This is a genomic window from Yersinia sp. 2545 StPb PI, from assembly GCF_052217125.1.
Classification (GTDB): Bacteria; Pseudomonadota; Gammaproteobacteria; order Enterobacterales; family Enterobacteriaceae; genus Yersinia; species Yersinia enterocolitica_E.
In genome coordinates this window covers 2,710,565-2,768,235 of record NZ_JAZGPY010000001.1, presented here as the reverse complement: position 1 = coordinate 2,768,235, position 57,671 = coordinate 2,710,565, and the positions used below count along the sequence as shown (strand labels likewise).

Sequence of the window (57,671 nt, the reverse complement as noted above, 5' to 3'; positions counted from 1 at the left end):
CACGTTTTAAGACTTCAAACCGCATGCGTATTTCATGGATGCGATCATAAATTAGCTCCAGTTTTGTTGATTTATCGACTACAAATTCCGGCGTGGTAATCTTGCCACAGTCATGTAACCAGCAGGCTGTATGTAACTCTTCCCACTCATTCTCTGATAACGTAAAGTTGGCGAAAGGCCCCTCTTTAATATTGACTGCGGCACGGGCGAGCATTTTAGTTATTTCAGGCACACGCTGGCAATGCCCACCGGTATAGGCACTTTTGGCATCGATAGCTCCGGCAATAAGCTCAATAAATGCGTTGAGCAGGTTTTTTTGTTCTTGCAATAATCGCTGTGTTTCTACTGAAACTGATAAACTGCCCACCAGGGCATTAACTAATTGAATTTTTGAGCGTTCACGCTCAGCATTTAGCTCATAAGGGTTAAATAACAGTAGGAATCCGAGCAATTGGTTATCATGGGTCTTCATCGGTACGGCAACAAAGCGGAGGGGCAAATAAGGTTGTAGGAAGTCATGTAATTGGCTAAAGATATTATCTTTATTGAGCGTTCCTACAATGGTTTTCCCTTCGAGTACCGGCAGGAAAGTCGTGAGATTGTCTTCTTTAATTTGTAATGAGGACATTTCTGCTACCGGGATATTTTCACCATTCCAGCGAAATGCCGTTGGTGTGAAGGTTCCCTCATCTTTATCTGACAGAAAAATAATCCCTCCGGTCATGGCAGCAATTTCTGTGGTTTCACTTAATAGCCCTTGCATCTGCCGGAAGAAATTACTTTCTGCTGTCAGCATATTTCCCATCGAAATAAACTGCTTCAGTGTTGATTTCATTTTTGACATTGATTTGTGGAGCTCGTCAACTTCCTCAATCACAGAGCGTTCTAATTCGCGCTCTTCGAAATGGAGATTGCTGATGGAATCCGCGTCCTGGCGTAGACGAATAAGGGGTTTGGATATTTTTCTGGAGAAATACCAAACTAACGGCAAGCTGAGCATTAACAGAATAAATGCAATAAAGGTTGAGTGATTACGAATAGAATTTGCATCGGCTGTCAGATAGCTGGCGGGTGTCGCAATAATCAACTGATAGGCATTTCCGTTGCTATTAATCTCAACAACTGAGCCGAACCAGCGCTGATTTTGTGCTTCAAACATGATACTACGATTAGCATTGTTTACCGGTGAGTTGCTAGCTGTCTGACTATTCTTTTGACTATTGAGCAAAACTTGCAATACAGGGATTTGCCGGTCTGCATTGGTGTTATCTGCCGCCTTATCTTTAGGTTTTGGCAGGCTAGCGATAACTTCACCATGGGAATTAATAATAATGGCCTGGCTACCTGGCGGTAGATTTTGTTTTATTAAAAATTGCGAAAGTGAAGCTAGGGAAACGTCCAATCCAATGATTGTCTGTTTATTCTCAGCTTGACGGCTATAAGTAAAACCGACTTCTCCGGTGCCTTTAAAAATATAAATAGGAGAGGTGATCAGCATAGGACTTGCGGCGGCCAGAATAAACCAATCCCGCCGCCGTGGATCGTAGTTATCATTTTCACGCGGCATAACAGCAATCACTCGCTGCTGCTTATTAAGATAAATAAAACGTTTCTCCGGTAAACTATCAAGAAAACGATTACTTTGAACCATCCATTCTGCATCTTCAGGGGCATGGAATAATGTACGGTTAGCTTCCGTTAAACGCCGCAGCATAAAAAAATCACCATTAGCATAGGCGCTATACACGGCACTGGCATAACTATTCTGCTTCAGAATTTCAATAAATTTATCGACAAAGGCCATTCGTTGTTCAAGGGTCGATAGTTCTGTGATTTGCATACTGGCAAGAATATTAACCGACATTATCATTGGTCGTGTTACGGCATCCAATTCAGCGGCAATCGCCTCTCCGGTTTTTTGATACTGCCGATTGGTGCTGATTTCAGTCAATTTAGTCAGTTGGCTATGACCAAAAATAATAATGACGGTACCTATTGAGACGATCAACAAGGTGAAGAGAGCGGCAATCTGGATATGCAAAGGATAGCGGTTTTTTAGCCCGAATAGATTACTTAGCATCATAGCCATCCCGGAAGTTTATTATTTAATTACTTATAATCATAGAATGTACTGACATAATCAGCATATTCCCCTATCTTTCAGTAGGTTGTATGTAATTGCATGATTGTAAAGGCTTTGTTTTATATTGCATCGGAATTGTTGGATGAAAAAACCAATCACAGTCAGAAAAAAAATGTTTTAACGTGCAGAATATCTAAAAGCAGTATTTAGCAGCCCGATTTTTAGGCGGTTAAAAGGACTTGATGAGTCGAATGGGATGCAGCGAATTTACTGACCAGCATTAAACAGGCCATATCGGAAATTATTAAAAGTATCACCTCAATAGGCTCATATTGCCCCTAAATCAGACGCATGCAGACCTAAATAGCGATGATAGTTGTCAGGGGGTGGATCATTATCTGTCGGATGTAAGCGATGGTGCCCACGGATGGCGGTAGGGGCAAAGCCAAAACGTTTGCGAAAACGTTCAGCAAAACGTGATGCACTCTCGTAACCCACTTGGCTGGCTATTAATGATATTGGCCAATCAGTACCTTGCAATAAACGCAATGCACTGGTCATGCGGACATCAATCATTAAGTCACGTAATAGTATTTTTTCGGCAGCTAATTTTCGGCGTAATACAACTTCGCTCATCGCCATATGGTCTGCAACTTCTGATGCCGACCATATTTTGTATGGATCTGTCGCCAAACAACGGCGCACTCTCTCACTTAACGAATCACTTTCATTTAATATAAATTTAACGCCACGCTGAGCCAACCAAAGTAACAATTCAAGCATGCGGTGTCTGACGATAGTTGGCGGAATATCACCAATGTCAGATATTGCTTTAAACGTATTGCCGAATGTATTGATGAATTCAGGTGCTAAATTACGTACCGGCATAACGCCTGGAACATACCCAAGACCAGCGGATGCTGGATGATTGGCAAAGGTAGCAATCAAACGGGGATCACAGCGAAGTTGGTGGCTAAAAAATAGTCCGTCGTCAGATAAGCCATTAATTACATCAACTGTTTGACCACTACTCACTGCGACTATTTCACCGGCTTGTATAATACATTCCTGATTATCCCAGCGAATGATTTTGTACCCACGGTTAACCATAATGAGCAATGGATGCTCAATATAGACGGAGGTGAGTAGTAGCTCTGTGTGTTGAATAACATGTGCCGAGCTACCCACACCGGGGCAAAAATTAATTGTACGTTCCATCGATATTCATTTCACAATTTTAGCCTGAGAATATCTTTACGCTTTGAGTGGCAGAGTAGCAACTCATTTTAATAGAAAATTTACAGCAACTGGCTATTTTAGCGAAAAATATTAAGGGTGAGAATAATAGCCAGCTCGATATGAGTGATTGTTACTGTCAATATAATCCCATGTTAAAAACAATGACAATAAAAATTAATTGGCATGTTAATAATTGCAGTGACATGTAATTTCTTTACAACAAAAGGTGTAATCGTTTTCGGCAACTGACCGCTACTGTGTTTCACCCAGCAGCAATGCATGATCAGGGAATTGACCATAAGTATTATTAACAGCTTGCTGTCGGGTTGATTGCCCGACTAATTCACTGAGTGCATCGAGACGTAACTGTAATAGACGTTTAATTTCTATTTCATTTTCCAAAATAGCTCTCAATTTCTCACGTAACAGCTCTTGCAACACCTGAGATGAGCATGAGGATATAGTGACATTTGCCGTGCTTTCTACCGCTTTAAGGTAAGTCATTTCGAGATCAACCAGCGCATCCCAATTCCCCTCAGTGGCTAATGCAAGCATTTGCTCACTGAGTGTCAGGATTTGTTGATATTCGGACAAAAGGTGCTGGTGACGTTCCATTAAATGGGGTCCTAATCAGGTTGATAATTGGGGCCGATCTGCCGCCAGGCGTCTGCAATATTTTCGAGCAAAGCAGACACTTCATTAATTGCCTGTTCGTCATTATGCAAATTGGCATGCAGCAAGCGCCGCGACATATAGTCATATAAAGCTGACAAATTCTGTGCCAGCTCACCGCCTTTTTCCATATCCAGTCCTGCACTCAGCCCATTATCAATAATATTAATGGCTTTTGACAGTGCAGCACCTTTGGCCGGAATATCTCCCTGACTCATCAAGATGCGAGCACGAACCAGGGCGCTTTGCGCCCCGTCGAAGAGCATCACGATCAATTGATGAGGGCTGGCACTCATTACACCACTTTCGACTCCTACGTTTGCGTAAGCTTGAACCCCTGATCGGCTGTACATGCTCTATCCTTTATGAAGAGAATTGTTGAGTTAAGAAATTACCGGTATTGGTTAATGAACTCACCAATTTGTCCAACTGGGTAAATTGTGCCTTATAGCGTTCAATGGTGGCATTAATGCTATCAGTGGTTGAAGTAACCTGTTTCTCTAATGATTTTAATGTCTTGTTAATACCATCAGTGGCTGTCTTTAATGAGCCTTTGGTGGAATCCAGTGCGGTATTTAGCAGGTTATCCATCTGAGTGGCGAAACCGGTGGTTTTGCCATCGCCGACAAAAAATGCTGTTACGTTATTCGGCTGGTCAGTCAGTGCTTTATCAAGTTTCTTCGAATCAATGACTAATTTTCCATCAAGATCTTGAGTAATACCCATCGCTGCCAGGGTTTTCACATCACCGGCCTGGGCAGAGGCTAATTGGCTCTTCAATTGCGTTTGGATGCTGCGCAATGTGCCATCGCCAACTAATGCGCCATTACTGGTTGATTGATCCTTACCCGCTTCAACCGCAGTATATTTGGTTAAAGAAGCAAACGTGGTTTGTAATGAATTATACGCATCGACAAATGTTTGAATCGCAGCTTTGGTCGCGGTGGAGTCACGTGTAATTGTCAGTTGCTCAGGTTCATCTTTTTTTGTTAAGGCTTTCAGGCTGAGTGTAACGCCTTGTGGTGCATCAGTAATGGTATTGCTTTGACGGGTAATGGATACGCCATTTACTGTCAGTGTTGCATCTTCAGCTTTTACTTTTTGCGTTAAAGCGCCACTACCACCGGTGGTGCTTGGGGTGTAGTTCAAAAAGTTGTTTAAAGTATCATCACCAGAAACACTGACTGTCATTTCTGACTTCGTCCCTGTTTCCTTGGAAGTTAATGCGAGGTAGTAAGTATCATCATCCGCTTTCATGATACTGGCGCTGACACTACCTTCTTGTTTATTAATCGCATCGCGAATACCGGTCAACGAGGTCTGCTCACTGGTCAGTTTTACTTCCAGTGGTTTTGCTTGACCGGGTTGAGTGATAGTAATTGTCCGGCTGTCGTTACTATTACCCAGTTTATCTGTGGCGTTCGGCACATCAGAAGAGAGTAATGATTGCGCTTTAGCCAAATTAGTCACTTCAATCGTGTAATTACCTGCTGTCGCACCACTGCTGGTAGTGGCGGCAAAAGCGGTATTGGTGCTGTTAACAGAGGTCGTGGCTAGGGTATCGGCTTTTTTTAGTGCTGCAGATGCCGTTTCGACTTTAGCCAGGGCGCTTTGTAACACACCATAGGCAGTAAGCTTGCCTTTATAACTGGTCTGCTGGTTGGTTAGCGGAGTTAAGCGGGTTTGTTCCCCGGCACTTAACTTATCCAGTAAAGTGCCTAGCTCCAAATTTGAACCGATACCCAGAGAACTGATACTTGCCATGTCTAATCCTTAATATTCAAGTGTCGTTACAGGGGTTATCGGCCAGAGAATTGAAAAGTTTACACATAAAATGGAATTTATGATGGCTGGAATAACGGGGGATAACAGGGCGCTATTTGCCCTATTGAATCGAGTGATAATTAAAGAAGAGAGAAAAAATAATTTTACCTAAATTTAAAATTATTTCACAGAATGGCTAAAGGTTCCTTAAAGAGCGCCGATACAAGTTGTGACGGTGATGAAGCCGTGGGCAGTAAGCCCAAACCATAACCCAACAGCATTTAAGGAATAACATTATGGCGGTAATTAACACTAACATTCTGTCTCTGACGACTCAGAACAACATGAACAAATCCCAGTCAGCTTTAGGTTCCGCCATTGAGCGTTTGTCCTCTGGTCAACGTATCAACAGTGCGAAAGACGATGCTGCGGGTCAGGCAATCGCTAACCGTTTCACTTCTAACATCAAAGGCCTGACTCAGGCTTCCCGTAACGCAAACGACGGTATCTCTCTGGCGCAAACCACTGAAGGTGCGTTGGGCGAAATCAACAACAACTTGCAACGTGTGCGTGAGTTGAGTGTTCAGGCTGCTACCGGTTCTAACTCATCTTCTGACCTGAAATCAATCCAGGACGAAATTAAACAACGTCTGGATGAAATCGACCGTGTATCTGACCAAACTCAGTTCAACGGCGTGAAAGTTCTGGCTGGCAACAGTAGCATGAAAGTTCAGGTTGGCGCTAACGATGGCGAAACTATCAGCATCAATCTGGAAAAAATCGACTCAAAAAGTTTGGGTCTGCAAGGCTTCAACGTTGATGGTGCAAAACAAGCCTCTGTTGATGATCTGACTTCTCAGTTCAAAGCTACTGGGACTAACAACTTTGATGTCGGCGGTGTTGCATATAAAACTGATATCAACAGCGGTGCAGTGACTAAAGCTGGTGTAGCACAATATATTGATGCGGGTACCGGTGCATTCTCCGGCACTGCGACTGCTGCTAACACAGCATCAACTGTTTACACAACTACAGCAGTCGCTGGCGCAGAAGCTACTTCTATCGCTGCCGCGTCTGTTGGTAAAGCAACAGGTGATAAATTCACTGCTCAAGGCATGGAATTTACCGTTAAGACTGCGGCTGACGCGAATGGTAACGGTGTTTTCAGTGCTACAGTTGACGGTAAAAGTGTTGATTTCACAACTTCAGCCAGTACTGCACCTGCCGGTACCGCTGCTGAAGTGAAAACTTCTAGCGCTTTATTCGCCTCTGTTGTTGGTGGTGGTTTAACCACAAAAGCTGCTGAAACCAACCGTGCTGCAACCTTAGCTGATCTGGATTTACAAGGTGCTACCAAAACTGGCAGTACTTTGACTGTTAACGGCACTGCATACACCGCTAACGCCAAAGGTGATGAAATCACCGATGCGGGTGGCAAAGTAATGTACATGTCACGTACTGCTAACGGCAACACCACCCTGATCAATGAAGATGCTGCTGCATCTCAGAAATCAACTGATAACCAACTGGCGACTGTTGATAAAGCGCTGGCACAAGTTGATGCGCTGCGTAGTGGCCTGGGTGCGGTACAAAACCGTTTTGACTCAGCTATCACCAACTTGGGTAACACCATCAATAACCTGACTTCAGCTCGTAGCCGTATCCAGGATGCTGATTACTCTACTGAAGTTTCTAACATGAGCCGTGCTCAAATCCTGCAACAAGCAGGGACTTCAGTATTGGCACAAGCAAACCAAGTACCACAAACTGTGCTGTCTCTGCTGCGTTAATTCGCCAGAAAGACCACATTATGTCAACCCCGCTGCGGCGGGGTTTTTATATTACTCACTGGAAAGAGAAAAGAGCACTTTTTCCAGTGGGAATAAGTTTAAACCAGACGCTAATGGCTTATTTTTAGCGGTTTTCATCTCTATTTATCGCTCTGTTTTTTCAATGACTGCAATAGGTTAACAGTAAAATTAACGGGCATAAGCCAAATAGCCGCCCTTTTATAGGCCTATTCCAGCGATTGTCTGGCTGACCTGACAGGATAATGGTACGACTCTCTTACCCTTAGGTGCCTGTCTAGTGAGTGATCTGTATACCGCCGAAGGCGTGATGGACAAAAATTCCCTCTGGCAACGCTATGTTCCTTTGGTTCGCCATGAGGCACTGCGTTTGCAGGTTCGCCTGCCGGCCAGCGTGGAGTTGGATGATTTGTTGCAGGCTGGAGGTATTGGTCTGCTGAATGCTGTCGAACGTTATGACGCTTTGCAAGGGACTGCGTTTACCACTTATGCGGTACAGCGTATACGGGGTGCCATGCTAGATGAACTGCGTAGCCGAGATTGGGCTCCACGCAGTGTGCGGCGTAATGCACGTGAAGTTGCCAGTGCCATGCAAAAGGTTGAACAACGGGTGGGGCGCCCTGCAACTGAGCAGGAAGTAGCGCAAATTCTTGATATTGATTTGGCGGAATACCGCCAGATTTTGTTGGATACCAACAATAGCCAGCTTTTCTCCTATGACGAATGGCGGGAAGAGCATGGTGAAAGTGTCGAACCCCTGCTGGAAGGGCATGAGGATGCCAATCCATTGCAACATTTGTTGGAAGGAAATCTGCGTCAACGCGTGATTGAAGCGATCGAGGCATTGCCGGAACGCGAAAAGATGGTGCTGACGTTGTATTACCAGGAAGAGCTGAACCTGAAAGAAATCGGAGCGGTGCTTGAGGTCGGGGAGTCCCGCGTCAGCCAGCTTCATAGCCAGGCGATAAAACGCTTACGCGCCCGCCTGAATAACGACTCTTAATTCACTTCCGCTCAGTGATATCACAGTTTCTATTTTATTAATGCAGGTCTTCTTATGCCAGGACTTCAGTTAAAAAAACGGCCACTGAGCCGTTATTTAAAAGATTATAAACACGGCCAAACCCATTGTTCACATTGTCATAAAGAACTTGACCGTATGGCGTTGGTTTTCCGTGGACAAATCATTAATAAAGAAGCTATCTCCGGTATGGATCAGCCCATTGACGATCAAGTATGGTCAAAGCTTCAGCATGAGTTGACTGCATTATGTCGTTTTTGCAGCGAAATATATTGTAATAGCACGCCCGGTTATTTCGATATTATGGCGTTCAAGCAATATTTATTTGAACAAACTGAGATGAGCCATAGTACTGTTCGCGAATATGTTGTGCGCCTACGTCGTCTGGATGAAATGTTGGTTGCCACTAATTATCCGGCTGAAAAGTTTGCCAGTGAGACCATGCATCAGCGCATTATTGATGAGTTGCCTAATGCGGCGCATAACAATTATCGTATTGCCTTGCGTAAATATGATCAGTATCTGGAATGGCAAAAAAATTACTGAGACTGGTACGTGCATTCAGGCAGTTGAGAAAACTCTGTATTTTCGCTAACAGCGTCGCGAGTGTAACGCGAAACCCTTCAGTCATTATTTTACGCCCGGCAAGGTTCCCCGTGCCGGGTTAATACCCTTCATTCTGTACCCTGTAGAGGTGTTAGCTACCCTCGTTCCCTCGAATGACTGACTTGATTAAGCTGAGTAGTGCCGCCCTCTATAGCTTGAAATCGCTGAGTATCGTCTATTTATTCCGCATATTACGTTATTCCCCTGCGCTATCGTCAACGACATCTATAATAAAAATAAGTGATTATTGGTGTTACATCTGATAAATCTATATTTCCTCTTGGTACTTGCAGCCGCAGGGGTTAGTTACATTGACTTATCCGTACCTACCTACACGCCAAGTTCGTTGGGCAACAGTTGACTTATTAATTCCTTGGGGGATCCGTGACGTTTCAACACAAACTGGCGCAATTTCCGCGTCTAGATCTGGTCGGCAATCCGACGCCATTGGAAAAACTATCTCGACTCTCCGATTATCTGGGGCGTGAAATTTATATCAAACGTGATGATGTAACACCTCTGGCATTAGGGGGGAACAAATTGCGTAAGTTAGAGTTTTTGGCAGCAGATGCGTTAAGTCAGGGCGCGGATACGCTGGTTACCGCGGGCGCTATTCAGTCTAATCATGTCCGCCAAACAGCAGCAGTTGCGGCGAAATTGGGGCTGCGTTGTGTCGCATTGCTTGAAAACCCGATTGGCACGGCACAGGAAAATTATCTGACTAACGGCAATCGGTTGCTATTGGATCTATTTAACGTAGAAGTAGTGATGTGCGACGGGTTACATGACCCGAACCAACAATTGGCTGAGCTGGCAACCCGTCTGGAGGCTCAGGGCTTTCGGCCGTATGTGGTGCCGGTTGGTGGTTCTAATGCCTTAGGCGCTTTAGGTTATGTGCAATGTGCATTAGAGATTGCGGCTCAGTCGGCTGGGAATGTCACTTTTAGCTCGGTGGTGGTGGCATCGGGTAGTGCGGGCACCCACGCAGGTCTGGCAGTAGGGTTGCAACAATTATTGCCTAATGCCGAGTTGATTGGGGTGACCGTATCGCGTAAAGCCGATGAGCAACGCCCTAAAGTGGCGCATATTCAGCAAGAGTTAGCTGCGTCCCTGGGGATTACTGGGGAGCAGGCAGAAATTATCTTGTGGGATGATTATTTCGCCCCGCAATATGGCATGCCGAACGATGAAGGGTTGGCAGCTATTGGGCTGTTGGCAAGGCTTGAAGGTGTACTGCTCGATCCGGTGTATACCGGCAAGGCGATGGCGGGTTTACTGGATGGTCTTGCGCAGAAAAAGTTTCGCGATGAGGGTCCAATTCTGTTTATCCACACCGGTGGTGCACCCGCATTGTTTGCTTATCATCCACGGGTGTAACCTTTAGTTATTGCTTATTCCGTTTATAGCTATCGTTATTAGTTTATATTCCTTTATTCCATTAACAGCACTGATAAAGTGCTGAATATCAAAAAATAAACATGACAGTCGGGGTATTTATGGGTTTTTCAATTGTTCGTCGCCGGTTAGTTCTGGGCATGGTGGCAGTCGCACTGGCAACAGGCTTGAATGTGAAGTCTTATGCTGCAGGTGATTTGCTGAGTCAGGTCAAAGATCGAGGAACTCTGATTGTTGGGCTAGAGGGCACTTATCCGCCGTTCAGTTTCCAAGGTGAAGATGGGAAACTCACTGGGTTTGAAGTGGATTTTGCTAATGCACTAGCAGAACACATGGGCGTTAAGGCCAAAATCACCCCGACTAAATGGGATGGCATGTTGGCTTCATTGGAGTCCAAGCGTATTGATGTGGCGATTAACCAAGTCACCATTTCTGAAGAGCGTAAGAAAAAATATGATTTCTCAACGCCTTATACCATTTCTGGTATTCAGGTGCTGACTAAGAAAGGTAACGAAGGTAACTTCACTAAACCTGAAGATTTGCAAGGCAAGAAAGTCGGTGTTGGCTTGGGTAGTAACTACGAACAATGGTTACGTGACAACCTGAAAGGTGTTGATATTCGTACCTATGATGATGACCCAACTAAATATCAGGATCTGCGTGTAGGCCGTACGGACGCCATTTTGGTTGACCGTTTAGCTGCATTGGATCTGGTAAAGAAAACCAATGGTACTCTTGCTGTTGCAGGCCCGGCGTTTGCTCGTCAGGAGTCTGGCGTAGCATTGCGTAAGAACAACCCAGAGTTGTTAGCGGCAATCAATCAGGCGATCACTGAGATGCAAAAAGATGGCACGTTGGCCAAAATCTCTGAGAAATATTTTGGTGCGGACGTAACTAAATAATGCAAGAAAGTATTCAATTGGTGCTGGATTCAGCACCATTTTTATTGAAAGGTGCCTGGTTTACCCTCCAGCTCAGTCTGGGGGGGATGTTTTTTGGTCTGGCATTAGGTTTTATGTTGGCCATGATGCGGTTATCTCGTTTCTTGCCGTTATCACTCCTTTCTCGTTTCTATGTCTCCATTTTCCGTGGTACTCCATTAATAGCTCAGCTATTTATGATCTATTATGGTCTGCCACAGTTCGGCATTGAACTGGATCCGATGCCTGCTGCATTGATCGGTCTATCACTTAATACCGCCGCTTATACATCTGAGACATTGCGTGCTGCTATTTCGTCAATTGAGAAAGGGCAGTGGGAAGCTGCGGCCAGTATCGGTATGACACGTTGGCAGACACTTTATCGGGTGATATTGCCGCAAGCTGGGCGCACCGCATTACCTCCGCTAGGGAACAGTTTTATCGGTCTGGTAAAAGATACCTCTTTGGCGGCGACTATCCAGGTTCCTGAACTTTTCCGTCAGGCGCAATTGGTCACTTCCCGTACATTGGAAGTTTTCACTATGTATCTGGCGGCCTCGTTGATTTATTGGGTCATGGCGACATTGTTGTCAGCATTACAAAATCGGCTGGAAGCCCATGTTAATCGTCAGGATCAGGAGTAGCCATGAGTGCCATAGACATTAAACAACTGACCAAACAGTTTAAAGGTCAGCAGGTGCTGCACGGTATCTCACTTGAAGTAAATAGCGGTGAAGTGGTGGCGATCATCGGGCCGAGTGGCTCAGGTAAAACGACTTTATTGCGCAGTATTAATCTACTGGAGCTCCCTGATTCAGGGATTATTCGTGTCGGTGATATTGAGATTGATGGCAGCATACCTATCAGCAAGCAGCAACGTCAGGTGCGTGCACTGCGCCAACAGGTCGGGTTTGTGTTTCAGAGCTTCAATTTGTTTCCACACCGTTCGGTGCTGGAGAATATTATTGAAGGGCCGGTTATTGTTAAAGGCGAAAAGCGAGCCTCTGCGGAGAAACGTGCTCGTGAACTGCTGGCAAAAGTAGGGCTAAGTGGGAAAGAAGATGCTTACCCACGCCGTTTATCCGGTGGTCAGCAGCAGCGGGTTGCCATAGCACGAGCATTAGCGATGCAACCACAGGTTATTCTGTTTGATGAACCGACGTCAGCGTTAGATCCTGAACTGGTGGGGGAGGTTCTCAACACTATCCGCGCACTGGCTGAGGAAAAACGCACCATGGTGATTGTGACGCATGAAATGAGCTTTGCCCGCGATGTGGCTGACAGGGCTATTTTTATGGATCACGGACGGATTGTTGAGCAAGGTCCAGCAAAAGAGTTATTTGCTCATCCGCAGCATGAGCGTACTCGGTTATTCCTTGATAAGTTCCTGAACAATCACTGAGTCATTTACTGCGAAGCTGATAGCCAAATTCAGCGAAATAGGGGGCACTTTTGGGCCCCCAGTTTTATCAAATCATCTTACAAAAAGGCTTCCAGCTTAAGGCGAAGCGCGGTAGCTTTAACTTCCTTCATCTGCCCATGGCCCGGTAATACTTTTTGTTCGACGGTGACCAACCCTGCTTTTTTCAAAATAGCCACATCGCGGGTGACGGCACTGCGATCCCTTTTTAAACGGGTTGAAAGGGAGGTGATAGAGCCAGGGTGCATTTTTACCGCCTGCAGCAGAACAATGCGCGCAGCACTTAATATCCGCACCATCGCTAATGGGTCTTCAAAGGTAATAGTGTGTTCTTCAGGTAAGGCTTTCCCTGCATCTGCCAGAACCGCGAGTTGTTTGCCTCGTTTGAAAAAATCATCTTCCGTTGCTGTTTTGATGACCAGTTTGTCCATTAACTTCTCCTTAATGAAGTCCAATCCTTCTGAAAGCAATCCTCTATCTGTTCAAAGCTGACAAAATCAACTGCTTCAATGCCACCTAAGTAATGGCGATGGTGAAAACCATGCGCATTGTCGTAACCTATTACGCAACCATTATCACCCAGTGATAAATGGTGATTGATATAGGCTAAATTATAACGGGTGATAGTACCGGCCCGATCAGCCCATATTTCACGGCGTAATTGACCATTACCCCGCCGGTTAGCAATTTGATGAGTCTCATCGACAATCTTTTTATCAGACATGAATATTATTATCACTCCTGAGAAGGGTTGTACATAAGATCTTCACTAAGAAGAAAGCTAGGGGCGTATACAGTTCCGTCATTTGTCTGAATTTATAATGAGTTAATTACCAGGGAAGGCTCAACAGAGTGATGTGAAATATGCGAGAGGCTACCAGAGGAAAATAGTTTCATACCCGTTTTACATCGGGGAATGCGGCACATATCGAATAATAACCCGTCAGTTGCGACCGGAGTCTACGTAAAGAATAAGGTCCCGAAGGACCTTATTGGTGCAGGCACTCTAAGTGCGAAAAAGAGTGAGCTTAGTTAGCTAGCCGATGGTCATCAGGCTGGCATTTCCTCCCGCGGCGGCGGTATTCACACTCAGTGAGTGCTCAATCAGCAGACGTTCCAGCAGTATATTTGTTTCACCACGGGCGAAGCCCTGTACCGAGACAATTGGCCCCTCAATTTGCGCTATCTGCTCACACAAGGTGCGCAATTGATCAGCATCACCGTGATAGATAACGGCATCAAACGGTACGTTGGCGGTTTGCCAGTCATGGGTAAGGGTAATTTGGGATTGCACTACCGCCGGTAGCTGGCGTAACAGATCCTTTTGTATCCCCTGTTCTGGCCATAAGATCTCGCAGCCGATTGCCAGAACGGCTGCCAGTTGTATTAGAGCATCAGTGTCATTATCCGCCAGACAAAGAACACGTTCACGTGGTAGTAGGGTATAACTGTTGCGCTCACCGGTTGGCCCAGGCAATAACTGTATGGTGCCACCTTGCGCCAGTTCGCCATAGCGCTGCGCTAAAGGTACTAATTCAGCATATTGTTGTTTGTCAGCCCATTGTATTAGGGCGCGATGGGCTATTTGTAATGCTTCGCGACCAGCCATATTCTGTGGTTGCTCAATATTTTGATGTGCCAGTGTCTTAAGAACTGCATCTTCTGGGCGGCTGCACAACAGGCGATACAGATACAGTGGACCACCCGCTTTAGGGCCGGTTCCTGACAACCCTTCACCACCAAAAGGTTGTACGCCAACCACTGCCCCAACCATATTGCGGTTAACGTAGAGGTTGCCTACCTTAGCTTTTTCAGTGACTTGGGCGATAGTTTCATCAATACGAGTGTGAATGCCCAAGGTTAAACCATAGCCGGATGCGTTGATTTGATCGACTAAGGCGCCAAGGTTCTGACGCTGGAAACGTACCACATGCAGTACCGGCCCGAAGATCTCTTTTTTCAACTCATCAAAGCTATCCAGCTCTATTAATGTTGGCTTAATAAAGGTACCGCGTTGCCACTCGGTTTCGTCCTGACTGTTGGTGCGGGCAGCCTGGTAAACTTTACGCCCTTTGGCGCGCATGGCCTGAATATGGCGCTCAATTCCAGCTTTGGCCTCGGCATCAATCACCGGCCCAATATCTGTAGACAGGCGTTCTGGATTACCCATCCGGCACTCGGCCATCGCGCCACGCAACATTTGCAACGTGTGCTCAGCAACATCATCCTGAATGCAAAGAATACGCAAGGCCGAACAACGTTGGCCCGCGCTGTCAAAGGCTGATGCGACGACATCGGTCACCACCTGTTCCGTCAATGCAGAGGAATCAACAATCATGGCATTGAGGCCACCGGTTTCGGCAATCAGCGGCGTTGGGCGGCCCTGAGGATCAAGGCGGCCTGCGATGCTGCGTTGCAAAATAGCAGCGACTTCGGTTGAGCCGGTAAACATCACGCCGCGCACACGGTTGTCATTGACCAATGTCGCCCCAACGTTGTCGCCTCGTCCTGGTAATAGTTGCAGTACGCCGTGAGGAATACCGGCCTCTAGCAAGATACGTACAGCTTGCGCAGCAATCAGTGGCGTTTGTTCTGCCGGTTTTGCCAAGACACTGTTACCGGCAGCTAATGCTGCGGCAATCTGGCCGGTAAATATTGCCAACGGGAAGTTCCACGGGCTGATACAAACCACAGGGCCAAGAGGGCGGTGGCTATCATTGGAGAAATCGTTTCGTACCATTCCAGCATAATAGTGCAGGAAATCAACAGCTTCACGCACTTCGGCAATGGCATTACTGAAGGTTTTACCCGCCTCTCGTACCAGTATCCCCATCAATGCTTGCATCTGACTTTCCATCAGTTCGGCGGCGCGCACTAAAATAGCCGCACGCTCAGCCGGTGGCGTTGCAAACCAGATAGCCCCCGCGCTGCCAGCCGCATCTAGCGCACGACTGATTTCAGCATCCGTTGTTTCGCGAACGTAACCGACGATATCAGCGGGTTCTGCCGGGTTGATAACGGCTTGCTCTATTAGGTTATCAAGTCCTATACCGTTATCACTTTCTGCGTCAATCATCGGTTCTGCCCGCCATATCTGGCTGGCACTGGTGAGGAGAGCACTGGAGAGCGAGGCCAAACGGTGTTCGTTGGCCAAATCTAATCCGCTGGAATTGGCTCTATCTTTACCGTAGAGGTCGCGTGGTAACGGGATTCGTGGATGAGGCAAACCAAGTTGCCCTTCACTGGCGGCAATGGCTTCTACAGCACTAACAGGATCAGCGACCAGTTCATCCAATGGCAGAGTGGCATCGGCAATGCGATTGACAAACGATGTGTTGGCCCCGTTTTCCAGCAGGCGGCGCACTAGATACGCCAGTAAGGTTTCGTGGGTACCGACCGGAGCGTAAATACGACATGGGCGATTAAGCTTACCCTCGGCAACTTTCCCGACGACTTGTTCATATAGCGGTTCCCCCATGCCATGCAGGCATTGGAACTCATACTGGCCGGGGTAATAATTTTGCCCTGCAAGATGATAGATAGCGGACAAGGTATGCGCGTTATGAGTGGCAAATTGGGGATAAATCAGATTAGGTACGGCCAGTAATTTACGCGCGCAAGCCAGATAAGAGACATCGGTATACACCTTGCGGGTATAAACCGGATAACCTTCTAACCCATCAACTTGAGCGCGTTTAATCTCGCTGTCCCAGTATGCGCCTTTGACTAAGCGAATCATCAGCCGGCGGCGGCTGCGCTGGGCCATATCTATCACGGCATCAATAGTGGCGGGGCAACGTTTTTGGTATGCCTGAATGACGAAACCGATACCATTCCAGCCTGCCAATTTTGGCTCGAAACAGAGTTTTTCCAGCAGATCGAGGGAGATTTCCAGACGATCAGCCTCTTCTGCATCAATGTTAATGCCAATATCATACTGCCGTGCTTGCAAGGTCAACGATAATAGCCGTGGATACAGCTCATCCATTACTCGTTCATATTGAGCACGGCTATAGCGAGGGTGCAGGGCGGACAGCTTAATTGAGATACCTGGCCCTTCATAAATTCCCCTGCCATTTGAGGCTTTGCCGATAGCATGGATTGCTTGTTGATAGGAGAGCAGATAAGCCTGAGCATCTACCTCTGTCAGTGCTGCCTCACCCAACATATCGTAAGAGTAACGGAATCCTTTATCTTCCAGTTTACGGGCGTTCGCCAATGCCTCGGCAATGGTCTCGCCGGTCACAAATTGCTCGCCCATCAGGCGCATCGCCATATCCACACCTTTGCGGATCAATGGCTCACCACCTTTACCGATAATACGATTTAAGGAGCCGGAGAGCTTAGCCTCATTATGAGTAGAGACCAGATGGCCGGTAAAGAGCAGCCCCCAGGTCGCCGCATTGACAAACATCGACGGGCTGCGCCCCAAATGAGAGTGCCAGTTGCCGTTACTGATTTTATCGCGGATCAGTGCATCACGAGTGGGCTTATCAGGAATACGCAGTAGTGCTTCCGCGAGACACATCAATGCCACACCCTCTTGTGAAGAGAGGGAGAACTCTTGCAGTAAGCTTTGCACGATACCCGCGCGACCATTAGCACTCTTCTGGTTACGCAATTTTTCAGCAATGGAATAGGCCAGCTTATGGGTTTCTTGCGCTAAATCGGCCGGTAAACGTGCTTGCTCCAATAACATCGGTATGGCTTCAGTTTCGGGACGACGATAGGCCGCAGTGATGGCCGCACGAGTTACTGATTGTGGTAGCACTTGCTCGGCAAAATCTAAAAATGGTTGATGTGCGCTTTCAGTGACTTGCGGCATAATATCGTCCGTTTCCGCGATAGGGGTCACATGGGGTGTTGGCAATTCGGGTAGCTCACTGCCACTTTCCAGTCGTTCCAAATAGTTAAAAATGGCCTGCTTGATCAGCCAGTGTGGCGTGCGGTCAATACGCTGTGCCGCGCCCTTGATACGGTCGCGTGTTGCTTCATCGAGTTTCACGCCCATTGTGGTGCTACCCATGCTGTCCGGCTCCTTTAATAAGGGGGATTATGATTTGATTCCTGATAATATCAGGCATGTTGCAACTTTGTGCAACCGTGTTAAATCACGGCGTGAATGAAGTGTGAATTCAGTCTTGTTTTTAACAATCGAGCGGGGCGTAGGAGGGATCGAATATTATGTTTAACTAAGGCTAATGCTAACAATGGTAGGCTTTGTGAGGGATTAACCTTAGGTATGACTCATTTTGCAATGGAAGGTGTAACCTCTAACATGGCGTAATGTGATGCAGGGTGAATTTTTTGTAAAAAATTTGTTTAATTTGTTGTGAGTAAGGAAACTCCTCCACTAGGATAGCCACCGCGAGATGGCCGTTCGCCAGCGAATAGTTGTGCTGGTAGTTTATTTGAGTTCGAGATTCATCTCTGGTGCAACTGAGTGTCACGTTCCGGCTCTCCAGAGTGAAAACATGACACCGCACTGAGCGGAAAGAACTCAAAATAGCGGGATATATTAAAACGATAATACGCACTATGGAGACGTTGCATGACCATGAATACGCCAATGTTGGTGACTTTTTTAGTTTACATTTTTGGGATGATATTAATTGGCCTCATGGCCTACCGGGCAACCAATAACTTTGATGATTATATTCTGGGTGGGCGAAGTTTAGGCAGTGTGGTCACTGCATTATCTGCCGGTGCTTCCGATATGAGTGGCTGGTTATTAATGGGATTACCGGGGGCAATATTCCTGTCGGGTATTTCCGAGAGCTGGATAGCCATTGGTTTAACGATTGGTGCTTATCTTAACTGGAAGTTGGTCGCAGGCCGTTTGCGGGTTCATACCGAAGCCAATAACAATGCACTGACATTGCCTGATTATTTCACCAGCCGTTTTGAAGATAAGAGTAAATTGCTGCGGGTGATATCAGCGGTAGTTATCTTGGTTTTCTTCACTATTTATTGCGCTTCAGGAATCGTTGCCGGTGCGCGTTTATTCGAAAGTACGTTTGATATGAGCTATGGCACCGCATTATGGGCTGGTGCTGCGGCCACCATCGCCTATACCTTTATTGGCGGTTTCCTCGCAGTAAGCTGGACGGATACAGTACAAGCAACGCTGATGATTTTTGCTCTGATCCTGACCCCGATTATTGTTATTCTGGCGGTGGGAGGTATCGACACTTCCATGATGGTCATTGCTGCGAAAAATCCCGCGAATATCGACATGTTTAAAGGGCTGAATCTGGTTGCCATCCTCTCTCTACTCGGTTGGGGATTGGGTTATTTTGGTCAGCCACATATTCTGGCGCGTTTTATGGCGGCAGACTCTCACCGTACTATTCGTAGTGCACGCCGCATCAGTATGACTTGGATGATCCTTTGTCTGGCAGGGACCATCGCGGTGGGCTTCTTTGGTATTGCTTACTTTGAAAACCATCCTGAACAAGCTGGGAATGTGAGCCAAAATGGCGAACGTGTTTTCATTGAGTTAGCTAAATTACTCTTCAATCCATGGATTGCCGGTATTTTACTGTCCGCTATTCTGGCAGCCGTCATGAGTACCTTAAGCTGCCAGTTACTGGTGTGTTCTAGTGCGTTGACGGAAGACCTGTACAAAGCATTCCTGCGTAAAAAGGCCAGCCAGAAAGAGTTAGTGTGGGTCGGCCGTGCCATGGTGTTGCTGGTGGCATTGATAGCTATCGCACTGGCAGCGGACCCGGATAATCGGGTTCTTGGTCTGGTTAGCTATGCATGGGCTGGTTTTGGCGCCGCATTTGGTCCTGTGGTTCTTATCTCGGTGATTTGGCCACGAATGACTCGCAATGGCGCACTGGCAGGGATGTTGCTCGGTGCTATTACGGTTATAGTCTGGAAGCAATATGCCTGGTTGGGCTTGTATGAAATTATACCAGGCTTCCTATTTGCCAGTATCGCCATTGTGGTGGTGAGCTTGTTGGGCAATACGCCAAGTAATACCATTACTGAACGTTTCCGTAATGCTGAAGCGGAGTTTAAAACCATTTAATAGCGCACACATGCAGTTATTAATGACATTTACTGTTGCTTAACATCGCCTCCTGTACAACAGGAGGCTTTTTTTTGCTGAAAATTGCGCCAGATATCGATAAATAGGCTGAGAGGGCGGTGCGACCTAAAAAAACGTATCTTAATGAATTTATTTGTTATTTAACCTGGCAGAAACAACTTGCCACAGTTTGTTTAACAATATTCTTATTTAGCCTCTTGAATTTCTTTTTGCCAGAATGATAATCACTATCGTTCTTAGTTTTACTTTTCTTTACGAAATTTGACGTTACTCATAATTACATATTTATACCCATATCCAGCGCAGGGGTGCTTAGCATGTTTGTCCCATTTCTAATTATGTTTCGTGAAGGGCTGGAAGCCGCGCTGATTGTTAGCTTGATAGCCAGTTACCTTAAGCGTACTCAACGCGGTCAATGGATGGGGGCAGTGTGGATTGGAGTGGTAACGGCAGCCGCGCTATGCCTTGCTATCGGCATCTTTATTAATGAAACCACGGGTGAGTTTCCGCAAAAACAGCAAGAGCTGTTTGAAGGTATTATTGCGGTGGTCGCAGTTTGCATTTTAACCTATATGGTTTTCTGGATGCGCAAGGTATCCAAGTCAGTCAAAGTCCATCTGGAAGGGGCAATTGATAATGCACTCAACTCAGGCCGCAGTCAGGGCTGGGCATTGGTGGCGATGGTCTTTTTTGCCGTGGCCCGCGAAGGGCTTGAATCGGTATTCTTCTTACTGGCGGCTTTCCAGCAGGATGTCGGGATTGGCGCGCCAATTGGCGCAATACTTGGCCTGACCTGCGCCATTTTGGTGGGGATGGCTATCTACTGGGGCGGCGTTAAGTTGCATCTGGCTAAATTTTTCAAATGGACCAGCCTGTTTATCTTGTTTGTCGCCGCAGGCCTGGCCGCCGGAGCCATCAGAGCTTTCCATGAAGCCGGTCTGTGGAATCATTTTCAGGATATCGCGTTCGATTTGACGAATGTGCTCTCCACTCATTCACTGCTCGGCACCTTCCTTGAAGGGATGTTTGGCTATCAGGAAGCACCAACAATCAGCGAAGTTGCGGTCTACTTTATCTATCTGATTCCGGCACTGATCCTCTTTTTCCTTCCACCACGCACTACGGCGGCCACAATTGCCCCTGCTGCGCGGAAAACTAACCAATAATTCAGGAATTTTCACATGTCTAACCGGTTCTTCCGTCGCACTGCATTGCACGCCGCGTTACTGGCACTACCTGCTGTGGCTATCAACGTACAAGCAGCTGATATTCCACAAATTAAAATTACCGTTAACGATAAGCAGTGTGAGCCGATGGCGCTGTCTATTCCTGCCGGTAAAACTCAATTTATTGTTCATAATGCCAGTCAGAAAGGGTTGGAGTGGGAGATCCTCAAAGGCGTGATGGTGGTTGAGGAACGCGAAAATATTGCCCCGGGCTTTACCCAGAAGATGACGGCTAATCTGGAGCCGGGTGAATACGATATGACCTGTGGCTTACTCAGCAACCCGAAAGGTAAATTGACAGTCACGGCGGCTGGTGATAACGCGGCGGTAAAACCGGACGCGATGGCATTGGTCGGGCCAATTGCTGAATATAAAGTCTATGTAACACAAGAAGTTGCCCAATTAGTCACTCAAACTAAAGCCTTTACTGATGCAATCAAGAAAGGCGATTTGGCTCTGGCGCGCAAGTTGTATGCGCCAACCCGCCAGCATTATGAGCGTATCGAGCCGATTGCTGAACTGTTCTCAGATTTGGATGGCAGTATCGATGCCCGTGAGGACGATTTTGAGCAGAAGGCCGCTGATCCGAAATTTACCGGTTTTCATCGGTTAGAAAAAATCCTGTTTGGTGACAACACCACTAAAGGCGCGGATAAATTCGCCGACCAACTGTACAAGGACACCCTGGAACTGCAACAACGCATCACCGGCCTGACATTTGCGCCAAATAAAGTGGTTGGTGGTGCTGCGGGCTTAATCGAAGAGGTTGCGGCCAGCAAAATCAGTGGTGAAGAAGACCGTTATAGTCGTACTGATCTGTGGGATTTCCAGGCCAACGTTGATGGAGCACAGAAAATTGTTAATCTGCTGCGGCCATTGCTGGAAAAAGCCGACCAGCCGCTGCTGCAAAAAATCGATGCTAACTTCAAAACCGTCGATAGCGTATTGGCGAAATATCGCACGAAAGAGGGTTATGAGTCTTACGAGAAGTTAACTGACGCCGATCGTAATGCTATGAAAGGGCCGATTACGGCACTGGCGGAAGACCTTGCTCAGCTTCGTGGCGTATTGGGTTTGGATTGAGGCATTAAGATGAGTAAGAAAACCGACCCGCAACACGGGTCGTATCAACATGGTAGCGGGGCGGCGTTGCCCTCCCGTCGGCGTTTACTGCTGGGTATGGGCATGATGAGTGGTGCCTTGGCTCTTGGCGGGGCAAAGATAGCCCGAGCGGCAGATTGCCCTGCACCCGAGGCTGCACTTGCGCAAGATGAACGCTGGCAGAAGCAGCCCTTTTATGGTCAGCATCAGTCAGGGGTATTAACCCCACAGCAAGCGGCCATGATGCTGGTAGCATTTGATGTACTGGCCACCGATAAGGCGGCCTTGACCCGATTATTCAAACTGCTGACGGAGCGGCTGGCCTTCCTGACCCGCGGCGGGCATGCACCTTCGGTTAATGCCAAATTGCCACCGCTGGATTCTGGAATTATGGGGCCGGAAATTTACCCAGATAACCTGACCATTACGGTTTCTGTGGGGGATTCCTTGTTTGATGAGCGGTTTGGTTTGCAGGGGCAGAAACCACTGCGGCTACAAAGAATGACGCGCTTCCCCAATGATTCACTGGATGCGGGTTTGTGTCATGGTGATATCTTGCTGCAAATTTGTGCTAATACCAATGAAACGGTGATTCACGCTCTGCGCGATATTATCAAGCACACGCCAGATTTACTCAGTGTGCGGTGGAAGCGTGAAGGTTTTATTTCTGCTCATGCGGCCCGTAGCAAAGGTAAAGAAACGCCGATCAATTTGTTGGGTTTTAAAGATGGGACTGCGAATCCCAAAACCAGCGATAAGCCGCTGATTAATCAAGTGGTATGGGTTCAGGGCAATATCGGCGAGCCCGCATGGGCAGTCGGGGGTAGCTATCAGGCGGCGCGGATTATTCGCTTTAAAGTGGAATTTTGGGATCGCACACCGTTACAAGAACAGCAGACTATCTTTGGCCGTGATAAACATAGCGGTGCCCCCTTGGGGAGCCTACATGAACATGATGAGCCGGATTACACCAAAGATCCCGATGGTAACGTGATTAAGTTAGATGCACATATCCGGCTGGCAAATCCACGTACCGCAGAAACTCAGAGTAACCTGATGTTACGCCGTGGCTACAGTTACTCGCTGGGAGTGTCAAATTCAGGGCAACTGGACATGGGCTTGCTGTTTGTCTGCTACCAATCTGATTTGGAAAAGGCGTTCCTGACGGTACAAAAACGGTTGAACGGTGAGGCGTTAGAAGAGTATGTCAAACCGATCGGTGGGGGATATTTCTTCGTGTTACCTGGGGTGGTTGATGCTAACCACTATCTGGCACAAGGGTTGCTTGAAGCCTAACTCCGTTTAATGAGTAAGAAAAAGCACCGCTTTCATGCGGTGCTTTTTTATTGCCAGACAGCAGGGTTGATGCTCAAAGCAGATTTGAACGCTACTTGCCAAGCCCTGATATGGGCTGAATATTGAGCGAAACTAACCCCGCTGCGGTATTAGGTCTGAAGGGCGTTAGCTTACCAGTTTGGCGGTAATTTTTGCCACATGCTCGCCCTGGAAACGGGCGATAGCAAGCTCTTCAGCAGTTGGCTGACGGGAGCCATCACCACCGGCAATGGTTGTTGCACCATATGGGGTACCGCCACGGGTCTGTGAAACATCAAATAACTCTTTGGCCCCATAGCCGATTGGCACGATGATAAAACCGTGGTGGGCTAATGTGGTCCATGTGGAGGTGATGGTGTGCTCTTGTCCGCCGCCAGTACCGGTTGAGGAGAATACACTGGCAACTTTGCCGTACAGTGCACCAGAAGCCCATAGCCCGCCGGTTTGATCGAGGAAGGTACGCATTTGCCCTGCCATATTACCGAAACGGGTTGGGGTACCAAAAATGATGCCATCGTAATCGGCCAGTTCTTGCGGCGTTGCGACCGGGGCTTGCTGGTTGTTTTTGCCGCCGGCATTGGCGAAGGCGTCTGGTGGCATGGTTTCAGGGACCCGTTTGATGGTCACTTCAACACCGCTGACTTTTTGGGCACCTTCGGCAATCGCACCGGCAAGTGTTTCAATATGCCCATACATGGAATAGTAAAGCACTAAAATTTTCGCCATCTCGCTATGCTCCAATCAAATTTATTGAATAATGCTGATGATGTAATCATAGTCGCTGCTAATGACACCTATTAACCATACGCCAATACAATCAGGCTGCAACTTATTAGTCGTGCGCAAAATGAATGGGATATGAGCTAACCTTCTCTTTCTGCTGGTTTTATTAGCGCAATATTGTTACAGATTACGTAACTTCTTTTGCAGGCGTTTTTGCTGCCAGCGCTCGACCCAATTACCCAGCAATAACAGATTTATTGCGCGCAGACACAGCGGGATACTTAGCCCTAGCACTACCCACCAGGCCCACATATAGCCAGGTGAAGTAAACCAATTGATAGCAAACAGCACTGCACACAGAATAACCGCCCGCAGTAACTGACGCAGTAAAGACATTTCATCCTCAACCGCTTTGCGGGCATCAATGACGCGTTGGTCAACAGCTTGCGACGGGGTGCTCTGTTCCTGAGAGACATTTGGGCAATACAGCTCACTGACTTTCAGATCCATGACGGCCGCAATAGCACTCAGTGTTTCCAAGCTGGCTTGTTCACCATTCTCTATGCGTTGAATCGTGCGTACACTCAGACTGCAAAGTTCAGCCAACTGTTCTTGTGACCAGGCCCGGGCCAACCGCAATTCACGAATACGATACATGTTCATACTGATTTTCCTATGAGGTTTGAAGCGATATCAACAAACCTATGCTTAAGCCCTCGTCACTGCCACGACAGCAGCATGACATGTTCCCGACAGCTTTCTGACACGCTTATCACGACTTATTTAACCGCTGTTGCGAGCATTTTACCGCGACGACCCTGCACATGGCGTGACGTCTTGGTTATAAAACGCCTTAACGCTCTTGATTGAGCTTTTTGGCACACTAACAGAGCGTTATGGCACAATGTAAACAAGCCTGTTTGCGTAAGCTACTAACTTACCTCACAGGAGAACCATCATGAAAAAGATAGCACTGTCTCTGGCGATTATCGCAGTGTCATTATCTGCTCAGGCACAAACCTTCAGCGTCAAAAGTAGCGATATGCCTGAAGGTAGACCCTTACAAACCCAGCAGGTTTTTAACGGATTTGGCTGTGATGGCGGGAATCAATCGCCACAGCTTTCATGGCAGGGTGCGCCCGCAGGAACCAAAAGCTTCGCCATTACCGCTTATGATCCTGATGCCCCGACGGGGAGTGGCTGGTGGCATTGGACGGTGGTGAATATCCCCGCCGATGTTCATTCATTGGCAACAAATGCTGGGCAGAGCAAAAATGGCACTTTACCTGTTGGTGCCGTTCAGGGGCGCAATGACTTCGGCTATGCGGGATTCGGAGGGGCTTGCCCACCAGCAGGAGATAAACCTCATCGCTATCAGTTCACTGTGTGGGCATTGAAAACAGATAAATTACCCCTCAATAGTGATGCCAGTGGTGCATTGGTGGGTTTTATGCTCAACAGTAATGTGATTGCGAAAACGCAACTGGTTGCCACTTATGGCCGCTAATTATTAATCCAAGAGCAGGAAGTATGCAGCAGATAAATCATAGCCAGATGACTATCTCCAGCGCTGAAATTGTTGCCCGCCGAGCACATACGTTGCATCGGGTCACGGTGTTTTCACCGGCACTGTGCCATGTCCGTCAGGGCAGTAAATTGGTGCAATGGGGGGCACAGGCTGCCAGTGCGGGGCAATCGTCGCTTATTTTGTTTCCTGCCGGTATCGAAGTCAGTATCGCGAATACCCCGGATCGGGGGCATTATTGTTCTGATATGGTCTATCTGCCGCAAAGTTTATTACGCCAGTTTCGCCACTGGTACGGTGCCTCGGCGGTGACGCCAGTGGCAACTGCATCGCTATGTGTTCCTCTGGATAGCCATACCCGCCTTGCATGGGATAGCTTATTGCTCAACGTGAAGTGTCATGCGCCAGATGCGCTCTTACAGCATGCGGCGATGGGGGTTTTATTGGCTCTGCACTTGGCTGGGCAGGCAGGGACGTTATTAATCGACCGACGAGATAAATGGGCGGAACAGGTACAACAAATTTTACTGCTCGATCCGGCGCGCAACTGGAGCGTGAGTGACGTCGCCCACTCTTTGCATATTGGGGATTCAACTTTGCGGCGCAAACTGATGCAAGAAGATCGTAGTTTTCGCGTGATTCTGGAAGAGGTTCGTATGGGGTGTGCATTAAATGCATTACAAACCACATCACTTTCGATTGGCGAGATCGCTGCACAGCACGGTTATATTTCACCGTCCCGCTTTACGTCACGTTTTCAGCGGCATTTTGGCTTAACGCCACGCCGATTACGCGAAGCAATCACGGCAGCCTAAGTATATCTATATAAAAACCTTACTCCCGTGCAGGGAGTAAGGTGATGATAATAAAACAACCGCTATAGGTGATGATGATGCCTTACTGATTACGGTTATCGTACAAGTAGCTTCTGCGCTTCTTCAAGATGAGATAGCCAATGGTCAGAATGACAAACCACAGCGGCGTCACTATCAGCGCTTGGCGGGTATCACTTTCCAAGGTTAACAGCACCAGGACAAAGGCAAAGAACGCCATACATACCCACGACATGAAAATACCAGCGGGCATTTTATAGATGGATTTCTTATGTAATGCCGGGCGTCTTTTGCGATACACCAGGTAAGAGCAAAGGATGATGGTCCAGACGAACATAAACAGAATCGCTGAAACTGTGGTGACCAGTGTAAACACCGTCATTACGTTCGGGATTAGGTAAATGAGAACCACACCACCTAGCAAACAGATACAAGAAAATGTCAGGCCGGATGCGGGGACGGAACGGCGCGACAGCTTACCAAATTGCTTTGGTGCATCACCTTCTTTTGCCAAACCGAACAACATACGGCTGGTGGAAAACACGCCACTGTTAGCTGACGAAGCCGCCGAGGTTAGGACCACAAAGTTGATCACACTCGCAGCGGCGGGTAACCCGACCAGAACGAATAACTCAACAAACGGGCTTTTATCGGCAACTACTGAACTCCATGGTGTCACTGACATAATCATAATCAATGAGAAAACATAGAACATGATGATGCGGATAGGGATGGAGTTAATAGCACGCGGTAATACCACTTCAGGATCTTTGGTTTCAGCGGCGGTGGTCCCAACTAACTCAATACCGACAAAAGCAAAAACGGCTATCTGGAAGCCCGCAAAGAATCCACTGATTCCTTTCGGGAACATCCCGCCATCATTCCATAAATGGGTAAATGACGCGGTGGTACCCGAAGGGGACTGATAGCTCATTAACACCATGGTTAAGCCGGCAAAGATCAGTGCCACAATTGCCACAATTTTAATCATGGCAAACCAGAACTCCATTTCACCGAACATTTTCACCGTGGCCAAATTCAGTGATAGCAACAGTAAAACCACTAGCAGTGAGGCAACCCACTGGGAGAAACCGGGGAACCAAAATTGGGCGTAAGCCGTGATGGCAACCACATCAGCGATACCGGTGATGACCCAACAAAACCAGTAGGTCCAGCCGGTGAAAAAACCAGCCCAAGGACCGAGTAAGTCGGCAGCGAAATCACTAAATGATTTATATTTCAGATTCGATAGCAGCAGCTCACCCATGGCCCGCATCACGAAAAACAGCATAAAACCGATTATCATATAAACGAAAATAATCGACGGCCCGGCAAGGCTGATGGTTTTACCCGATCCCATAAACAATCCGGTACCTATAGCCCCGCCAATAGCAATTAGCTGGATATGGCGGTTGGAGAGGCTTCGTTGAAGGTGCTCTTCAGGTTCCGGCAACTGTTCTGCCACTATCTTGGATTGGTCTACCATCTTTCCCATTCCCTCTTCCTGTATTTGTGAAGTTGTTGAGCTCTATGTTGGCTCTTTGGTCTTAACCTGTCTGTCTGTCTGTCTGTCTGTCTGTCTGTCTGTCTGTCTGTTAGTTTTTTGCTATGTTTTAAGTACAATTTGCGAATTATTTAATATCTTCGCAACAATAATTGCACAATACGCCTCGTTTTCCAGTGTTTATATTTCACACACTGAATTTTGTTAAGTTCATCACAGCATCTGGAATTACAACATGAAGTCACATAACTAACAATAATCGTAAAGAACAGATGAATAATTAATCTCCAGAGAGGGATATAAACAGTATAAACAGAAAAATCCGATGAAATGTTTGACAGCCAAGGCTAACAGGAGAATAATTATCGCCGTTGGGTCGTTAGCTCAGTTGGTAGAGCAGTTGACTCTTAATCAATTGGTCGCAGGTTCGAACCCTGCACGACCCACCAACAAAATCAATAAGTTACACTAAATTTCATATGTTTTATTTATATTTTCGTGCCATATTTGTATCGGTAATATTTAATATTCCATCTGTTTATTTTATATGCTGGATTAAATTGATAGGTTAACCACGAACAAGCCTTATTAGTATCTCAATATCTTCTCTCAGCCTATTTCTTATGATATATAAATAGTAAATCTCGATTTAAATAATTGACTTTTTTATGTATATCTTAACCAGGAATATGGGTAAAACACGTTAAAACCCGAATGTTAATTGAGTAAATAAAGTTGAATAAACATCAATTATGATTATAGGCTTGCGCTGAATAGTTTTATTTTCTCCGTAGTTGTGATAATCGTAATGCTTTATTCACTAACATTGCACAATAAAAATCTCAATTTTCCATAATATCCAGGGGCCGTGATATGAGAGGTCTGTAAACAGTAAATACCTATGGTGGTCGAAAGCGGAAATCGCTCAAACGTTTGATACTACCTTTCCTGAGAATATTCTTTCGACTTTAGGCTAAACGTCGAGGCGTAATGGCTGTATGACTGCCATGTAGGGTGAGGATCAATGAGTCAAACAATTATTTTTTTGCGTATTAATACGACAATTTATTGTACTTTTTACCCGAGATAAAACAAAAGAGCCGCGCATTAGCGAGACTCTTTTAGTGGTTACTGAAAAATAAAATTGATGGTTCCAGCAACCAGTAGCAGAAATACAGTATATTGTAAGTAGTACGCAGACATTGCTCTCATTTCTTCCTCCTTGCTGTTATGGTCTTTAATCAAGCAATATTTGCGCCATATCTAACTAATTGAAAAATAGTTTATTTTTATTATGGATAACTAAATTAGTGCCCCTATTTAGGGAGTCGGCACCATTTAGGAGCATATCGGGTATATCTCTCCTGGCAGATTTATTGTTTAGGCATTTAGTTTTGATTTGATTAATTATTAACACGACGACTTACTGGTGCTTTGAGAAGTGTAATAACACATGACATTAACTCTTAGAAAAAGGGTTTTTTTTAGTGCGTAGCTCTAATTTATGCATGTACATGGATGAATCGGCGGCGGCGAGTAGTTCATTAATCGGTGTATCTTTCTCTAAATTGCAATTAGCGTACCCCACGCTAAAATCAATATTATAACCACGCAATTCTTGGCTATTGCGTAATTCTAACGCATTCTTAAAGCGGCTTAATATTGCTGGCATATCACTACAACCTGATGCCGTGAGTAATGTGACAAATTCGTCACCACCCAATCGGGCGACAACATCTGTGTCACGGAAGAAAAACTGTAACTCCTCAGCGAAAGTCACTAATGCCTTATCACCTTCAGCATGACCATAACTGTCATTTATTTCTTTAAAATCATTTAGATCAAAGAAAATCAAAGTGGCAGGAATATTATTATGTGAGCAAAATGTTAATGCATGCTGAGCCAGAATTTCAAAGCCTCGACGGTTGGTTAACTGTGTTAGTTCGTCAATAGTTGCTAATTGAACGGCAGCAATTTCTTGCTCAGCCATTTTCGCTAAGTCACATAAAAGTTGTTGGTCGTATTCATCTAAAGAGCGCGGTTTAAGATCGATAATACAGAGTGTGCCAAGTTTACTGCCATTGGGAACAACCAGCGGACAACCCGCATAAAAACGAATGCCAGGATCGTCGGTAACGAGTGGGTTGTCACTAAAACGAAGGTCGTTAAGGGCATTGGGTACCAAAAGGATATCGTCACCTAAAATCGCATGACCACAAAAAGATATATCCCTGGGGGTTTCGCTGGTTTCCAGTCCGGGATGTGATTTAAACCATTGCCGGTTTACGTCGACGATAGATATAAGCGCTATTGGCACATTAAATAAACGTTTAGCTAAGCGGGTGATACGATCAAAGCGTTCTTCGGGAGAGGTATCGAGAATATTATAAGAGCGTAATGTAGCAATTCTCTTAGCCTCATCTTGAGGTATCGGGGGAGCTTGCATATTCATCGTCTCCTGTTACTTGTCTTATCCACTTAGCGCGAAGTGTCGCTAACAAAGATTAGCAGTAGTGACCAAAGACTACGGGGTGTGGCTACAAAACAACATCAAAAATAAATTTAACGCATTGAAAAATAGTTATTTTCTCATCAGTGAGATGACATTTTACAGACGTAAAACTCAATCCAAGAAGCTATTTATCCGTATCACAAATTACCAACTGTGGATCGGGTAGCTTTTATTACCATCAGTCTCAATTCCCAGGCCAAATGATCGCTTGTGCTGCAATTATCGTCTTTTTCTCTGGGTCATAAGCGATTGATTGTGAGCCGTATAATACATAGCCAAGCTTCAATTGATCAGACACTCGGTGACAAAATGATGAATCATCTGGTCCGGTAATCAGCCGGTATATTGGTAATCCATCTGGCGGCACAGTGTTCATATACATCCCCCATTTTGTTGATTAGTCGTGTGTATGCTTTTGTACATTCTCTCTGGCTGCGGCTTTGGCTTCTTCAGCCAACTGTTCAATTTGCTCTTCGGTAAGTTGTTCTGAAGCTTCATGAATTTTAGCCAAACCTTCATTAACTGTTGTTTCTTCGTGATTTTTATTAGACATAATGGATCCCATACAGCGTTGCATTTAATTTATACTATAGGTCATTTAACCCTATTAAGGGGTTTTATAATGAGTTAGTGGTTTTTAGGCTCGCCGAGTCAATATCAAACAGGCGCTGGGGGAGTAAACCTCCCCAAGAGTCACGAGTTGATGCAGGAATTTTTAATAAAAACCATCCCGATTTCTATTCAGGTTTCTTCGCAGAAAGTAAAAATAGCATAGGGCGTTCTTTCTCTTCATCCAATTCAGGATAATCTATAATTTGCTGTGTTGTTGGTCCCCATTCTTCGACATGCGTAATTATAAAACCTTGTTTTATCAAAAAATTAATATAAGTCCCTAATGTCCGATGCTGCTTGATAACGCCTTCTGCCAACCAGTTTGTTATACGTTCCCCTTCCGCCTGATAACTGTTCACCGGCCAGGATTTTTGCCCATTATCGGCAATTAACCAACCAGGTTGCTTTGCTGCGGTAAAGATAGGGTGTTCGGCGGAAAAAACAAAACTGCCCCCAGGAGTTAGTGCTTGATAAATCGTGGCAAACAGTGCTGGCAGTGCTTTTATATAATGCAATGTGAGTGAGCTATAGGCTAATTGGAACAGCTGTGGTGGTAGATGCAAATGTTCCAGGTCTTCCTGACGGTAAATAATGTTTTCGTCAGTGGTCATCTCTTTAGCGTGGTTTAACATTCGCGTTGAAACATCCAGACCTAAAACTTCGCTGGCACCTTGCGAGCGTGCGTAGCGACAAAACCAGCCATAGCCACAACCCAGATCTACAACTTTACTTCCTGACAGCGACGGCAGCATCTGGCGAATGGCTTCCCATTCTGGCGCGCCAGCCAATCCATCAACTGAACGGGGAAGTTGTGCATACCCTGAAAAAAATGCCTGATTATCATAAATATTCTGAGTCATTTCTCTTCTCCTTTAAATTAACTTTTTACTCCTGAATAAAAAACATCGACAGTTTAGCACTAATGAAAAGATATTGAATATATCAGAGCAGCCGCCAAATGTTATTCCTTTGTTATAAATACAAATGACTGAGATTAGCTAAAGCGATATTGAGATGTAATAACGGATAGTTAAAACTATTTAATATGGAGTGCGGAGTAAATTAATATTATGCGGATTCTGTTATTTATTGAGAAATAGCCTAAACTTTATACAGTACGTGTTGACGGACTTCGTTAACCGTTCGGGAAGGGTCACCTTCTGTTTGGTGTTGCCAAAGACTGATAAAGCGTGAATATACTGCGAGAGCAGGTAGCCACTATGCCAGATTAAGGCACTTTATCCCTGATTAGATGCTTCTCTTGAAGGAGATAGCGATGACTCCCGTACAAATACTGATTATTCTGGTGCTAACACTTTTTGCATTGTACCGCCAGTCGGTCAGCCACGAGGTGTCTTTAGGCCCCGCCCGTTTTAAATGGGCCTGGGTTTACGGGATGGTCGGCCTGGTAGTCGGTGGAACATATATGCCCGCTACGATGACTTCCTGGGTAGTTTTAGGTAGCGGAGTTTTATTTAGTATTGTTGTCGGTGTTTTGCAAGGTCGCCTTATAGAGATTTGGCGTGAACCTGATGGACGTATTTTTTGCAAGGGAACACCACTGACGATAACTTTATTTCTGCTATTGGTTGGTTCTAAATGGATTATAGGGACACTGCAATATCTTTATAATCAACCAACGGAACAAGGCGGGTTTGGTGAAATCCTGATCATGATTGCAGTCATGGCAGCATTTCAGGTCGAGATTGTCAGACGACGTATTCGGGTTTTATACCCGGATAACCCCGTTGATTCATTACCTGAAGGGCAGTAACAACGTTTATTTCAGCTAACAGCCGAGGACTGGCTGCTAGCTGAATATAAAGGACTCATTGACATCTTCGAAAAACGTGATCAGTCGACAATAAAAAGTCTGGCCCCTGAGATTGTAGATGAACGATGTGCTTCGGCGCCATCGGCAACCTGATAACTCATACCTGCCTTCAATATAAAGCTTCGCCCATCGTCCAATTCAGTGCTTAGTTCGCCTTCAAGGCACAGCAATATATGCCCTTTAGAACACCAATGGTCAGCTTTGTATCCAGCACTGTACTCAACCATACGGACTCTAACACGACCAAAAAGTTGTGTTCGCCAGTAGGCAACCCCTTGCTCCCCCTTATGCTCAGTTGTTTCTATTTCTGACCAATCGGTGATACCGAAGGGGATATCCACTATTTTCATTTAAATTACCTCTTTTTAATTCTGGCCGACCTTACATTAACTCACTATTAAAACGAATACACAGTCTATTACCTTATTGCCAATCCAACTTTTTATAAAGTGGGCCATACTGTGAGATATACGGTTAAATGGAGTTATCAAGCCTATGAATAATCCCACAATCTTCCAGTTTTTCCATTGGTACTATCCTGATGGCGGTAAATTATGGCAGGAGGTCTCAGATCAAGCCGCACATATTAGCCAACTTGGAATTAATATCGTTTGGCTTCCCCCCGCATATAAAGGTGCCTCAGGAGGATATTCTGTAGGATATGACACCTATGATTTGTTTGATCTGGGGGAGTTTGATCAGAAGGGGACTCAGTCGACTAAATATGGCGACAAAGAAGGATTACAGAATGCGATTAACCGATTGAAGGAGAATGGCATAAAAGTTCTTTTTGACGTCGTATTCAATCACAAGATGGGGGCGGATGAAAAAGAACAGGTCAGTGTCCGTAAAGTTAATCCTGATAACCGGACTGAAATGGACGATGATATTATCGATGCCCTTGCCTATACCCGTTTTACGTTTTCTGGCCGCAATGAAACTTATTCATCCTTTGTTTGGGATAAACAGTGTTTTACCGGTGTTGATTATATTGAAGAACCCTCAGATGAGGGGGTTTTTAAGATAGTAAACGATTATAGCGATGAGGGATGGAATACAGAGGTTGATGATGAGTTAGGTAATTTTGATTATCTGATGGGGGCGGATATTGATTTCCGTAATCCTGCCGTTATGGATGAGTTAAAATATTGGGGGAAATGGTTACTGGAGTCACTACCAATTGATGGTTTTAGATTGGATGCAGTAAAACATATCCCGGCATGGTTTTTTAAAGCATGGATAGAATATATACAAAATGAAACAGAACATGATTTACTGATTATTGCGGAGTATTGGTCCCCTGATATCGAAAAATTACAACAATATCTGGCACGGGTAGAAGGCAATGTAATGTTGTTCGACGTTGCTTTACATCACAAGTTTCACGAAGCGTCGAAACAGGGCGAAGATTTTGATTTAACGCAAATATTCAATGGCTCATTAATTGAAGTTGACCCGTCACATACCATTACGTTGGTGGCCAATCACGATACTCAGCCACTTCAGGCCCTGGAAGCACCTGTAGAACCTTGGTTTAAACCTTTGGCTTACGCGTTGATCTTAATACGAGAACAAGGTATTCCCTGTGTTTTTTACCCCGATCTTTTTGGTGCCAATTATGAAGATAACGGTGAAGATGGGGGGACTTATCAGATAGAGATGCCGGTTGTTGCTGAATTAGAGAGGCTAATTCAAGCCAGACAACGCTTCGCTCATGGCGCACAAACCGATTATTTTGATGATAAAAACTGTATTGCTTTTGTTCGTGCTGGTACGGCGGAGGCACCCGGTTGTGTGGTGATTCTTTCGAATGGCGCAGAAAGTGAAAAAACAATCGTCCTTGGTGAAGGTTTTGAAAATAAAGAGTTTGCTGATTACTTAGGTAATCGTCAGGATATTATTACTACAGATGAAGATGGTGGGGCGACATTTCCTGTTAATGGCGGGAGTATTAGCCTTTGGGTACAGAAAGAACTTCTGTAATCCGTATAATGAATATGTTCTTCAGAGAAGATGCCATATCATCTTGAGCTAGGCACTAAGTTGCTATGATTCACACAACTTAGCGCTTAGTCATTATTTCCTTAGCTTAATGATGGCTGATTAATTTGAAAGAAACGGATAATCTGGCGCAACTCCGCGCCTTGCTCCGTTAATGATTGTGCGGCGGCGGCGGCTTGTTCAACCAATGCGGCATTTTGTTGCGTAACTTGATCCATCTGTTCTACAGCGATACCGATCTCTTGAATACCAATGTGTTGCTCGTGTGATGCCGTCGATATCTCGCCAACGATATGAGCAACTTTCCCCACCGAGTCGACTATCTCGCCCATCGCTTGACTGGCATGGTCAGCGCGTTCTGAACCCGCATTAATTTTCTCAACCGTACCAACAATTAATTGCTTTATCTCTTTGGCTGCATTTGCACTTTTCTGTGCCAAAGTGCGTACTTCGCTTGCGACAACGGCAAATCCCTTACCTTCGGTGCCCGCTCGGGCGGCCTCAACTGCAGCATTTAACGCTAATATATTGGTTTGGAAGGCAATGCCTTCAATAACAGCAATAATATCGACGATCTTCCTTGAGCTTTTGGTGATTTCTTGCATACGAAGTAGCATTTCATCAACAATAATTCCGCCTTCTGTGGCGGTTGCTGCTGTATTAACCGCTAACTCACTTGCTTGCCGTGCATTCTCCGCATTCTGACGTACGGTTTGGGTGAGTTCCTGCATATTTGCTGAGGTTTGAATCAGAGAGGATGCTTGTTCCTCGGTACGTTGTGATAAGTCAGCATTACCCTGAGCAATCTGATTCGACGCCACAGAAATTGATTCGCTCCCATGCATGATCTCATTAATCGTTTTCTTCAACTGCCGGTTCATGATATTCAGGGAAGCCAGTAAGCTATTATTATCACCTGGGCGAAGTTTTATTTCAGTGGATAAGTTTCCGGCGGCGATATGGCCCATAATAGCCACAGCATAGGCCGGTTCTCCTCCCAATAAACGAGAAAAGTTGCGGGCAATCATGACAGCAAGCAGTGCAGAAATGAAAACAGCAAAGAGCAATAAAGCGATAAGTACGTTTTTGGCAGTATTAAAGCTTTGTTGACCATCCGTTGCAGCTTGTTCCCCACCTTGAACTTCCAGTACGACTAATTCAGCGAGGTCTTTCATCAACTGTGTGCGATATTTTCTTGATGTATCACCACTAACTTTAGTGGCTTCAGCTAATTGATTATTATTAACCGCATCAATAACGAGACTGTTTGCCTGAGAAAAGTGGTCAAAATCTGACATTATTCTCTTGAATAGTTCGGAGTGATTGTAACCTTCGGGTAATTTCAGAAATCTATCTTGCGCGGCACGAAAGTTGTCTACGGCTTGTAATATCTCCAGACGGTGTCCTTCGCGCTCTTTTTCTGTCGATGAGGCGATATACTGAACCTGCTGCAGGCGCAATTCGGCTAAAACGCCTCGCATCTCTAATGCATAGCGAACACCCGGTAACCAACTGTCGCGATAGGCTTCCAGCCTGGCGTTATTACTGCTTAACTGTGATAGTGCCACAGCACCTAGCAATAACATCATAACAATAACAACCGAAAAGCCTGAGAGTAACTTTGTCAAAATGGATAGGTCGGAGAACTTTTTCATGAACATTACGTATATTAAATAAGAGGTGCAATGTATAACGGCAAATAAAATGAATTCTTGATGTAATAAAACTACTTAATTTGATTTTTTAAGCATTTTATTTGAATGTACAAAATACAGGATAATGTTGCTTTTTGAGCTAAATTTATCATTTTTTAGATAAAGTCATAGATGATTTGTCTTATAATTTAGTTATCGCTTTATCTTATGCTATTTAATTGTGGATGTTCAATACGGTTCTTTTTTTAAATTAACTATTTATTAACTTCATTTCTGCTGTTTATGATGTTTTTAGACTGACATTTTATGTTTTCTGCATTCCTTTTTTTCTTGTAAGTGGGTCTTAATGGTTTTTAAGGAGTGTGCTAAGCTCGGACTATCAAAACTTTAGGTGGTTAATCATGGTCTTTGTCATTCTTTGGTTTGCTATTGCAGGATTAAGTGAGTACTTAGTCTGGGGATCTCCACTCTTGGCGGTGTCTCTGGCCTTGCTTTTTGTGGTGCTCGGCGGGTACTGGGTTTACAGAGTCAGAAAAATTCAAGTAAGTGATATACCTTCTGATGAAGTCAGATCAAAATCTATCAGTAATTTGAATCTCACCTTCTCTGTGGCGCTGTTGGCTATTCATGCGCTTGTTTTATTACTATTGCGCTGATAATGGTATGGTTTTCGTTAACTATGCCATTGGTTCCAGGCAGCTATAAGTATCCAGGCGGCGATGGCCCAACATAACACAGCCGCGGTCAATGCGAGTGGTAGGCGTAAATAGTCAATTAAAAAATAAAGCGATATCAAATAGATAAAGTAGGGAATGATAGCCCATAAACCGAATATAATTGTTATGCGCAGTGCTTCGATATTGCGCTCATGGCCAACAATATAGTGTGCGATGAGGGCGAAAGTAGGGAATAACGGGATTAAACCAGCAATATAGTAATTGCGCGTCTTCGATAATAGCCCAATCAATACCACAACTATGGCGCCGATCAGTGCTTTAAGTAACAGTCCCATCGCAATCCCGAAAAATTTAAAAAAGCTGCCAATAGAATATATTTCAATGAAAAACAAAGAAATTCCTATATATGGCAGCGGAGCAAAATAAGACTCTATATCTTGATAAGCTATTGACGATAGCCGTTCTTGATTTGTGCCAGGGTATTGGTGAAAACTTCAGCTTGAGCAGTGTCTTCGATACCGGCAATGGAACGTTCGATATTTAAGATTACTTTCCCAGCATCGGCTTGGCCGATCGCTTTTAGCAATAGAGTCAATGTTGCTTTCAAACATGCAACTTCATTTGCTAAAGTTTCTGGGTCAGCAGAAGTGGTAAAGTCTGGATTACTCATTTTTTTTCCTGAAGTGATAGCTTACCTGTGAACAAAGTGATGTGGGCTAACCCAGTATAGCAGTGAACATTCGCGGCATTATTAAACAGTTATAGCATTATATCATAAACTGATGGTCAGCTTTGATAACATGTGCTTAATCTTTAGTTTGTGGCGCAAAATGTGGTCGAAGGCGAGCAGGGGATAGGTATGTCTGGAAGATGCTTCCTCTGACTATGTAAGTATTATCTTAATTAAGTGAGTTTTGTTCATAAAAATCATACCATTTCTGAATGAGTAATTTTGTGTCAAAAATCACTCATTTTGAGCGTGAATAAGAGATAAACAATAAATAAACAAAACTAAGAATAATTCCTATGCCGCAAAATTAGAACGGAAATAGCCGATCCTGTGTGGTATCAATATGTTGTGTTTTTTCATGTAAAAATAAGTTTCGGGATGTCAGCAATTACTGTTTGCATGAATAGCAGTGTAATGCCAAGAAAACTCTTAAAAAAACTTTTCTTTTTTATCATGTCGTTAATTGATATGTCAGCGATTTTATGTACATAGTCGAAATGATGATAAAAATAATATCTGTCAAACAATATAGATATGAATTTGCAATTATTCTGTATTCATTCTTTGGTCGAAAACAAGTAATATCATTGTCGTAAACAAAGCGTGATTAGGTTACTCCCTTATTTTTGGAGAATTTTCTTTGATTAGCGTTCTTCTTGTTGATGACCACGAACTGGTGCGCGCAGGGATTCGACGCATTCTTGAAGATATCAAGGGTATCAAAGTAGCGGGCGAGATGCAGTGTGGTGAAGATGCGGTAAAATGGTGCCGTAGCCATGTTGTTGATATCGTTTTGATGGATATGAATATGCCCGGTATCGGCGGGTTGGAAGCAACTCGTAAGATTTTGCGTTTTTCTCCAGATACTAAAGTTATCATGCTAACCATCCATACTGAAAATCCGCTGCCCGCAAAAGTCATGCAGGCTGGTGCCGGTGGGTATTTAAGTAAGGGGGCAGCACCTCAGGATGTTGTTACGGCTATCCGTGCGGTTCATTCGGGGCAACGCTACATTGCTTCTGATATTGCGCAGCAGATGGCCTTGGGTCAGTTAGAGCCTCCAGCCGAAACGCCTTTTAGTTGTTTATCAGAGCGTGAGTTACAAATTATGCTCATGATAACGAAAGGCCAAAAGGTGAACGACATTTCGGAACAACTTCATCTGAGTCCGAAAACGGTGAACAGCTATCGCTACCGGATGTTTAGCAAGCTTAATATAAGTGGTGACGTTGAATTGACCCATCTGGCCATTCGCCACGGTCTGTTTAACGCGGAGACGTTGTCTAATAGTGACTGATTGTTTCGATTCTAAAGAGTTTTTGAAAACTGTCACCAGCCAACCTGGTGTTTACCGTATGTATGATAAGACGGGGACAGTTATTTATGTCGGCAAAGCAAAAGACCTCAAGAAACGTCTGACGAGTTATTTCCGTGCTCAGGTTGCCAGTCGAAAAACAGAGACCTTGGTTAAGAATATTGCTCAAATTGATGTGACCGTGACACATACAGAAACGGAAGCACTGCTGCTTGAGCATAACTATATCAAGCTTTATCAGCCTCGTTACAACGTACTGTTGCGTGATGATAAGTCATATCCTCTTATTTTCTTGAGTGCGGATACTCACCCGCGCTTAGCTATTCATCGCGGTGCTAAGCATGAGAAGGGTGAGTATTTTGGCCCGTTCCCGAACTCTTATGCTGTCCGCGAAACCTTGGCATTATTGCAAAAACTTTTTCCAGTAAGGCAGTGTGAAAACAGTGTCTACCGCAATCGTTCACGGCCTTGTCTGCAATATCAGATTGGCCGTTGTTCAGGCCCTTGTGTTGCAGGTCTTGTGAGCGATGATGAGTACCAACGCCAGGTTGATTATGTGCGTTTGTTCCTCTCGGGCAAAGACCAACAGGTACTGACACAACTGATTTCCCGGATGGAGGAAGCCAGTCAATCGTTGCATTTCGAAGATGCGGCGCGTATTCGAGATCAAATACAAGCAGTAAGGCGAGTTACTGAACAGCAATTCGTTTCGGGCGACAATGAAGATCTTGATGTTATCGGTGTGGCGTTTGATGCCGGGTTAGCTTGTGTCCATGTGCTATTTATTCGACAAGGGAAAGTGCTGGGAAGCCGGAGTTACTTCCCGAAAGTTCCTGCTGGGACTGAGCTCAGTGAAGTCGTTCAGACCTTTGTTGGGCAGTTTTATTTGCAAGGAAGCCAGGGGCGAACGCTCCCAGGTGAGATCTTGCTGGACTTTACCCTAGAGGAAAAGGATCTGCTGGCTTCCTCTCTTTCTGAGTTGGCCGGAAGAAAAATTCAGATCCAAAGCCGTCCTCGGGGGGATCGAGCGCGTTACCTTAAACTTGCGCGCACAAATGCCTCTACTGCGTTGATTACTCGTTTATCGCAGCAATCAACAATACATCAGCGAATGAAAGAGTTAGCCAAGATTCTTAATCTTGATGAGATCAATCGTATGGAATGTTTTGATATCAGCCATACGATGGGAGAGCAGACTGTCGCGTCTTGTGTCGTATTTGATGCAAATGGTCCTGTACGTTCGGAATATAGACGCTACAATATTAGTGGCATAACGCCCGGTGATGATTATGCGGCGATGTCTCAAGTGCTTAAACGTCGATATGGTAAGGCATTAGATGACAAAAAAATTCCTGATGTTATTTTCATTGACGGAGGGAAAGGCCAGCTGTCTCAGGCTTTTGACGTGTTTGCTTCTCTCACCGTTGAGTGGGATAAGCAAAAACCATTATTGGTCGGCGTTGCTAAGGGAAGTGATCGAAAAGCGGGGCTGGAAACATTGTTCCTGGAGGCGCAAGGGGAGGGGTTCTCGTTGCCACCAGATTCACCAGCATTGCATTTGATTCAACATATCCGAGATGACTCGCATAACCATGCTATCACCGGACATAGGCAGCGTCGTGCTAAAGTAAAAAATACCAGTGCATTAGAAACGATAGAGGGAGTTGGCCCTAAACGGCGGCAAATTTTGCTGAAGTATATGGGGGGACTGCAACCTTTACTGAATGCTAGCGTCGAGGAAATTGCAAAAGTGCCGAGTATTTCACAAGCATTGGCAGAAAAAATCTACAATGCATTGAAACACTGAGGCTAATGTTGCACCATACTCATAATATCCACCCCAGCCAGATAGTTATCGTAGCATTATGCAATTGAATATACCGACTTGGCTTACCCTGTTTCGTGTTGTACTCATCCCATTCTTCGTTCTGGCGTTTTATCTGCCATTCGTTTGGGCTCCGATGGTTTGTGCCATCATATTTGTGTTTGCAGCAGCAACCGATTGGTTTGATGGCTTTTTAGCGCGCCGCTGGAAACAAACTACCCGTTTTGGGGCTTTTCTTGACCCTGTGGCGGATAAAGTTATGGTTGCCATCGCATTAGTGTTGGTCGCTGAGCATTATCATGTCTGGTGGATCACTCTACCGGCGGCAACTATGATTGCCCGTGAAATCATCATTTCTTCCCTGCGTGAGTGGATGGCTGAAATCGGTAAGCGCAGCAGTGTTGCGGTGTCATGGATTGGTAAAGTGAAAACCACGGCTCAAATGGGTTCGCTGGTTGGCTTGCTTTGGCGCCCAGACCATAATGTTGAGCTCGCCAGCTTTGTTCTTCTCTACATTGCTGCGGTACTGACATTCTGGTCAATGTTTCAATATTTAAACGCCGCCTGGAATGATTTGCTCGAACCTTGATCGAAGCGCCGCAAAAAGCAGCAAACGAACACATTAGTCAGATAATTTTATTGACTCATTGCGTCAGGTAAGTAGAATGCATCGCATCAGACGGCAGCAACGAAATGTCGAAAGATAGCAAAAGAATCAGTAAGTTCTGATGTTGCGGGAATAGCTCAGTTGGTAGAGCACGACCTTGCCAAGGTCGGGGTCGCGAGTTCGAGTCTCGTTTCCCGCTCCAAATTAGTAGGTTGGCTTAAGGCGAACCTCAGCTGTAAAGGCAAAGAAGAATAAGGCGCGTTGGCAGAGTGGCCATGCTACGGATTGCAAATCCGTCTACCTCGGTTCGACTCCGGGACGCGCCTCCAGTTTTCCAGAGCCCGGGTGGTGAAATCGGTAGACACAAGGGATTTAAAATCCCTCGGCTTATGGCTGTGCGGGTTCAAGTCCCGCCCCGGGCACCATGGAAAATATTCTAAGTAAAACAAAGTAGTATGAGTATGTCGTTAACCGCCGAGAGGCGGTTTTTTTGTGCCTAAAATCACCTTTCATAATATCTCTTCATAATATTATTTCTGCTTTACTGGTCTCCTACCGCTGGCACTATCGCAATTTTACGATCATATCGTGCTGTTTGAGCTGCATTCTTGTGTCCTGATATCGCCTGTTTGTCACTGAGTGAACCCTCAAGATCAGAAACCCCTTTAGCTTTCAGGTCATGGAAGGTGAAATTAAAATCCAGCTCAGGGTGCGCTTCTTTTGCTGCTTCTTTGGCTTTGCGCCATCGACTATTAAAACCGTCGCGTGTATACCGCAGTCCCGTTCGTTGGCGAATGATGTAGATACTGCTGATACCCGGCTGTAAGGACAGGGACTCAGCCAGCGCGATAGCGTCACGTAATCGCTCCGACCATTCCTTGATTTGTTTTGCCCCTGTCTTACCCTGCCTGATGTATATACCTGACTCTCTGAATTGATCCTTGCGTAATGAAAGCACATCAACCTGTCTTGCGAGGCACAAGTACGCTACCTGAATTCGTTGGTACCACTTGGGGCGATAGTGGGTTGTATGCCCTAGCTCTTAAGCGTGAGTTGCGGATCTGTAAGGGGCGGCTCGATGAGGTTATTAGCTGGCGGCAGAACGCCACCCGGAAGCAATGAAAAAGGATCGGACATTAACGTTATATAAATGGAGTTAATAACTTGTAAATAAAGGCTTGATAGCGTCAGCTTTTAACTGTATAAAAAAACAGGTCATTAATTTATTGTTAAGTACAATACGTTAATAATTAGAAAGATAATTAATTCACAAGGAGTGATTATATGGTAGTTCGCTTATCTGCATTAATTGTTGCTTTGACTGTATCGTTCTCTTCGGTTGCAGCAACTTCACAAGAAGATATCCAAGGAGCTAAGGTAGTGACTATGGCTACCGAAACAATATCCGGCCATCTTAATATTGCAAATGGCCGTAACTGTTTGGATGAGAATACCCAAGGTAAGCCCACCTTGTTAGCCTGTGATAGCGTGGCAAAGGCCAGTTCAGAAAAAAACACCGTCCATTACATCGTGTTGAAAAGTGGGCAGTGTTTGTCAGATGAAGGTGGCTCAACTCCGGTCATGGCAACCTGTGATTATCAGAACACAAAACAACAGTGGAAAGCTCTTCAAGGTGTTGGTTCGGATGTGCGAAATGTGGCGTCAAATAAGTGCCTGACAACTGCAGGGTTGGACAAGTCGGTGACGATGGCTACATGTGCTGGCCTGCCAGCTCAGAATTGGAAATTACCTCAGTAAAGTAGCATTACAGGTGGCATTCCTTGAGTGCCATCGATAATGGTGCGGATATATAAGATTTTCCTTAATTTAATGCCATTACCAATGGAAATAAGAATTATTATTAACAGCGGTTAAACAAACCAACTTATTTGATTGATTAGTGGACTTGATGAATTAATGATTAGGGTGGCTATTGCAGGTTATTAAAAGCAATCGTCGCATCGTCCGTCACTTTAGGCGGCTAATCATGGAGGAAGTTACGATGAAAGATATGTTAAAAGGCTTACTGTTAGTTAGTGTTATGTCGCTATCTGCGGGTGCTATGGCTGAAGAATGTAATCCATCCAGCAAGTGGTGGCCGTATTGTAATGATCCTGCAACGGGGCCTGATGTTGGCACTCCTGAACATGGACACTGTCAAGCTAACGGCGGATGCACTAATAATTAAATAGTTGAAGATTCCCTATATTGGGAGTCACATTTTATGTGTTAAATATTATTATCAAACCGCCTACGGCGGTTTTTTATTGGAGTAAACAAATGACCAAACCAGATTGGGAGGCCATCGAATCGGCGTACCGAGCTGGCTTGATGTCATTGCGTGAAATAGCCTCACAACACAAATGTCTTTGCCAGCGAGGGCGTGAGCGGCTTATCGTTGGCCCACATATGGGCCTCAGCCATGGTGTCAGCCAACATTTGCGTGGTACGGATGTAGTTTTCAAAGGCAAATAGCGGATAATCAGAGCAGGAGCGGGAACCCAAGAGGCGATAGCCATTTTTACGGATCAGGGTGGTAACATTTGTTATGGTGCCGGATTGCTACGCGCGGGCAGGTGATGGGGGCTGTGTGAGGGATAGCACAAAATAAGGTGGCACTATTACTGATTAAGTAATAGTGCCACTATTTATAGAAACAAATAAGGATGATTACATACTCGGCGCTGCACTTTTGTATTTTGCGTCAGGCGTCGGTTTTGCACCTAATGAACGACGGAACTCGTCAAGAGACATACAGGCACATATATCCCCATTTTTATTGACGCAAGCCACTTGCGCATAATCCGTTACCCCCAGACCACCCGAACTACCAGGATTACCACCTTTTTTAAATGCGATAAATGCTTCGACATAAATAATAAAAGCTCTTATGCCTTTACCATTTTTGATGACCTCATCTAGGGAGACTCCGGTTCTACCAGAGAAATAGGTTTGTGCCCATAGTGAAAATTCACCTGTGTAGAGCATGCCGCCATAAATCAGGAAATGATGACCATCAATTGCGGATAGAGCGCTTTGAGCCTGTTGATAATTAATAAACTTTGTTTTTTCGGATTCTAAGTCGGCCTTACTTCTTTTAAATTCAATTAATACCCATTTATTGCCCTGAGTAAATATATTGTCACCGGCTTTCTCGTGATTGCCATCTAATGGGGCTATAGCAGCTGTGTCACTCAAATATTTAGCCACGAAATAGTATTCAACGGTTTTTTCCCACCATATCATGGTGCCAGCGGTTTTATCTTGCCCGAACATTACAGCTCCTATTGCTGTTATCTGGATGATAAATATAACTATACATCTATTTTGGCAGCGTGTATTAACGGTATTTCTTGTGAGCTATTCTATGACAAGTGGCCAAGTGGAAACGATATAACCTTGATTCACCGCTTCAATCAAAAGCCACTGCGGTAGTTCGGGTAATTCAATCAGCGGCCAGTTTTCCGCTGTCGGCCATGCGCCGAGGCCGACGGCGGCGGGAAGTCATCAGAGAAAATGCCACGCAGCACAAAGGCTGTATCCAGTTCGTCACCGAGGGACAATATCAACACCTACTCACCCTCGGACGGTGCTCACCATGATCGCGATTGACCGGCGCGCAGCGTCAGCCAGTTTAACTAGCCGGTGGTATTGTCTCCTGTCGCCACGCGGCGCAGGACTTGGTCGAGATCGACCGCGGCCACTGTACCAATACGGATCAGGTTGTGCAGCAGGCGCAGAATTTCAGTGATTTGGATTTGAGTTTGCATGGGGGAAGCATGCTATCGGAGATGGTCTTCTTCAATCTGATAGGGTTGTAAGAGCTATAGCACAACAAATTTTGAAATAACTTGCTAATCACTAAATTGATAGTAATTTATTATCGATAAATTTTCAGTATCACATTTTTTATAGCTATCTTTATTTCTGGGACAATATAATAGAAGAAAAAGAATTCTTTAGTCATGGGGATGTATGGGTTACAAATGCTTGTTTACGGTAAGCGGTGCCACTTATGCAATGAATGGCGTTACATCAGTTAAAAAATTATAGACAAAGTACTCAAAGGTAGGCTCGGTTATTTTAGCTATTATTGGCGCTCTAGTTACATTTAACACTGGTGGTGAGGTTAGGATTATTGGAATATTAATTTTATTAACTGATGTCTTTTGGTTTAGAAAAATAAAACTAAAATATGTTGTCGTAAGAAAATACGATATTTTGCCATGACAACTCTGCAATAGTATTCACACTTGTTCAGTGGTGGCAATATATTAAAAAACATTTCACTAATGATGTAATAAAGCCTCAAATATTGTTATTGTCAATAAGATAGTGATTAATTTGACTAAATCGGATATTCCCATTGCCTTTAAATCATGAAACGTGAAATCAAAATCCAATTCAGGAAATGTCTTTGCGGCCAGTAATTTTGCATTGCGCCACCGACTATTGAAACCATCTCTTGTGTAGCCATGCCCTGACTTTTGCTGCAGTACATAAATACTGCTCACTCTTAGCGCTATTTCTATTTCATCGGCAATCTTGATGGCCTGCTGTAATCTTTCTGTCCATGCCTTGATCTGTTTCTTGCCTAGAAATGGATCCGGCAATAATGAAGTCAGAAATTTATGATAAAAGTGTCGGTGCGGCCGCAAAAAGTGCATTAGTGTGATAAGAATTGTTTGTGCAGTAGTGCCTAGCCAGCCAAATAAACCTCGCTTCGGTGGGGTTTTGTCGTTTTTGAACTTGGATTGGTGGGCTGAATAATCTGAAAAGTAACCTTGTTGATGGCGTGCTTATAAATTGATGCGTAGAATTCGCTCTGTAACCGCCACTAGCTCAGCTGGATAGAGCCGATAACCATAGTTGTTGTAGGTGCGAGGTTCGAGACCTCGGTGGCGGGCCAAATTTCAGCCCTTAGCTTAACGGTAGGGGCTTTGCCATTTTGTGAGTCATGCCCACTATAAAGTTGGTCATGTTTACTGTTTGTTTATAATTACAATGTAAATTATACGGTGCTGTGATAGTTACCTTGGTGCAAGGATTGCATTATCATTGGTACGGTTACAGGGTCAGCTATCACAGCACCAAATTTAAAGCCTCAGCTAATCGCTGGGGCTTTGTCATTTCTGGAGCTTGATAATGGATAAAAATAACCCCTCGATGTTCTGATATTTCGTCAATGAAGTAGTTTCAGATAACTTGATTAATAATGTTGTATAAAAAAACACCATTTATAAGAATGAGTGTTAGGACGTTATCTGAAAAAACCTACTAGAGAATATGATGAAAGCAAATATCGGTGGCTAGTTTGAGATTTGTGTTGCAGGCATGTATCGGGCACAAAAATTCTATGAAGCGGTCTTTAACACTAAACTAGAGAAACTGGGCGATGGTGAGACGGAGTATTTAATGTTTCCTTATAAAGAGGGGACTGAAGGGATTAGTGGGGCATTGGTAAAATGAAGGGTGTTACACCAGGGCCAGTGGCACGGTAATTTACCTGATATGTGATGATTGCTCGGTGGAAGAAGGTAGAGGAAGTGATTGTCCGGTTTTCAATACAAAAGGCCGCCACTAGCATCTAATTACTTGTAGACATGATGTTTCGTGGCGGAAGCAAGACCTAATCCATAACCTTTTACAGGGTCTCATAGCTTGCTTACAGGTTGACAGACATGAAAGCGCTGTGGATTTGGCACTAAAATGATTGATCAAAAAGTGATCAATTACAATTGATTTGAAATGACATGCATCACATAACCACAAGTATGCTCGCTAACTCGCTTATTTATATAACGAGGCCCACACAAGGTATGGGGAAGCAAGTAATATATGCAGAATACTTATTTTAACGTTGGTTTCTCAATGGCTGTTTGGGAGCATAGAAGGATTTCAACCTTCTCTTTAGCACTGCAAGCTGGAGGGAGGTTAAATCAGAGGATCATCATTTAATAATCATCCTCAACGTCTTTAGCTGCCGAGCGAAGAATGAGCCAGACTATCACCGCGATGATCACAACAATACCGGCTATTATCAACGTTATCTTCAATTCCAAAATTGCCTTATTCAAAGTGTTATTAATACTCATCGCGGTTGAGTAACTAATAAAATAGCGTATAACGCTCGACATTGCTGGATTGAGCGCTTTCTCCGATCAATTAAGTTATGTGATAGCGCTGGCAGGGATGCTAGCAGATATTAAAAGCATAATCGATATGCAACATAGTAATTAGGAGTATTGTTTAGTGGCGATGGTGAGTGTCAAATTTAATGCACGAAAACAGTGCATATCATCAGTAGATAGCCATTCTGATTAAATAGAAACCTTTATTTTATAAATTATTTGCCATGATAGACAGCTTCAATATTGTAACCATCTGGATCAAGAACAAATGCAGCATAATAGTTTTCATGATAATGAGGACGGTAGTCAGGCTCTCCATTCGATATTGCACCAGCTTCCATGGCAGCATTATAGAATTGATTGACCTCATTTTTGCTTGCAGCACGGAAAGCGATATGGCTTCTTGGGGTATAAGGTTTACCTTCCATTACCCAAAAGTCACCGCCGGGATCATCCCCATTGGCTGAAATTTTCACACCAAAACCACAGGCATCACCAAGGTTTAGACGTATCTCGTAATTGAGAGGTGCAAGCGCTACACTGTAAAAATCTTTACTTATTAATATATTAGTAACGTTAATCCCCGTATGGTCTATCACTCTTTATCCCTTCTATTAAATGCCAGCCATTAATCTCATTCGAGTATAGCTCACACAGAACATCTTATAATTTGATGCTAATCTCAATCCTTATTAAGACATTGCATAACTTGCAGCCACGCTGTTTCTGTTTCTTTTCCCAGTTGTTGGAATACCTGTCGTAGCAGTTGCATTTGTGTCTCTGTTAATTGAGATTCAAGCTTTTTACCGGCGGGGGAGAGAGATAACTGCCGCACTCTTTGATCATATTCGGCGGTGGTAACCGTGATTAGCTCCATTTTAACTAATTGTTTTAATGGTGCATTAAGCGCTTGTTTGCTGATTTTCAGAATTCCCAACAAGGCATTGATGGCGATATCAGGATTGTGTCCGACAAAGTACAGGATGCGGTGGTGAACCCGACCTAATCCTCGCTGAGCCAGTAATTTATCCGGTAGTTCAGTAAATGTCCGATAACCAAAATAGAACTGTTCGATGGCTTGATGCAGTCGTTGGTCTTCCTGTTGCGGGACGTTTTTGGAGGTTGCCATCGGATTTTTATCACAAATTAAAAAATAATTAGGTCAATACTATTGACGTAATCAGCCGTCCATTTTACTGTCCATAAAGGTCAAATATGTTGACCTTTATGGAAGGACTGCCATGAATAAGACTGTAGTGGATCAGAATAATCGATTTTCCTCACGGCTGCACGATCTTCACCCCTCGCCTATACGGGAAATACTCTCTGTTATTGAACTGCCTGGGATGATCTCATTTGCTGGCGGCTTGCCTGCGGTTGAAAGTTTCCCGCACTTGCACCTGGAAGGAATGCCGCAATCGATGTTGCAATACGGGGCCAGTGAAGGGGAAACAGAATTGCGCAGGCATATTGCGCAGAATTTATGTAGGCGCGGTTTATCTTGCACTGAGGAGCAGGTCCTGATTATTTCAGGCTCGCAACAAGGAATTGATCTGGTCGCTAAATTATTTATTGATGCAGGAACACCTGTCGCTGTTGAGTCGCCCACTTATTTGGCGGCATTGCAGGTATTTCGGTTCTTCGGGGCACAATTTGTGGCTTATGATTCGGCACAACCTGATATTGATAAACTCAAAACAGAAAAGCCTGCTTTTGCCTACAGCATCCCAACTTTTCAGAATCCAAGTGGTCACTGTCTTGATAGTACGCAGCGGGCCACATTAGCAAAGGCGTGTGATGACCTTATGTTGCCGCTGTTTGAAGATGATCCCTATCATGACCTGGTCTATGATCCGTGTGAGCGAAAGCCGGTATGTGCCTTATTACAGCACGCACCGTGGATTTATCAGGGGTCCTTTTCTAAAAGTTTATCCCCGGCATTGCGGTTAGGCTATCTGGTTGCTTCGTCAGAGTTAATTCCTTATCTGACACGGCTAAAGCAGGCGGCTGATCTACACAGTAGCCGAATCAGCCAATGGCTGGTATTGCAACAGCTAGGTGCCGCCAACCATGCTGAACATATGGACCAACTGGCCACATATTATAAGAGTCGTCGTGATGCATTTGAGATCTCTTTACAACGCCATTTTGGTTCTCTTGCCACTTGGGAGAAACCTGCCGGTGGGTTATTCTTCTGGCTCACACTTAATCATTGTATTGATACTCGTAAACTATTGCCTAAAGCACTCGAAAAAAATATTGCATTTATGCCGGGCGAATCGTTCCTGCCATATCCGTCAGAGGGCTGTGGCCAGTTACGACTTAACTTCAGTCATGCAACAGAAGAACAAGCTGATATTGGTTTACAGACGTTAGCTGCTTTGGTGAGAGAAGATTGTTAATATTCTAAAATAGCTTACAAATAGAATGGCGAGAGCCGCAATAATAGAGAAAATTAATTAATAGGCGGGAGTCTTTCCCGCCAATATATTTTTGTTATTAAATATGTCTATGTGAAAGGATGTTCTTTCTTTAGAATTTTATCAATTATATTTAATACGCCAGAGTCGTTATTTGATTCGGCCTGATACTTTGCTACATTCTTAATGTTGTCTGGAGCATTTGCCATGGCATAACCAAAGCCGGCGTACTGTAACATTTCAATATCATTGCCACCATCGCCAAAAGTTACGACTTGTTGATCAGTTACATCCCACATTTTTTGGAGTAGTTTAATACCATGGGCTTTATGAATTCCGGGTATTATAAGGTCTACAGAACCATGTCCACTTGATACCGGGGTCACTATATCTGCGAGTTCTTGCTCGATAAATTTCATAAAGTCTACCAGTTTCTCATTGGGTAAACTTATCGCAAATTTGAATGCAGACTCTGTTACTTGATCGAAGTTATCGATAATTTTAAGGCGATGGTAGTATTTACTCATTGTAGTGTAGAAATAATTATCTGAAGAGCTCAACATGTAAGCGCCATTTTTGCCACAAACAATGACATCAAGATAGGGTATTGGTAGTAATGTTTTTAGCACTTTATTACAATCTTCATCAGAGATTGAACCGCAGAAAATTTCAGTATTCTTGTTACTGACATAAGCCCCATTTTCAGCAACAAAAGCGATTTCATTGGCAATCTCAGGGAAGAATGAAATTAGCTGATAATATTGATTACCACTGGCAACAACAAATTTTATTCCATTTTCTTTTAGTTGTGAATATTGTGTAATAAACCGTTCCCTATCAAAACTCATCTGATCATTGAGAAAGGTTCCATCCATATCAACAGCAATGATTTTAATGCTCATACAATTTCCCTCTTTAACATCTTGGTTTGATAGAGAATATCTCGGCATAGTATACCTAAAAAAAAGCTAGCATAATTTTGCTAGCAGGTAAAATTACCATACTCAGTCACACTTTTATCTTCAAAAAACAGATTGACCCACTATCCACCGGCTTTATTTATCGGTAGATAAATGTTTAGTCACTGGAATATTTCAGTTTGAATGCCCCAACTGCTATGACAATAAATGTCAGGGCAACCACTGTGAATGCAGTGTAGAGGTCAGTTATATGTGCAATAAAACCGATCAGTGCCGGCCCCCCTAAAATACCGAAATAACCCAGCGTTGCGACCATGGCTACCGACATGTTCACGGGCATTACACTTTCCTGGCCAGCCAGCGTGATAAGTACCGGAACAATATTAGCTGCACCTATTCCTACCAGTGCAAAGCCAAATAACGTAAATTTCCAGTCAGGTATTATGACGGCAATGGCATAGCCGGTCATGGCGATGATACTGCTAAAAATCAGTACATGCTTGCGTCCCAAAATACTGACAACTTTATCACCAGTGAAACGCATTACAGACATGGTGCCACCGAAAATAGCAAACCCCCAACCGGCATGTGCTATGTCAAGGCCACGGTCATTGGTTAGAAATACGCCACTCCAATCTAATACTGCACCTTCCGCCATAAAACAAATCATGCACATAAGTGCCATTAATATGAGCCTGAAGTTTGGGCGTGGTTTTATTTTTGGCTGTTGATTAGGTTCTTTATGATCGCCAAAAGGGATTAATTCCTTGAAAACGACTGAGGTAATTATAGCCATTATCACGACGGCAATCAGCGTTACGGGGAGGGGCATTAAGCCAAGAGTAAATAATATTGCACCGCCGCCAGCACCCGCAATTGAACCAATGCTGAATAAACAGTGGAAACCTGACATCAGTGGTTTATCCGAGGATTGTTCAACCAGAGAGCCTTGGACATTAACCGCAACGTCGACTAAACCAATGCCTGCGCCAAAAAAGAACAGACATAGTGCCATCAAAGGGAACTGATCAATAATTGCCAATGTGGGCAGGAAAACAGCGCTAACAACGATACCTAATAGTATTATTCTTCTACAGCCGAAGCGGCCAATCAGTTTGCCAGAGAATAGCATTGCCAGTAGGGAGCCTGTTCCCAAGCAAAGTAATAACATCCCCAAAGAGCCTGCATCAAAATGAAGTCTATTCTGTGCATAGGGCACCAACGATGCCCAAAGGCCCATAGCAAATCCAGCGACAAAGAAGATAGAGCGCGTAGATGTGCGTGTAGCCGGTGTATCCAGAGGGTAGTCGACGACATGGCTAGACATTTAAGCACCTTTCTCTGGTAAGTGGCAGCGAGCAAGTAATAAGTATAGTCACTTTATAAATGACTTATATTAAGTTGTGAAATATACAGTGGGTACCTGGCTTGTCAAGAACATTTTTGCCTATCAAGGTGGTTTGCCGACTAGAGAAAAGGGCATACGACGGTTAGGATAGCCTGAAGGTGGGAGAGGGGGCTCTAGAAAAATTTTCTCATCATAGATACCGCTGAATACTAGATCTCAAATACTCGAAAATTATTATAGGCATCAAGAGTGTATTCTGATATTCCATTGTGATAATCGTATTTAATGTTGTCGCGATAGACAAAATGGGGTATGTGTTTGCAATCAAATTTTTTGAGTAATTGAGCAGATAATTCTGCAATACAATTTTGACTGATATGTTCTCCTGAGATGGCTATGGTTGCAGGGTTAATCATGGCGATCAACGATGAAGTAATATAAATAAGTCGTTGTTGCACCAGTTCATGGTGAGAATTTATATTAGTCCCTAGATTGTCATAAAATGGCAGTTGCGACACTTCACCTGCAAATTGACTTGCACCACGTAGCATTTTACCTGAAATAACAATGCCACAGCCGGCACAATGTCTTGGTGGCATAAAAATATAGGCGATAGGTTCATTTATATTACGGCAGTGATTACGATAAAAACCAAATGCGGTATAATTCATGTCATTCCCCGCCTGAACAAAAATACCGAATCGGTTACTTAATAATTCAGTGATTGCCAATCCCTCCAGGCGGGTAATATCGCAAGTAAGTATTTTTCCATCCACAATGACACCGGGCAATCCTAGCCCTATTACTTTGATATTATTGTATTTATCTGAAAATTCTTGAATTTGCGCGAGCAACATATCTTCAGTTAAATCAGAATATATTTTATCGTACTCAACAATGATTTTGCCATCTGCAGACCTTAGGGATGACGATATAACGCCGGAGGTATCGCTCCCTTCAATATAAATACTTAATATGCTAAAGTAATTTGAGTTGTATATATAGCGCTTTGCTGGCCGGCCACCACGTGATTCATCAATAGATTCTTCAATGATTTCGCCCTTTGAACATAATTCATTCAAAATGGTGCCACATGTTGCCAAGCTTAATCCAGTTTGAGCAGATATATCGCCTTTGGTTGCGGATGACAGCGATTTTAATGTGCTTGCAACCAACATAATATTTTTTTGTTTCATCTGCCGGGTGGTATTAAGCGGTACAGTAGTCATTTTCTTCACCAAATATTTAATTGAAATGAATATAACATGTTCGTATTTATGAAGAAATAATTATCATGGCATTTATCCGTATGGTTGTGGTGATTAAACTTTGCTATAAATGAGTACAGTTGTCGAGCTATAACCACCAGTGGTATTTTCTGTTTTCGTGACTCTCGCGTTTCACGATATTGATGCTTTAGAGGCTGCCTTGTAAAGGGACTATTTGATGGAACCATTACTGACGGATCGTTTGCTATTAATACCTTTAACCCTACAGGATGTTGACCAGATTCAGTTAAAATTTCCGGTATGGGAAGTGGTGAAGTATTTAGATGCTTCTGCCGTACCTTGGCCTTACCCAGCCGATGGTGCCCTGACCTTTGTCCGTGATATTGCATTACCTAAGATGCAATGTGGTAGCCGTTTTTTCTGGTCAATCAGGCCGAAGGTTTCACCAGAGACCTTGATTGGTGTTATTAATTTGGCCTGTGATACAGACGATCACCGTGGCTTTTGGTTAAGCCCTGTGTGGCAAGGGCAGGGGTTAATAACGGAAGCCAGTGATGCAGTCACTCACTTCTGGTTTACACAATTGGACCAGCCTTATTTACGAGTGACAAAGGCCGCACCGAATAAGGCGTCAGCCGCCATATCACGTAAAAATGGTATGCGTTTGGTTGCAACGCAGGAGCGAGACTACGTTAGTGGGCATTTCCAGACGGAAATATGGGAAATCAGTCGCGAAGAGTGGTTGAGAAATAAGCGCTGAACCATGGCATGCCAGCTTTGAGGTTATTAATGAGACTAACCGAATGAATAAAATCTGTGGTTGGGCGACAGACTCTTGTTGATAGGGTTGCTAACATGGTGCATATACCGCACAAAGGAGGAGTACAACAATGGGAAATCGCATCACTTTAGCGCGAGTTTACGATGTTCAGCCGCCATATCAAGCCAATACCTTTCTGACTGATCGGCTGTGGCCGCGAGGCATTAGCAAAACCCGGCTGTTAGGGGTGGTATGGTTAAAAGAAGTGGCGCCGGAAAATGCATTACGAAAATGGTTTCATCAATGTTTAGATTGGCCAGAGTTTGTGGTGCGTTATCAGGCCCAGCTTGATAGCTCAACGGCCTGGCAACCTTTACTAGACGTACTGAAACAACAGCCAATTACGTTGCTGTATGGCAGTCGCGACACGCAACAGAATCAGGCGGTAGTGTTACGTGATTTTCTGCTTAGCAAGCTATAGTATTTTCTCTTGTAATACCCATACTGCGGCTTCAACCCGCGATTTCAGCTTCATTTTTTTCAACAGATGTTTGACATGAACTTTAACGGTGCTCTCTGCAATCAGCAATTTCCGGGCAATGGTTTTATTCGGTAACCCTTTAGCGATCAGCTTCAATATGTCGCGTTCACGTGGGGTGAGGGTGTTAATATCGCGCTCATTATCAGACCGATTCTCGCGGAGGTTGATTGCCAGTATCGACATCAATGCGTCGCTGAGAACCATTTGTCCTGCTGCTGCATCATACAATGAGACCAGCAAATCTTCAGGGTCCATATCTTTTAGCAGATAACCATCGGCCCCGCGTTTTAAGGCACTGATGACATCATCCTGATGGTCAGAAACGGTAAACACTACAATTCGCCCGGATAGTGGCTGCTGACGCAATCTATCCAGTGTTTCCAATCCATTCATGCCCGGCATGTTTAAATCCAGCATGATCAAATCAGGATCAAGATTGGTGGCGAGAATAATACCTTGAGCACCGTTGCTGGCCTCACCTGCGATGGATAACCCAGGTGCCATGCTGATTAATTGCTTAATACCGTGCCTTAGCATCGGGTGGTCATCAATCAACAGGATGGTCGCGGCGTCTTGTTCACTCATGAATAGTTCCTGTAGCTGAGAGGGTAAATACCTCGAACGGAAGGGTTGATCGATATTCTTCCTCATCCTTGACTATTACCCCATAACCAATAGGGAGTACCCCCTAATAGTCAACGGGTGTATTACTCGGTTTCAAGAAAACATTCACATCGGCAACTAAATGAAAAGAGGCTCTTTTTTACCAGTAAACCTACTACCCACAAATTATGTATGGGTATTGTTAGCTAAAAGTTAACTTCACATCCTCTTGATGTAAATCAACTTTGAAATAGCCTCTGGTGCCTAGGGTGACGCATTACTTCCCGTTTGTGGTCACCCTGACTGAGGTTTTTATGTCGCACTCTCCGACACCATTAACTAACTCATCATCTTCCGCTATCCCGGCAAAGTTAGCCGGTGGTCAATCAATACCGCAGTGGTACCCGGAAGATCCACAGTTCTGGCAACAGGTAGGGCATAGTGTTGCCCGGCGAAATTTGTGGATTTCAGTACCAGCATTGTTACTGAGTTTCTGTGTCTGGATGCTGTTTAGTGCGGTCGCAGTGAATCTGAATAAAGTGGGCTTTAACTTCACCACCGATCAACTGTTCATGCTGACAGCATTACCCTCAGTATCGGGGGCACTGTTACGTGTTCCATACTCGTTTGTCATACCGGTCTTTGGTGGTCGTCGCTGGACGGCTATTAGCACATTGTTTCTGGTTATCCCCTGCCTCTGGTTAGGTATCGCGGTACAGGACAGCACCACCCAGTATGGAACATTTGTATTGATTTCATTGTTGTGTGGTTTTGCCGGTGCGAACTTTGCCTCTAGCATGGCTAATATCAGTTTTTTCTTCCCGAAAGCCAAGCAGGGGGGGGCGCTGGGCCTCAATGGGGGATTGGGGAATCTTGGCGTCAGTGTGATGCAACTTATCGCCCCTATGGCTATTTCGGTTGGGGTGTTCAGTGCCTTTATGGGCAGTGGCTATCCACAAGCCGATGGTAGCCAGCTCTGGTTGCAAAACGCAGCCTATATCTGGATCCCCTTTTTGCTGATATTCAGTGTGGCGGCCTGGTTTGGTATGAATGACTTGTCTGCTGCAAAAGCGTCGATTATCCAGCAATTACCGGTCCTGAAACGTGGCCATTTGTGGATTTTGGCGGTGTTATATCTGGCAACTTTTGGTTCATTTATCGGTTTCTCAGCCGGATTTGCCATGTTGGCAAAAACACAATTTCCTGATGTTGTCATCCTGCATTACGCTTTCTTCGGCCCGCTATTGGGCGCACTGGCTCGTCCAATGGGCGGTGCGCTCTCTGATCGCTTTGGCGGCATTCGCGTCACCTTCGTCAATTTTATCCTGATGGCAATATTTGCGGCATTACTCTTCCTCACCTTACCGGGAACCAATGTTAATGGCTCCTTCTTTGCCTTTTTTGGCGTATTCATGCTGCTGTTTCTGACGGCGGGACTGGGCAGTGGATCAACGTTTCAGATGATTGCGGTGATCTTTCGCAAGTTAACTGTCGATCGAGTGACCCTCGCGGGGGGGAGTGATGAACAAGCGCAGCATGATGCCGTCAGAGAGTCAGCGGCGGCACTGGGTTTCATCTCAGCCATTGGCGCTATCGGCGGTTTCTTTATTCCTAAATCCTTTGGTACCTCGCTGGCCCTAACCGGTTCACCGGCCGGCGCGATGAAGCTATTCGTGGTTTTTTATGTGGTTTGCGTATTGATCACCTGGTTTGTCTACG

Annotated in this window: 53 protein-coding genes, 5 tRNA genes and 4 pseudogenes (2 of these 62 running past the window's edge); 31 read left to right on the top strand and 31 right to left on the bottom strand. The window is 44.8% G+C overall.

The window, feature by feature from the left end; genetic code table 11:
* The 5 genes from V1955_RS12805 to fliD all read right to left on the bottom strand — a co-directional run.
* Positions 1–2,080, bottom strand: partial view of an HD domain-containing phosphohydrolase gene (locus V1955_RS12805; protein ID WP_083163700.1) — the 5' portion only. The gene continues 881 nt to the left of window position 1, outside the view; only the first 2,080 of its 2,961 coding nucleotides appear in the window; it begins with the start codon at positions 2,078–2,080; its stop codon lies off the left edge, out of view.
* 330 nt (positions 2,081–2,410) lie between these two features.
* Positions 2,411–3,301, bottom strand: coding sequence for a helix-turn-helix transcriptional regulator (locus V1955_RS12800; protein ID WP_442820961.1), 891 nt, complete (start codon positions 3,299–3,301; stop codon positions 2,411–2,413).
* A 273-nt stretch (positions 3,302–3,574) separates the two neighbouring features.
* A complete protein-coding gene (fliT, locus tag V1955_RS12795; protein WP_050084340.1) occupies positions 3,575–3,937 on the bottom strand; it encodes a flagella biosynthesis regulatory protein FliT in 363 nt (120 codons plus the stop codon).
* Positions 3,938–3,948: 11 nt separating this feature from the next.
* Positions 3,949–4,347 carry a flagellar export chaperone FliS gene (gene fliS / locus V1955_RS12790; protein ID WP_050084339.1) on the bottom strand — a complete coding sequence of 133 codons (399 nt, stop codon included), beginning with the start codon at positions 4,345–4,347 and terminating at the stop codon, positions 3,949–3,951.
* A 10-nt stretch (positions 4,348–4,357) separates the two neighbouring features.
* Positions 4,358–5,758, bottom strand: a complete 1,401-nt coding sequence (gene fliD / locus V1955_RS12785) for a flagellar filament capping protein FliD (protein WP_083159141.1) — start codon at positions 5,756–5,758, stop codon at positions 4,358–4,360.
* A 293-nt stretch (positions 5,759–6,051) separates the two neighbouring features.
* On the opposite strand from fliD, the gene V1955_RS12780 reads away from it, so the two are divergent.
* The 7 genes from V1955_RS12780 (at position 6,052) to tcyN (ending at position 12,910) form a co-directional block, all read left to right on the top strand.
* A complete protein-coding gene (locus tag V1955_RS12780; RefSeq protein ID WP_133155043.1) occupies positions 6,052–7,548 on the top strand; it encodes a flagellin N-terminal helical domain-containing protein in 1,497 nt (498 codons plus the stop codon).
* Between the two features lie 298 nt (positions 7,549–7,846).
* Complete coding sequence (locus V1955_RS12775; RefSeq protein WP_005189394.1) at positions 7,847–8,569, top strand: RNA polymerase sigma factor FliA; 723 nt, start codon at positions 7,847–7,849, stop codon at positions 8,567–8,569.
* A gap of 54 nt (positions 8,570–8,623) precedes the next feature.
* Positions 8,624–9,133 carry a flagella biosynthesis regulatory protein FliZ gene (gene fliZ, locus V1955_RS12770; protein WP_005189397.1) on the top strand — a complete coding sequence of 170 codons (510 nt, stop codon included), beginning with the start codon at positions 8,624–8,626 and terminating at the stop codon, positions 9,131–9,133.
* A gap of 444 nt (positions 9,134–9,577) precedes the next feature.
* Complete coding sequence (locus tag V1955_RS12765) at positions 9,578–10,570, top strand: D-cysteine desulfhydrase (RefSeq protein ID WP_083159138.1); 993 nt, start codon at positions 9,578–9,580, stop codon at positions 10,568–10,570.
* A gap of 119 nt (positions 10,571–10,689) precedes the next feature.
* The gene (tcyJ, locus tag V1955_RS12760) at positions 10,690–11,490 is read left to right on the top strand and encodes a cystine ABC transporter substrate-binding protein (protein ID WP_083159137.1); all 801 of its coding nucleotides are present in this window, start codon (positions 10,690–10,692) and stop codon (positions 11,488–11,490) included.
* Positions 11,490–12,152: a cystine ABC transporter permease gene (gene tcyL, locus V1955_RS12755; protein WP_083159136.1), complete on the top strand. Its 663-nt coding sequence runs from the start codon at positions 11,490–11,492 to the stop codon at positions 12,150–12,152. The genes tcyJ and tcyL overlap by 1 nt, the downstream gene beginning before the upstream one ends.
* Positions 12,153–12,154: 2 nt before the next feature.
* On the top strand, positions 12,155–12,910 hold the full coding sequence (tcyN, locus tag V1955_RS12750; RefSeq protein WP_083159135.1) for an L-cystine ABC transporter ATP-binding protein TcyN: 756 nt from the start codon (positions 12,155–12,157) through the stop codon (positions 12,908–12,910).
* Between the two features lie 77 nt (positions 12,911–12,987).
* Here the strand turns inward: tcyN and V1955_RS12745 are convergent, their stop codons facing one another.
* From V1955_RS12745 to putA, 3 genes are all read right to left on the bottom strand, one after another.
* Positions 12,988–13,359: an HVO_A0114 family putative DNA-binding protein gene (locus V1955_RS12745; RefSeq protein ID WP_442820960.1), complete on the bottom strand. Its 372-nt coding sequence runs from the start codon at positions 13,357–13,359 to the stop codon at positions 12,988–12,990.
* Entirely contained in the window at positions 13,359–13,652 is a 294-nt protein-coding gene (locus tag V1955_RS12740; RefSeq protein ID WP_083159133.1) for a toxin-antitoxin system TumE family protein, read from the bottom strand. The genes V1955_RS12745 and V1955_RS12740 overlap by 1 nt, the downstream gene beginning before the upstream one ends.
* Before the next feature lie 312 nt (positions 13,653–13,964).
* On the bottom strand, positions 13,965–17,954 hold the full coding sequence (gene putA, locus V1955_RS12735; protein WP_420073312.1) for a trifunctional transcriptional regulator/proline dehydrogenase/L-glutamate gamma-semialdehyde dehydrogenase: 3,990 nt from the start codon (positions 17,952–17,954) through the stop codon (positions 13,965–13,967).
* A 525-nt stretch (positions 17,955–18,479) separates the two neighbouring features.
* Here putA and putP point away from each other — a divergent pair.
* The 4 genes from putP to efeB all read left to right on the top strand — a co-directional run bounded on the left by putP (position 18,480) and on the right by efeB (position 23,608).
* Positions 18,480–19,964 (top strand): sodium/proline symporter PutP, encoded by a 1,485-nt coding sequence (gene putP / locus V1955_RS12730; protein WP_083159131.1) that lies wholly within the window; start codon positions 18,480–18,482, stop codon positions 19,962–19,964.
* Positions 19,965–20,302: 338 nt separating this feature from the next.
* Entirely contained in the window at positions 20,303–21,151 is an 849-nt protein-coding gene (gene efeU, locus V1955_RS12725; protein WP_372569044.1) for an iron uptake transporter permease EfeU, read from the top strand.
* 15 nt (positions 21,152–21,166) lie between these two features.
* Positions 21,167–22,294 (top strand): iron uptake system protein EfeO, encoded by a 1,128-nt coding sequence (efeO, locus tag V1955_RS12720; RefSeq protein ID WP_420073311.1) that lies wholly within the window; start codon positions 21,167–21,169, stop codon positions 22,292–22,294.
* A 9-nt stretch (positions 22,295–22,303) separates the two neighbouring features.
* Positions 22,304–23,608: an iron uptake transporter deferrochelatase/peroxidase subunit gene (gene efeB, locus V1955_RS12715; protein ID WP_442820959.1), complete on the top strand. Its 1,305-nt coding sequence runs from the start codon at positions 22,304–22,306 to the stop codon at positions 23,606–23,608.
* Positions 23,609–23,773: 165 nt separating this feature from the next.
* Here the strand turns inward: efeB and wrbA are convergent, their stop codons facing one another.
* The gene (wrbA, locus tag V1955_RS12710; protein WP_083159127.1) at positions 23,774–24,373 is read right to left on the bottom strand and encodes an NAD(P)H:quinone oxidoreductase; all 600 of its coding nucleotides are present in this window, start codon (positions 24,371–24,373) and stop codon (positions 23,774–23,776) included.
* A 177-nt stretch (positions 24,374–24,550) separates the two neighbouring features.
* The gene (locus V1955_RS12705; protein ID WP_083159126.1) at positions 24,551–25,033 is read right to left on the bottom strand and encodes a helix-turn-helix domain-containing protein; all 483 of its coding nucleotides are present in this window, start codon (positions 25,031–25,033) and stop codon (positions 24,551–24,553) included.
* Positions 25,034–25,328: 295 nt separating this feature from the next.
* Here V1955_RS12705 and V1955_RS12700 point away from each other — a divergent pair, with 295 nt between their 5' ends.
* Complete coding sequence (locus V1955_RS12700) at positions 25,329–25,877, top strand: kinase inhibitor (RefSeq protein ID WP_083159125.1); 549 nt, start codon at positions 25,329–25,331, stop codon at positions 25,875–25,877.
* 23 nt (positions 25,878–25,900) lie between these two features.
* Positions 25,901–26,710 (top strand): helix-turn-helix transcriptional regulator, encoded by an 810-nt coding sequence (locus tag V1955_RS12695; RefSeq protein ID WP_083159124.1) that lies wholly within the window; start codon positions 25,901–25,903, stop codon positions 26,708–26,710.
* Positions 26,711–26,792: 82 nt separating this feature from the next.
* On the opposite strand, the gene cycA is transcribed toward V1955_RS12695, so the two are convergent.
* Positions 26,793–28,214 (bottom strand): D-serine/D-alanine/glycine transporter, encoded by a 1,422-nt coding sequence (cycA, locus tag V1955_RS12690; protein WP_193784822.1) that lies wholly within the window; start codon positions 28,212–28,214, stop codon positions 26,793–26,795.
* A 391-nt stretch (positions 28,215–28,605) separates the two neighbouring features.
* Between cycA and V1955_RS12685 the strand changes: the two genes are divergently transcribed.
* Positions 28,606–28,681: transfer RNA gene (locus tag V1955_RS12685), tRNA-Lys, on the top strand.
* A 1,010-nt stretch (positions 28,682–29,691) separates the two neighbouring features.
* On the opposite strand, the gene V1955_RS12680 is transcribed toward V1955_RS12685, so the two are convergent.
* The 4 genes from V1955_RS12680 to V1955_RS12665 form a co-directional block, all read right to left on the bottom strand.
* On the bottom strand, positions 29,692–30,684 hold the full coding sequence (locus tag V1955_RS12680; RefSeq protein WP_102970429.1) for a sensor domain-containing diguanylate cyclase: 993 nt from the start codon (positions 30,682–30,684) through the stop codon (positions 29,692–29,694).
* Between the two features lie 244 nt (positions 30,685–30,928).
* The gene (locus tag V1955_RS12675) at positions 30,929–31,120 is read right to left on the bottom strand and encodes a DUF1737 domain-containing protein (protein ID WP_083159121.1); all 192 of its coding nucleotides are present in this window, start codon (positions 31,118–31,120) and stop codon (positions 30,929–30,931) included.
* A gap of 21 nt (positions 31,121–31,141) precedes the next feature.
* Positions 31,142–31,309 (bottom strand): hypothetical protein, encoded by a 168-nt coding sequence (locus V1955_RS12670; protein WP_372569050.1) that lies wholly within the window; start codon positions 31,307–31,309, stop codon positions 31,142–31,144.
* 172 nt (positions 31,310–31,481) lie between these two features.
* On the bottom strand, positions 31,482–32,216 hold the full coding sequence (locus V1955_RS12665; RefSeq protein WP_083159120.1) for a class I SAM-dependent methyltransferase: 735 nt from the start codon (positions 32,214–32,216) through the stop codon (positions 31,482–31,484).
* Between the two features lie 416 nt (positions 32,217–32,632).
* Between V1955_RS12665 and V1955_RS12660 the strand changes: the two genes are divergently transcribed.
* Positions 32,633–33,130, top strand: a complete 498-nt coding sequence (locus tag V1955_RS12660; RefSeq protein ID WP_083159119.1) for a hypothetical protein — start codon at positions 32,633–32,635, stop codon at positions 33,128–33,130.
* Between the two features lie 80 nt (positions 33,131–33,210).
* On the opposite strand, the gene V1955_RS12655 is transcribed toward V1955_RS12660, so the two are convergent.
* Positions 33,211–33,540 (bottom strand): DHCW motif cupin fold protein, encoded by a 330-nt coding sequence (locus V1955_RS12655; RefSeq protein WP_083159118.1) that lies wholly within the window; start codon positions 33,538–33,540, stop codon positions 33,211–33,213.
* 145 nt (positions 33,541–33,685) lie between these two features.
* On the opposite strand from V1955_RS12655, the gene amyA reads away from it, so the two are divergent.
* Positions 33,686–35,173: an alpha-amylase gene (gene amyA, locus V1955_RS12650; protein WP_083159117.1), complete on the top strand. Its 1,488-nt coding sequence runs from the start codon at positions 33,686–33,688 to the stop codon at positions 35,171–35,173.
* Between the two features lie 101 nt (positions 35,174–35,274).
* Here the strand turns inward: amyA and V1955_RS12645 are convergent, their stop codons facing one another.
* Entirely contained in the window at positions 35,275–36,846 is a 1,572-nt protein-coding gene (locus V1955_RS12645; RefSeq protein WP_372569053.1) for a methyl-accepting chemotaxis protein, read from the bottom strand.
* Positions 36,847–37,247: 401 nt separating this feature from the next.
* On the opposite strand from V1955_RS12645, the gene V1955_RS12640 reads away from it, so the two are divergent.
* Positions 37,248–37,502 (top strand): hypothetical protein, encoded by a 255-nt coding sequence (locus V1955_RS12640; protein WP_083159115.1) that lies wholly within the window; start codon positions 37,248–37,250, stop codon positions 37,500–37,502.
* 17 nt (positions 37,503–37,519) lie between these two features.
* Here V1955_RS12640 and V1955_RS12635 read toward each other — a convergent pair whose 3' ends face one another.
* Together V1955_RS12635 and V1955_RS12630 are read right to left on the bottom strand one after the other, a co-directional pair.
* On the bottom strand, positions 37,520–37,858 hold the full coding sequence (locus V1955_RS12635; RefSeq protein ID WP_083163697.1) for a GlpM family protein: 339 nt from the start codon (positions 37,856–37,858) through the stop codon (positions 37,520–37,522).
* Positions 37,859–37,968: 110 nt separating this feature from the next.
* The gene (locus tag V1955_RS12630; RefSeq protein WP_083159114.1) at positions 37,969–38,193 is read right to left on the bottom strand and encodes a DUF2594 family protein; all 225 of its coding nucleotides are present in this window, start codon (positions 38,191–38,193) and stop codon (positions 37,969–37,971) included.
* 700 nt (positions 38,194–38,893) lie between these two features.
* Between V1955_RS12630 and uvrY the strand changes: the two genes are divergently transcribed.
* The 6 genes from uvrY (at position 38,894) to V1955_RS12600 (ending at position 42,425) form a co-directional block, all read left to right on the top strand.
* Positions 38,894–39,550, top strand: coding sequence for a UvrY/SirA/GacA family response regulator transcription factor (gene uvrY / locus V1955_RS12625; RefSeq protein ID WP_083159113.1), 657 nt, complete (start codon positions 38,894–38,896; stop codon positions 39,548–39,550).
* Entirely contained in the window at positions 39,543–41,375 is a 1,833-nt protein-coding gene (gene uvrC / locus V1955_RS12620) for an excinuclease ABC subunit UvrC (RefSeq protein WP_442820958.1), read from the top strand. The genes uvrY and uvrC overlap by 8 nt, the downstream gene beginning before the upstream one ends.
* Positions 41,376–41,433: 58 nt before the next feature.
* A complete protein-coding gene (gene pgsA, locus V1955_RS12615; protein WP_083159111.1) occupies positions 41,434–41,982 on the top strand; it encodes a CDP-diacylglycerol--glycerol-3-phosphate 3-phosphatidyltransferase in 549 nt (182 codons plus the stop codon).
* A 144-nt stretch (positions 41,983–42,126) separates the two neighbouring features.
* Positions 42,127–42,202: transfer RNA gene (locus V1955_RS12610), tRNA-Gly, on the top strand.
* A 53-nt stretch (positions 42,203–42,255) separates the two neighbouring features.
* Positions 42,256–42,329: transfer RNA gene (locus V1955_RS12605), tRNA-Cys, on the top strand.
* A 10-nt stretch (positions 42,330–42,339) separates the two neighbouring features.
* Positions 42,340–42,425: transfer RNA gene (locus tag V1955_RS12600), tRNA-Leu, on the top strand.
* Between the two features lie 116 nt (positions 42,426–42,541).
* Here the strand turns inward: V1955_RS12600 and V1955_RS12595 are convergent.
* Positions 42,542–42,997, bottom strand: a pseudogene (locus V1955_RS12595) (tyrosine-type recombinase/integrase); the annotation flags it as partial.
* Between V1955_RS12595 and lysC the strand changes: the two are divergent.
* The 3 genes from lysC (at position 42,949) to V1955_RS12580 (ending at position 44,188) form a co-directional block, all read left to right on the top strand.
* Positions 42,949–43,122, top strand: coding sequence for an Rz1-like lysis system protein LysC (gene lysC / locus V1955_RS12590; RefSeq protein ID WP_420073916.1), 174 nt, complete (start codon positions 42,949–42,951; stop codon positions 43,120–43,122). The pseudogene V1955_RS12595 and the gene lysC sit on opposite strands and share 49 nt — an antisense overlap.
* 162 nt (positions 43,123–43,284) lie before the next feature.
* On the top strand, positions 43,285–43,758 hold the full coding sequence (locus V1955_RS12585) for a ricin-type beta-trefoil lectin domain protein (RefSeq protein WP_083159110.1): 474 nt from the start codon (positions 43,285–43,287) through the stop codon (positions 43,756–43,758).
* A 244-nt stretch (positions 43,759–44,002) separates the two neighbouring features.
* Positions 44,003–44,188 carry a hypothetical protein gene (locus V1955_RS12580; protein WP_372558812.1) on the top strand — a complete coding sequence of 62 codons (186 nt, stop codon included), beginning with the start codon at positions 44,003–44,005 and terminating at the stop codon, positions 44,186–44,188.
* Between the two features lie 170 nt (positions 44,189–44,358).
* On the opposite strand, the pseudogene V1955_RS12575 reads toward V1955_RS12580, so the two are convergent.
* The 5 genes and pseudogenes from V1955_RS12575 to V1955_RS12555 all read right to left on the bottom strand — a co-directional run.
* Positions 44,359–44,544 (bottom strand): annotated as a pseudogene (locus V1955_RS12575) (phage tail protein); the annotation flags it as partial.
* A gap of 126 nt (positions 44,545–44,670) precedes the next feature.
* On the bottom strand, positions 44,671–45,276 hold the full coding sequence (locus V1955_RS12570) for a hypothetical protein (protein ID WP_083159108.1): 606 nt from the start codon (positions 45,274–45,276) through the stop codon (positions 44,671–44,673).
* 84 nt (positions 45,277–45,360) lie between these two features.
* A pseudogene (locus V1955_RS12565) lies at positions 45,361–45,480 on the bottom strand (phage tail protein); the annotation flags it as partial.
* Positions 45,474–45,770, bottom strand: a pseudogene (locus V1955_RS12560) (phage baseplate assembly protein V); the annotation flags it as partial. The pseudogenes V1955_RS12560 and V1955_RS12565, both read right to left, overlap by 7 nt.
* Positions 45,771–46,289: 519 nt before the next feature.
* Positions 46,290–46,613: a hypothetical protein gene (locus V1955_RS12555; RefSeq protein ID WP_193784672.1), complete on the bottom strand. Its 324-nt coding sequence runs from the start codon at positions 46,611–46,613 to the stop codon at positions 46,290–46,292.
* A 218-nt stretch (positions 46,614–46,831) separates the two neighbouring features.
* On the opposite strand from V1955_RS12555, the gene V1955_RS12550 reads away from it, so the two are divergent.
* Positions 46,832–46,909, top strand: a tRNA-OTHER gene (locus V1955_RS12550).
* A gap of 1,437 nt (positions 46,910–48,346) precedes the next feature.
* On the opposite strand, the gene V1955_RS12545 is transcribed toward V1955_RS12550, so the two are convergent.
* Both V1955_RS12545 and V1955_RS12540 read right to left on the bottom strand, forming a co-directional pair.
* Complete coding sequence (locus tag V1955_RS12545; protein ID WP_442820957.1) at positions 48,347–48,730, bottom strand: VOC family protein; 384 nt, start codon at positions 48,728–48,730, stop codon at positions 48,347–48,349.
* An 83-nt stretch (positions 48,731–48,813) separates the two neighbouring features.
* A complete protein-coding gene (locus V1955_RS12540) occupies positions 48,814–49,260 on the bottom strand; it encodes a MarR family winged helix-turn-helix transcriptional regulator (RefSeq protein ID WP_083159106.1) in 447 nt (148 codons plus the stop codon).
* A gap of 112 nt (positions 49,261–49,372) precedes the next feature.
* Between V1955_RS12540 and V1955_RS12535 the strand changes: the two genes are divergently transcribed.
* On the top strand, positions 49,373–50,533 hold the full coding sequence (locus V1955_RS12535; protein ID WP_442820956.1) for an aminotransferase-like domain-containing protein: 1,161 nt from the start codon (positions 49,373–49,375) through the stop codon (positions 50,531–50,533).
* A 107-nt stretch (positions 50,534–50,640) separates the two neighbouring features.
* Here the strand turns inward: V1955_RS12535 and V1955_RS12530 are convergent, their stop codons facing one another.
* The 3 genes from V1955_RS12530 to V1955_RS12520 all read right to left on the bottom strand — a co-directional run bounded on the left by V1955_RS12530 (position 50,641) and on the right by V1955_RS12520 (position 54,048).
* Entirely contained in the window at positions 50,641–51,453 is an 813-nt protein-coding gene (locus tag V1955_RS12530; RefSeq protein ID WP_083159104.1) for a Cof-type HAD-IIB family hydrolase, read from the bottom strand.
* Positions 51,454–51,628: 175 nt separating this feature from the next.
* Positions 51,629–52,798: an MFS transporter gene (locus tag V1955_RS12525; protein ID WP_083159103.1), complete on the bottom strand. Its 1,170-nt coding sequence runs from the start codon at positions 52,796–52,798 to the stop codon at positions 51,629–51,631.
* Between the two features lie 230 nt (positions 52,799–53,028).
* Positions 53,029–54,048: an ROK family protein gene (locus V1955_RS12520; RefSeq protein WP_442820955.1), complete on the bottom strand. Its 1,020-nt coding sequence runs from the start codon at positions 54,046–54,048 to the stop codon at positions 53,029–53,031.
* Between the two features lie 217 nt (positions 54,049–54,265).
* Between V1955_RS12520 and V1955_RS12515 the strand changes: the two genes are divergently transcribed.
* A complete protein-coding gene (locus V1955_RS12515) occupies positions 54,266–54,808 on the top strand; it encodes a GNAT family N-acetyltransferase (RefSeq protein ID WP_420073503.1) in 543 nt (180 codons plus the stop codon).
* A gap of 130 nt (positions 54,809–54,938) precedes the next feature.
* Positions 54,939–55,289, top strand: a complete 351-nt coding sequence (locus tag V1955_RS12510) for a DUF488 domain-containing protein (RefSeq protein ID WP_083159100.1) — start codon at positions 54,939–54,941, stop codon at positions 55,287–55,289.
* Here V1955_RS12510 and narL read toward each other — a convergent pair.
* Entirely contained in the window at positions 55,284–55,934 is a 651-nt protein-coding gene (gene narL / locus V1955_RS12505) for a two-component system response regulator NarL (RefSeq protein WP_042569642.1), read from the bottom strand. The genes V1955_RS12510 and narL overlap by 6 nt on opposite strands.
* Positions 55,935–56,266: 332 nt before the next feature.
* Between narL and V1955_RS12500 the strand changes: the two genes are divergently transcribed.
* Positions 56,267–57,671 carry the 5' portion of a NarK family nitrate/nitrite MFS transporter gene (locus tag V1955_RS12500; protein WP_227746592.1) on the top strand. It continues 44 nt past the right edge of the window, so the window shows 1,405 of its 1,449 coding nt (coding positions 1–1,405); the start codon lies at positions 56,267–56,269; its stop codon lies off the right edge, out of view.

Coding starts and splice junctions, on each gene's coding strand:
- cycA (WP_193784822.1), bottom strand. CDS start 28,214: ATGGTAGACCAATCCAAGATAGTGGCAGAACAGTTGCCGGAACCTGAA.
- amyA (WP_083159117.1), top strand. CDS start 33,686: ATGAATAATCCCACAATCTTCCAGTTTTTCCATTGGTACTATCCTGAT.
- efeB (WP_442820959.1), top strand. CDS start 22,304: ATGAGTAAGAAAACCGACCCGCAACACGGGTCGTATCAACATGGTAGC.
- tcyL (WP_083159136.1), top strand. CDS start 11,490: ATGCAAGAAAGTATTCAATTGGTGCTGGATTCAGCACCATTTTTATTG.
- efeU (WP_372569044.1), top strand. CDS start 20,303: ATGTTTGTCCCATTTCTAATTATGTTTCGTGAAGGGCTGGAAGCCGCG.
- V1955_RS12665 (WP_083159120.1), bottom strand. CDS start 32,216: ATGACTCAGAATATTTATGATAATCAGGCATTTTTTTCAGGGTATGCA.
- wrbA (WP_083159127.1), bottom strand. CDS start 24,373: ATGGCGAAAATTTTAGTGCTTTACTATTCCATGTATGGGCATATTGAA.
- fliD (WP_083159141.1), bottom strand. CDS start 5,758: ATGGCAAGTATCAGTTCTCTGGGTATCGGTTCAAATTTGGAGCTAGGC.
- V1955_RS12630 (WP_083159114.1), bottom strand. CDS start 38,193: ATGAGTAATCCAGACTTTACCACTTCTGCTGACCCAGAAACTTTAGCA.
- V1955_RS12740 (WP_083159133.1), bottom strand. CDS start 13,652: ATGTCTGATAAAAAGATTGTCGATGAGACTCATCAAATTGCTAACCGG.
- V1955_RS12680 (WP_102970429.1), bottom strand. CDS start 30,684: ATGAATATGCAAGCTCCCCCGATACCTCAAGATGAGGCTAAGAGAATT.
- V1955_RS12535 (WP_442820956.1), top strand. CDS start 49,373: ATGAATAAGACTGTAGTGGATCAGAATAATCGATTTTCCTCACGGCTG.
- V1955_RS12540 (WP_083159106.1), bottom strand. CDS start 49,260: ATGGCAACCTCCAAAAACGTCCCGCAACAGGAAGACCAACGACTGCAT.
- narL (WP_042569642.1), bottom strand. CDS start 55,934: ATGAGTGAACAAGACGCCGCGACCATCCTGTTGATTGATGACCACCCG.
- V1955_RS12695 (WP_083159124.1), top strand. CDS start 25,901: ATGCAGCAGATAAATCATAGCCAGATGACTATCTCCAGCGCTGAAATT.
- lysC (WP_420073916.1), top strand. CDS start 42,949: ATGAAAGCACATCAACCTGTCTTGCGAGGCACAAGTACGCTACCTGAA.
- fliS (WP_050084339.1), bottom strand. CDS start 4,347: ATGTACAGCCGATCAGGGGTTCAAGCTTACGCAAACGTAGGAGTCGAA.
- tcyN (WP_083159135.1), top strand. CDS start 12,155: ATGAGTGCCATAGACATTAAACAACTGACCAAACAGTTTAAAGGTCAG.
- V1955_RS12645 (WP_372569053.1), bottom strand. CDS start 36,846: ATGAAAAAGTTCTCCGACCTATCCATTTTGACAAAGTTACTCTCAGGC.
- tcyJ (WP_083159137.1), top strand. CDS start 10,690: ATGGGTTTTTCAATTGTTCGTCGCCGGTTAGTTCTGGGCATGGTGGCA.
- putA (WP_420073312.1), bottom strand. CDS start 17,954: ATGGGTAGCACCACAATGGGCGTGAAACTCGATGAAGCAACACGCGAC.
- V1955_RS12520 (WP_442820955.1), bottom strand. CDS start 54,048: ATGACTACTGTACCGCTTAATACCACCCGGCAGATGAAACAAAAAAAT.
- V1955_RS12800 (WP_442820961.1), bottom strand. CDS start 3,301: ATGGAACGTACAATTAATTTTTGCCCCGGTGTGGGTAGCTCGGCACAT.
- V1955_RS12585 (WP_083159110.1), top strand. CDS start 43,285: ATGGTAGTTCGCTTATCTGCATTAATTGTTGCTTTGACTGTATCGTTC.
- putP (WP_083159131.1), top strand. CDS start 18,480: ATGACCATGAATACGCCAATGTTGGTGACTTTTTTAGTTTACATTTTT.
- V1955_RS12700 (WP_083159125.1), top strand. CDS start 25,329: ATGAAAAAGATAGCACTGTCTCTGGCGATTATCGCAGTGTCATTATCT.
- efeO (WP_420073311.1), top strand. CDS start 21,167: ATGTCTAACCGGTTCTTCCGTCGCACTGCATTGCACGCCGCGTTACTG.
- V1955_RS12670 (WP_372569050.1), bottom strand. CDS start 31,309: ATGGGATCCATTATGTCTAATAAAAATCACGAAGAAACAACAGTTAAT.
- V1955_RS12640 (WP_083159115.1), top strand. CDS start 37,248: ATGGTCTTTGTCATTCTTTGGTTTGCTATTGCAGGATTAAGTGAGTAC.
- V1955_RS12655 (WP_083159118.1), bottom strand. CDS start 33,540: ATGAAAATAGTGGATATCCCCTTCGGTATCACCGATTGGTCAGAAATA.
- V1955_RS12530 (WP_083159104.1), bottom strand. CDS start 51,453: ATGAGCATTAAAATCATTGCTGTTGATATGGATGGAACCTTTCTCAAT.
- V1955_RS12510 (WP_083159100.1), top strand. CDS start 54,939: ATGGGAAATCGCATCACTTTAGCGCGAGTTTACGATGTTCAGCCGCCA.
- pgsA (WP_083159111.1), top strand. CDS start 41,434: ATGCAATTGAATATACCGACTTGGCTTACCCTGTTTCGTGTTGTACTC.
- V1955_RS12705 (WP_083159126.1), bottom strand. CDS start 25,033: ATGAACATGTATCGTATTCGTGAATTGCGGTTGGCCCGGGCCTGGTCA.
- V1955_RS12515 (WP_420073503.1), top strand. CDS start 54,266: ATGGAACCATTACTGACGGATCGTTTGCTATTAATACCTTTAACCCTA.
- fliZ (WP_005189397.1), top strand. CDS start 8,624: ATGCCAGGACTTCAGTTAAAAAAACGGCCACTGAGCCGTTATTTAAAA.
- V1955_RS12745 (WP_442820960.1), bottom strand. CDS start 13,359: ATGGACAAACTGGTCATCAAAACAGCAACGGAAGATGATTTTTTCAAA.
- fliT (WP_050084340.1), bottom strand. CDS start 3,937: ATGGAACGTCACCAGCACCTTTTGTCCGAATATCAACAAATCCTGACA.
- V1955_RS12675 (WP_083159121.1), bottom strand. CDS start 31,120: ATGAACACTGTGCCGCCAGATGGATTACCAATATACCGGCTGATTACC.
- V1955_RS12580 (WP_372558812.1), top strand. CDS start 44,003: ATGAAAGATATGTTAAAAGGCTTACTGTTAGTTAGTGTTATGTCGCTA.
- V1955_RS12525 (WP_083159103.1), bottom strand. CDS start 52,798: ATGTCTAGCCATGTCGTCGACTACCCTCTGGATACACCGGCTACACGC.
- V1955_RS12635 (WP_083163697.1), bottom strand. CDS start 37,858: ATGGGACTGTTACTTAAAGCACTGATCGGCGCCATAGTTGTGGTATTG.
- V1955_RS12570 (WP_083159108.1), bottom strand. CDS start 45,276: ATGTTCGGGCAAGATAAAACCGCTGGCACCATGATATGGTGGGAAAAA.
- V1955_RS12660 (WP_083159119.1), top strand. CDS start 32,633: ATGACTCCCGTACAAATACTGATTATTCTGGTGCTAACACTTTTTGCA.